We start from the raw sequence: 53,952 nt of genomic DNA on the forward strand, positions 1-53,952 counted from the left end.
CACGACGATGCCGCCGGAAGCCAGGACGACCTTGCCGAATTCGCAGGGGAGGACCGTCCGGCCGGGAGCTAAGCTGTCCCCGACCGGCGCTGTGACGGTGCCGGTCGGAGGGGGTTTGATCATGAATCCGACCGTTCCGCTCTGGGCCCCGTATTACGGCGCACCGTTCGGTGTGGCTTTTACGCGGTTCTGGAAGAAATACGTCCGTTTCGACGGGCGAGCCAGTCGCAGCGAGTACTGGTGGTGGGCGCTCGCGAACGCGGTCATCGGCTTCGTGCTCTATGTGATCCTGCTCCTCGGAGCGGCGGTCGGAGCAAGCATCGACGAGAACGGCCGCGGCGTCCCAGGGCCAGGTATCGCGATCGGCATCATCCTGTTCGTGGCGTGGGGTCTCGCCGTGATCATCCCCGGTCTAGCTCTCGCGGCTCGCCGCCTCCACGACGTGAACCTGAGCGGCTGGCTCCTGCTGCTGCTCCTCATCCCGAGCCTCGGCGGCATCGCGATCCTCGTGATGACGCTGCTGCCGCCCAACCCGGCCGGCGCCCGCTTCGACCGTCCGGACGCCGAGGTCCCCGGCTACGTCCCCGTCGTCCCCGGACCAGGGCTTCCGCCGCGCGACTACGGCTGGCCCCAGTCCCCGATGCCGTACGCAGGCCCGGCGGGAGGCCAGCCGCTGTACGCGTCGCCGTCGGCGCCGCAACCGCCCGCGCCCGGCGTGCCGCCGTCGGCCCCTGAGCCCGCCGCGCCGCCAGCGGCCCCGCAGCCCGCCGCGCCGCCAGCGGCCCCGCAGCCCGCTCCGCCGACGCAGCCGCCTGCTGCGCCGACGCAGCCGCCCGCTCCACCTGCGCCTCCCACCCCGCCGTCGCCCTGACGGCTGGCCCGGCCAGGCAGCAGGAGCCACCGCATCCACCCCCGGACTCGTGGCACAGAAACGGCTCCCGGTGCATCAGCACCGGGAGCCGTTCCGTGCGCGCCGGGTCGGCGGCGCGCGCGTGGGCGCGGTCGCTACGCGAGCGCGCCGATCGCGAAGCTGACGGCGCCCTGGTCGTCCACCTGGGCGTCGAGGATCTTGTCATCGAGCGCGACGGCTGCTTCCTCCTCGAGGAAGAGACGCGCCCCTCCGGTCTCCACCACCTGGTCGGCCGGCTCAGGTGCGGGGGTCACGGCGGCCGCGAACGCGGTGTGCTGCGGATTGCTGCTGCTGATGCGCAGTCCCGCCTCCTCCTGTGGTGCCTGCTCGGTGAGCGTCTTGACGATCGTGCTGGCGTTCTCTGTCAGGGTGAGCATGTGCTCTCCTTCCGTTTGGTTCCAGGAGTCGCCTACGTTCCCGCACCCTCCGCGATGCTGCAAGGGGCCTTCCCGCCATTGCCAGGGAACACTCACCTGGCCAGTCCGCTAGCATCGCCGGATGGAATCGTTGATACCGGTCGTCTGGTTGTGGCTCGCCATCATCACGGGCGGCCTCGCCCAGTCGAGGGGCCGCTCCGGCTGGACCTGGTTCGTCCTCGGGCTCCTTCTCGGCCCGATCGCCGCCACCTGGCTGGTCGCCTGGAAGCCGGTCCAGCCGACCGCGAAAGAAATCCCGACAAGTCCCGCCGCACCCATCGGCCCGGAGGGCAACCCCACCTAGACGCTGCCAGCCAGCGCAGTCGGCCAGCGCTGCCAGCGGACGCAGCCGGCGCGCCCTACCCGCCGACCACCCCCAGGAACTCCCGGTTGAACGCGGGCAGGTCGTCCGGCTTCCGCGACGACACGAGCGTGAACGGCCCGTCGTCCACCACCACTTCTTCGTCCACCCAGCGGGCGCCGGCGTTGCGGTAGTCGGTCTGCAGGCTCGGCCAGCTCGTCAGCGTGCGGTCGGCGACCACACCCGCCTCGACCAGCACCCAGCCGCCGTGACAGATCACGCCGACCGGCTTGCCCGCCGCCGCGAACGCAGCGACCAGGGCCACCGCATCCGGCTGGGTGCGCACGGTGTCGCCGTTCGCCACCCCGCCGGGCAGCATCAGCGCGTCGTAGTCGTCGGCCGATGCGTCGGCCAGCGTCACATCCACCGGGAACGTGTCGGCGGGGGTGAGGTGGTTGAACGCCTGCACCTCGCCAGCCTCCTTCGAGATCAGCGTCGGCGTGCCTCCGCCGTCGGCGACGGCCTTCCACGGCTCGACCAGTTCCGCCTGCTCGATGCCTTCCGACGCCACCAGGAACGCGACCTTTTTTCCGTCCATTGCCATGTCTCTCTCCTTCGTTCGACACCACTCGTACCCCTGAGACGCGGGAGAATGAACCCATGGCGAGCATCCCGGACCTTCTTCTCAACGACGGCAACCGCATCCCGCAGCTCGGGTTCGGCGTGTACAAGATCCCGGAGGCCGAGACTGCGGATGCGGTGCTCACGGCCCTCGACGCCGGATACCGGCACATCGACACGGCGGCGTTCTACGAGAACGAGCGCGGCGTCGGTGACGGCGTGCGCCGCAGCGGACTCGACCGCGACGAGGTGTTCGTGACCACGAAGGTGTGGTGGGACCGGAACGGCTACGACAGCACACTGCGTTCCTTCGATCAGAGCCTCGAACGGCTCGGCTTCGACACGGTCGACCTGTTCCTCATCCACTGGCCGGCGCCGAAGCACGACAAGTACGTCGACACCTGGCGTGCGCTCGAGACGATCCGGGATGAGGGGCGGGCCAGGTCGATCGGCGTCGCCAACTTCCACATCCACCACCTCGAACGGCTGGCGCACGAGACCGATACGGTTCCCGCCGTCAACCAGGTGGAGCTGCACCCGTGGCTGCCGCAGGCCGACGTGCGCGCGTACGACGAGGCCAACGGCATCGTGACGGAGGCGTGGTCGCCGCTCGCCCGCGGCCGCATCCTCGGCAACGAGCCGCTGGCGCTCATCGCCGGGAAGCACGGGGTGACGCCGGCGCAGGTGGTGATCCGCTGGCAGGTGCAGCTCGGCAACGTCGTCATCCCGAAGTCGGTGACCCCCGACCGCATCCGGCAGAACCTCGACGTCTTCTCGTTCGCCCTCGACGCCGACGACCTCGCCGTCATCGCCGCCCTCGAGTCGGGCGAGCGCACCGGCCGCGACCCGGACGACCTCGGCTGACGCCCCGTCCCGCCCCCACATAATCGAGTCCGAAGTTGTTCACGCGACACGCCGGATAGCGGCGTGAACAACCTCGGACTCGATTGCGTCGCTACTCGCCGGAGGGGTGGGCTCCGACCGCGTCGACCAGCCAGGCGTACGCGAAGGCCCGCTCGCGCCAGGCCGAGTACCGGCCGGAGACACCGCCGTGCCCTGCAGCCATCTCGATCTTGAGCAGCGCGTCAGCGCCCACCTCGCGCAGCTTCGCCACCCACTTCGCAGGCTCGACGTACAGCACGCGGGTGTCGTTGAGGCTGGTCACCGCCAGGATGCGCGGGTAGTGCGTCTCGTGCACGTTCTCGATCGGCGAGTACGACTTCATGTACGCGTACACCTCCTCGTCGTGCAGCGGGTCGCCCCACTCGTCCCACTCGATCACCGTCAGCGGCAGCGACGGGTCCAGGATGCTCGTGAGCGGGTCCACGAACGGCACCTCCGCGAGGATGCCGGAGAAGTACTTCGGCGCCAGGTTCGCGACAGCGCCCATCAGCAGGCCGCCTGCGCTCCCGCCCTGCGCCGCGAGCCGGTCGGGCGACGTCCATCCGGTGTCGATGAGGTGGCGCGCGCTGTCCACGAAGTCGGTGAAGGTGTTCTTCTTGTGCAGCTTCTTGCCGTGCTCGTACCAGAGCCGCCCGAGCTCGCCGCCGCCGCGCACGTGCGCGATGGCGAACACGATGCCGCGGTCGAGGAGGCTGAGGCGCGGGATGCCGAACGACGGGTCCATGCTCGCCTCGTACGACCCGTAGCCGTACAGCACCAGCGGCGCAGGCTCGCCGGGCGTCACCAGGTCGCGCCGGTACACCAGCGAGATCGGGATGCGCGTCCCGTCCTTCGCCGTCGCCCACTCGCGCTTCTGCTCGAACAGCGCGGGGTCGAACTCGCCGAGGACGGCCTGCTGCTTGCGCAGCCGGAGCTCGCGGGTGCGGACGTCGTAGTCGTAGACAGTGGACGGCGTGACGAAGCTGCCGTAGCCGAGCCGCAGCGTCGGCTGGGTCCACTCCGGGTTTCCGCCCGCTCCGACGGTGAAGAGCTCTTCGTCGAAGTGCAGTTCGTGCAGGGTGTCGTCGCCGGCGGTGTCGTGGGCCGCGCCGTCCTTGCCTGCGCCGCCCTCGCCCGCGCCGTCCTCGCGAGCGCCGCCCTTCTCAGGGACGCACGCGACGGCGACCCTGGTGAGCCCGTCGCGCCGGTACTCCACCGCCACGAAGTCGCGGAACGCATCCACCCCTTCGAGTCGCACCTGCGGGTTGTGGGGGAGCAGGACGCGGCGTGCACCCTGCGGGTCGTCGGCGGAGACGCTCACGAGCTCGAAGTTGACGGCTTCGTCGTTGTGGACGATGAGCAGCCGGTCGCGCCCGCCGACCACCGCGTGTTCCACGTCGTACTCGACGCCCTCCTTCCGCGGCCAGACCACCGCGAACTCACCGGTGGGGTCGCTGGACCGAAGAAGCCACGCCTCGCTGGTGATGTTGGAGCCGGCCTCGATGACGAGGAAGTCGCGGCTCCGGGTCAGCCCGACGCCGATCCAGTAGCGCTCGTCCGGCTCGTGGAACACCTGCACGTCGTCCGTGCCTGGCGCGGCGCCGACCCTGTGCCGCCACACGGTGTCAGGACGCCAGGCGTCGTCGACCGTCGTGTAGAAGATGTATTCGCCGCTCTGGTCGAACAGGGCGCCGGAGGCTGTGTCCTCGATCTCGTCGGGGAACTCGACGCCGTCGTCCACGAGCGAGCGCACCCGGATCGTGTACCGTTCGTCGCCTTTTGTGTCGACCGCCCAGAGCAGGCGCGTGCCGTCAGCGCTCACGTCGAAGCTGCCGAGCGAGTAGAACTCGTGCCCTTCGGCGTGCTCATTGTCGTCGAGCAGGATCTGCTCGCCTGGCAGCCCGTTGCGCTGCGCGTCCTCGTCGAGCGCCGGCGGCTCCCAGTCGTCCGCCGCGGCGATCGGCGCCCGGCAGTGGATGCCGTACTGCTTTCCCTCGACCGTCCTGGTGTAGTACCACCAGTCGCCTTCGCGGGTCGGGACGCTCAGGTCGGTCTCGCGGGTGCGCCCCTTGATCTCTTCGAAGATCTGCTCCTGCAGCAGCGACAGGTGTTCTGTGCGCGCGTTCGTGTATGCGTTCTCCTCGTGCAGGTGCGCGACGACCGCCGGGTCGTCCTTCTCGCGCAACCACTCGTAGTCGTCGATGTGCACGTCTCCGTGGTGGATGCGTTCTGTCGGCTTCTTCGGCGTGATCGGCGGCGTGAGCATGGCTTCAGGCTACCGTCCGGCGTCTGGGGCGCGCCCGTCGGCGGCGTCCTCGCGTGGGTCGTGACGGCGCTATCCGCGGAGTTCGGCGGAGAGGGTGAGCAGCGCGGCGTGCACGACGGCGAAGTCGGTCGGCGCCGCGAGGCTCCGTCTCGCCTGCCCGATCGCCACCCGCAGCCTGGTGGCCGCCTCGGGGTCCGCGGGGTCCGTGCTCCTGGACGCGAGCCGCGCATCCAGTGCAGCGGGAAGCTCCCGCGCCGCCTCGATGCAGTCGATGACCCTCGCTGGCCGCTTCCTGACGACCATCCGATGGGCGCGATGGGCGGGCGCGAGCTGTTCCACCCGGCTGATGGATGCGCGGAACGCGGCCACCCGCATCGCCACCGGCAGCGCAGGGTCACCGGGCGAGAGCACTGCTCCGAGGGCGACGAGCATCTCCGAGAACCGCTTGCGTGCCACGTCCTCCGACCGCACAGGAAGCACGAACCAGCTCGCCGCGATGCCGAGCACGGCGCCCGTCACGATCGCGAGAATGCGCTCGCCGAGCACCGCGCCCAGCGACGCTCCCGTCGGCGTGACGCCCAGCAGGCCCTGCAGCAGCGCGACCGCGAGGGTGACGGCGAGGGCCCAGAACGCGTAGCTGTACGTGCGCAGCCAGGTTCCGGCGAACAGGGCCACGAAGATGACGACCACGGCGAACAACCCGGTCGGCTCCACGACGAACGAGAGAGCCACGGCCGCCGCCGTCCCCGCGAGCGCCCCTGCCACCCGCAACGCGCTCTTGTAGAGGACGTCGCCTCGGCCTCGATTCCCGGAGCAGACGATGAACGCCGTCAGCACGGTCCACATCGCGTGATCGGGGAACAGCAGCCATCCCGCGACGAAGGCGGCTGCGAGCGCGACGGCCATCTGCAGCGCCATCCGTGTGCTGGCGGGGAGGCGGCGACGGGGCATGCGGGCGGGAGCGGCCTGCCGGGCGGGCGGAGCCTGCGTGGCAGGCGGAGCCGGCGCATCCTGTGCCGCAGGCGCGGCCGGAGCGACCAGCGCATCCGGCGCGGTCACCACTCCCGCCAGCACGCCCACCTCCCTCGCCATGGCCACCCACACGATCGCGACGACGGACGCGCCGACGAGCAGCAGCAGATCCAGCCACCACCGCCCCGTCTGCACCACGGCGCCCGGTGCCACGAGGATGGCCGTGAACGGCAGCGTGAGCAGCGCACCCAGCCGGGCGACTCTGTCGCCGAAGCGCCGCATCCAGATCGGAACGCTCATCCCGGCCACGAACGCCGCGGCGCCCACCGGCGGAACCGCGACCAGCAGCCAGCCGACCCCGGCGGCCACCAGGCCGATCGCCGGAAGCAGCGCCGACGACCTGGCGAACTCCGCCCTGGACGCGAACGTGCGCCGCGACAGTGTCAAGGCGACCACGGTGGCGAGCACCGCGGTCCCGTATCCCCCTCCCGCCGCAACGGAGATCCACCACATCGTCGCGCAGGCGCCTGCCGCGGCCGCGACGGTGATCAGGGCGGAGAGGCCTGCGCGGGCCGTGGGGTGCATGGGTGCATTTTCTCACTCAACGGTGCAGCGCAGTCGCGGCAACGCGCGCCGATTCACCTGGTCGATTCCACCGGCTAGGGTGAGCAGATGAGCGAGAAATGGTGGCAGTCCGCTGTTGTCTACCAGGTGTATCCCCGGAGTTTCGCTGACAGCAACGGCGACGGAATCGGCGACCTGCGGGGCATCATCGACCACCTCGACCACCTGGATGCGCTCGGCGTGGATGTGGTCTGGCTGTCCCCGATCTACGCGTCGCCGCACGACGACAACGGGTACGACATCAGCGACTATCGCGCGATCGACCCGGCGTTCGGCACCTTCGCCGACTTCGACGAGCTTCTGCAGGAGATGCACGCCCGCGGGATGAAGCTCGTGATGGATCTCGTCGTCAACCACACCTCGGACGAGCACGCCTGGTTCGTCGAGTCCGCAGAGGGGCCGGACAGCCCCAAGCGCGATTGGTACTGGTGGCGGCCGCCGCGCGACGGCAAGGCGCCGGGGGAGCGGGGAGCGGAGCCGAACAACTGGGGCTCGTTCTTCTCCGGTCCGGCCTGGCAGCTCGATCCGGCGAGCGGCGAGTACTACCTGCACTTGTTCTCCCGCAAGCAACCCGACCTCAACTGGGAGAACCCAGAGGTCAGGGATGCGGTCTACGACATGATGAACTGGTGGCTCGACCGCGGGGTCGACGGGTTCAGGATGGACGTCATCAACCTGATCTCCAAGGTGCAGGACCTGCCGGACGGCGTCGTCCCTCCCGGCGCGCTGTACGGCGACGGATATCCGTTCTACGGGCAGGGGCCGCGCATCCACGAGTTCTTGCACGAGATGCACGAGCGTGTGTTCGCCGGGCGCGACGACCGGTATCTCACCGTGGGGGAGATGCCCGGTGTGACGATCGACCAGGCCCAGCTCTTCACCGATCCGGCGCGCGGCGAGCTCGACATGGTGTTCCAGTTCGAGCACGTCGATCTCGACCACGGGCCGGGCGGCAAGTGGGATCACCGGCCGGCGAGCGTGCTCGATCTGAAGCGGTCGTTCGCCAAGTGGCAGGACGGCCTCGCCGAGAGCGGCTGGAACAGCCTCTACTGGAACAACCACGACCAGCCGCGCGTCGTCAGCCGCTTCGGCGACGACGGGGCGGCGCGCGTCCCGTCGGCGAAGGCGCTCGCGACCGTGCTGCACCTGCAGCGCGGCACCCCGTACGTCTACCAGGGCGAAGAGCTCGGGATGACGAACGTGCCGTTCAGCGGCATCGGCGACTTCCGCGACATCGAGACGCTCAACCACTACGCCGAGGCCGTCGACGTGCTCGGCGCTCCAGCAGACGAGGTGCTCGCCGCGCTGCGCACCACCAGCAGGGACAACGCCCGCACCCCGGTGCAATGGTCGGATGCGCCGAACGCCGGCTTCACCACCGGGACTCCGTGGATCCCGGTCAACCCGAACTTCCGCCGGATCAACGCTGCGGCGGAGCGACGTGACCCCGATTCGGTGTTCGCGTACTACCGCAGCCTGATCGACCTGCGGCATGACGACGAGCGGGTGTCCGACGGGACGCTCGAGCTGGTGCTGGCCGAGCATCCACAGGTCTTCGCGTACACCAGGACGCTGGGGGAGCGGCAGCTGCTCGTGCTCGTCAACCTCACGGGGGAACAGGCGGAGTTCGAGCTTCCGGATGCGCAGCGCTGGGCGGCCGCGACGACCGTGCTGAGCAACCTTCCGGATGCGCCGGGCGGCGTCACGGGGACCCTCGCGCCGTGGCAGGCGCTCGTGCTCTCCCGCGAGGGCGCCTGAGCCGGACGGTCAGGCACGGCCACGTCCCTGCGCGGCTTGCCAGAAGGCTCTCGCGGGTGTCTGATGTTGCGCAACGGCCCTGGTGCGTCGGCGCTCGGGCCGAGTGGAGCCGAGGAGACGGTCATGGGCAGCTATGTCGCGCGAGCCGAAGTGGATGTGCGGGCGCCGCGGTCGGTGGTGTGGCGGGTGCTCACGTCCAACGGCGCGCATCCGGAGATCATGTTCGGTGCCGATGTGGAGTCGGACTGGCGGATCGGCAGCCGCATCGTCTGGCGCGGCGAATGGCAGGGGAAGCGCTTCGAGGACCACGGGCGGGTGATCGAGTTGCAGGAGCCCAGCAGGATCGTGCTCACCCATTTCAGCCCGCTCAGCGGCGCGGACGACGTGCCGGAGAACTATCACACCCTCCGGTTCGAACTGGATGAGACGCCGCGGGGCACGCATGTCACCCTCGATCAGGACAACAATCCGACGGCGGAGGCGGCGACGCACGCCAGGGAGAACTGGACGACGATGCTCGCCGGCGTGAAGGCGGTCGCGGAGCGCGAGGCCTGAACAGCGCTGTCGGGCCGGGCCGCGCGCTGGCGCGCCACGTGCCTATGGGCCGACCGCCTCGCGGAGGTACGCCCCGAGGAACAGATCGAACGCGGACACGGTCTTCTCCCTGTCACCGGTCATCAGGTAGCCGAAGCGGAGCCCGGCCGCGGTGTCGGCGAGCCAGCGGGCGAGCACCGCAGCGCGCTTCTTCTCGACCCCGTTCGCGGTGAGCCAGCGCTGCACGACGGCGAGCCAGTCCCGGAACGAACTCGTGATGCGGGTTCCGAGGTCGGGGTCGATCGGCTCGAGGGCTCCTGCCTCGAACTCGAGGCGGAGGCTGGTGCGGTTGCTCTCGCTGAGGGAGCGGCGGAAGGCCGCCCGGTACCAGTCGGCGAACTGCTCGCGATCGAACGCGGCGATGTCGACGCCGAGCGCCGACTCTGACTGCTGGCGGACCGCCTCCTCCAGGATGGCGTCGACCATCTGCTGCCGAGAGCCGAAATGGTAGATGAACGAGTACGTGCTCACACCCAGCGCGCTCGCCAGGCTGCGGAAGGTCATCCGGGAAAGCGGCTCGGTCGCCACATGCTCCATGATGCGGCCCAAAAGCTCTGGCTTTCGATTGGGGTCTGGTGTACGTCCCACGCGATAACCATAGGTGAGGCGCTGGGGGTCACGGAAGGCGAATCAGGGTATAAAGACCGGAATTCCAATATCAGTTCCGGAGCGCCTCCTCTGGCTCACTCCGGGACGATCCGAGGACGGGATGCGTCAGCCGCGCCCGCCCGGGAGGAGCGGCTCACCCGTTCCCCTTGCCGCCGTTCCCTGGTCCGCCGTTCCCCTGGCCGCCATTGCCGGCGCCGCCGGTAGCCGGGGGCGCCGGGTTGACGGGAGCGGTGGGAGCCGTGGGCGTCGGCGGCTTGGGCGCGACGGGAGCCTTCGTGAACTTCGCGTCCGGCGACGGGAACGCGGTGCCGCCGTACGCCGCATTGAGCGCGAGCAGGATCGGCTTCGCGATCGCGAACTTGACGTTTCCGCCTCCGATGCCGTTGAACGATTGGCTGCGGAGCGCGACCGCCCCCTCCACGTTGCCGACCCAGGTGGCCTGTGCGACCTTCGTGGTGGAGGTGACGAGCCAGTTCTCCAGCGAGTCGTCCGTCGTGCCTGTCTTGCCGAAGATCGGGATGCCGTCGTTCGGGTTGGCCGACGTGGCCGTTCCGCCTCGCAGCACGCCCTGCAGCGCGAAGATCGCCGCGGCCGCGACACCCGGGTCGATCGGAGTGGTCGAGCACTGCGTCTTGGGCACGGCGTGCTCCGTGCCGTCCGCGTTCAGGATCTTGTCGATCGCGATCGGGCTGCAGGCGACGCCGTTGTTGGCGATGCCCGCGTACGCGGTCGCCATGGTGAGCGGCGCGATGTAGTTGGTGCCGAGGACCGACGACGGGTTGGCCATGAACCGGTTGGCCTCTTCATCCGCCCCGTGCACGAGGAGGTCCTGCGCACGCTGCTTGATGCCGCAGAGGTCGAGCTTGGTGGCCATCTGCGCGAAGATCGTGTTGATCGACTGGGCGGTCGCGTTCATCACCGTCGTGCTGCCGACGGACTCGCCCTCGTCGTTCGAGACCGGCCACGGTGCGCCGCCGATGTCGTTGCACGGATCGCTGGAGTGGAAGGCGGACTGCGGGAACAGATGCTGCGTTCCGTTGACGGACTCGTAGAGGGAGTGCCCCTCCTGCAGCCATTCGAGCAGGTCGAACGCCTTGTACGCCGATCCCGTCTGGAAGCCCTCCGAGCCGCCGTCGACGTAATCGGTGTTGTAGTTGACGGCCGTGGTCGCGGGGGCAGGATTGGCCGTGTTGTCGTACGGTCTGTTCTGCACCATCGTGACGACGCGTCCTGTTCCGACCTCGACGGAGACGTTCGACGATCCGAGGTCGAGGTACGGGCTGGCCGGCGGGATGTACGCGGCGATCGACGCCTGCGCGGCGCCCTGCAGGTCGAGGTTGAGGGTGGTGTAGATCTTGAGCCCGCCGCGGTTGAGGAAGCTGCTGCGGTCGTCGCTCGTCTTGCCGAAGATCGCGTTGTTCTCGATCTGGCGCTCGACGTAGTCGCAGAAGAACGCCGCATTGAACTGCTGAGCTGTCATGCAGCCGTTCTGCACAGGGGAGATCTTCGGCTCGACCTTCGACGCCTTGGCCGCGTCGTGCTCCGCCTTGGTGATCTTGCCGTTGGCGAGCATCCTGTCGAGGACGTAGTTGCGGCGCTCCAAGGTGTCTTTGTATCCGTCGGCCGCGCCGTTCTCCTTGTTGTTCGGCTGGTCGATGCGGAGGTTGTCCGGGTTGTTGAGGATCGCGATGAGCGTTGCGGCCTGCTGCAGGTTGAGAGCTTTCGCAGAGACGCCGAAGTAGTATTCGGACGCGGACTGGACCCCGTAGGTCCGTCCGCCGAACAGAGCGATGTTCAGGTAGCTCTGCAGGATCTGGTTCTTGGTGTATTCCTTCTCGAGGCCGATCGCGTATCGCATCTCCTTGAGCTTGCGAACGGGGTCGACCTCTGTGGCGTCGTTGTAGCAGGACTCGTACGCGGTGAGCTGCTTCTTCTGCACGGCCGCCGTGGCCGTCACGTCCGGCTGCTTGTTCTCGCAGCGCTGCACCAGGATGTTCTTGACGTACTGCTGGGTGATCGACGAGCCGCCCTGCACGTCCTTGTGCAGCGCCGTGAGCATGGCGCCTCGGATCGTGCCGGTGACGTCGACGCCGCCGTGCTCGTAGAACCGCGGGTCCTCGGTGGCGATCGCGGCGTCTTTGAGGTTCTGCGAGATATCGTCCCAGCCGACCTCGACGCGGTTCTGCGAGTAGAAGGTCGCGATCGGGACGTCTTTGCCTCCGGACTTCGCGTACATGGTCGACGCCTGGGCGAGCGGCTCGACCTTGATGTATTCGGGCAGCCCGTCGAAGACGCCGATGGTGGAGTCGGCGGCCGATCCCGTGAGCGCCACCGCCGGCGTGACGGCTGCCGCGCCGAGCACGCCGGCCACGGCGCTGAGCGCGACGAATCCCAAGAGCGCGGGCGCCCATCCCCATCTGCTGCGGCCCGAAGATTTCATGGCGTCATGATACGCGGCGTCGTTGGCGGTTTCGCCGGGACACTCGTCAGGTTGCGGACAGTCTCGGGATGTGGAGAGCGTCGTCGGGCGGTCGTCACTCCGAGCGAAGCTTGTCGCAGAGCTCGGCCAGCCGCTCGAGTTCGTCTGCGTCGAGGCGTCCTCCGACGCGTTCGGTGATCGTCCGCATGTGCTCGACGGCCACCCTCCTGAACATCTCGAAGCCGGAGTCTGTCATGCGGATGACCGTGCCACGCGCATCCGACGGCTCCGGGCATTTCGCGACAAGCCCGCGGGCGACCAGCCGGTCGACCAGGCGACTGACGCTCGGCTGCGTGAGCAGCACGTGCTTGTTCAGGTCACGGAGCCGGAGCGAACGGTCTGGCTGCCTGGACAGGTTGAACAGCACGTCGTACTCGTTGAACGAGATGTCCCTGGTCGGGAACTCGGCGGCGAGGGTGCGCATCACGGCGACCTGGGCGCGGAACAGCGACTCCCACGCGCTGACGGCATTGACGCGGGCGGATGCCCGTCTGGTCGCGCGGTCGCGTTCGTCGGTGCCTGCTCGCTCGTCCGTACGCATGATGCTGCTGCCTCCTCGGTGACGAATGCTCGATGCATTCGCATCCTTCCACCAACCGGTGACAGTTCCATCCGTGCCAGCACGGGATGCGCGCCATCTCGTTAAGAGATTGAGGGCCGGCCGCAGAGGCTAGCGGCCGGCCCTCTCCCTTGCACCAAGAGTGTCCTGCAATCACATTCCGCGTTGGCTGCCACAGCAAACAACTAACGCTCTTGAACTATATAACGAAGAGGTAACGGGATCTAGTTATCTGTTCGTTATTTTTGCTGCGAGTTTTCTATGTGCCCCGCAGCGGCCTCTCGGCCTCGCTCATCCGGTCCAGGGATGCGGTGAGGCTGGCGAGGAACGCCGTGACGACCTCGGCCTGGTCCTCGTCGAGAGCGGCTGCCACGGACAGCAGTCTGCGGTGCATGTCGCCGAGCGTCTCGCGGACCTCTTCGTCCGCTCCGGGAGTAGCCGTGATGACGATGCTCCGCCTGTCGCTCGGGTGCGGGGCGCGGCGGATGTGGCCGGAGGCGGTGAGCCTGTCCAGCATGATCGTGATCGACGAGGATTTCATGCCGAGCAGGACGGCCAGGTCGTTCGGCGTCACCGGTTTCCCCTCCGCCTCCGACTTCAGCAGGAAGCGCAGGGCGCGGAGGTCGGCCTCACCCATCTTCATGGACTCGCGCGTGCGGCGTCGCATGGCCTGCTCGGCGGCGCGATACGTGCGCAGCGAGCGGAGGACGCGGACGGAGCTGGCCGGCGCCGTTTCATACCAGGGTTGTTCGGGCATACGACGGCCAGTTTACCCGGCGTGTCGGCAGCGTCCGTGTGGTGACATCGCCACGGGTCAGCGCTTTGCGCGGGTGTGCGACGAAGCGGCCGTGTCGATGTGATCGACCGCGTCGCGCAGGCGGTCGATGAACTCGACGATCGTCTCCGCGTCCTTCTCCGAAAGCGATCCTGCCACGTCGATGAGTTCTTCCCTGATGTCGCCGAGGATCGCCTTGTGCAGTTCATCGGTCGGCACGGTGGGGACGATGATCAGGGCGCGCCTGTCGAACGGGCTCGGCTCGCGTCTGACGTGTCCCGCCTTCTCGAGCCGATCGAGGAGGATCGTGATGGAAGAACTCTGAACGCCGAGGTAGTCCGCGAGCTCCTTCGGTCCGACGCTCACGCCGCGCTCGTTCGCGCGAAGCAGATAGCGCAGCGCGGAAATGTCGTTCTCGCTCATCCGCATCGCGTGCTCCGAGCGCCGCTGCATGGCCGCGTCGGCCGCCCCGTATGCCCGCATCGCTTCGAGGACGGTCACGGCGCGCTGCCGTTCCGCCTCCTGTCCGTACCAGTAGTGAGGCGTCGAACCCGATTTGTTCGTCGTCATGCCCTAGATGATAGACCAACTACAAGCTAGACAATCTAGCGATGGACATCAGACGGCGACCGCGGTAGTGCTCCGAGCGACAGGCGATCCTGCTGCTCTGGCTGACGTCTGGCGGCGCCTGTGTTGCGGTAGAGGGGAGACGTCTGCGAGCTCCTGCGGCAGCACGACTCCGGCGGACCTGCTCGCCATCTCCATCAGCTGGCCGAGCCACGCATCGTCGAGGCGGTCGCCTGCATCCCGATCGAACTCGTAACGGAGCGGGATGGCGTTGTCGATCCAGACGGAATGCCGGGCCGGAGCCGACCGCGTGGTCGACCAGCTCAGCAGGAAGGGCTCCCTCCGCCTGAGCTTCACTGTGATGACCGCCTGAATATGCGCGAGAGCGCGGTCGTCGAACTCGAACCCCTGCCCGTCGTACACCAGCACACCCATGACTCTCCCCGTCCTTTCGTGCGCCCGATCCGGCGACGTGATCGAGGTTAGCGTATTACTAGATCGTCTAGCTACGCACATCCGGAAATATCCATCTGGAAAGCGATTAGCGTATCTTCGGCCGAGAATCAACCCCCCTCCCCGAATTTGTCTCGGACGAAAACTAGCTAGAAGATCTAGTTATCCACGACAGCTCGGAAGGGCACATCATGACGATTGCGACAGACGGTCCGTTCCTGGCGACGCACCCCGGAGCCGGCGACGAGCCCGCCATCTCGGCGGCAGGCACCGAGTGCGTGACCTGGCGCGTCCCCACCGCGGGCCTCTGGGTGGCAGAGACCCCCTCCGCATACCTCGGGATGGTCGACCACAGCCGCGACGGCTTCGTCGCCACGAGCAGCACCGGTCGCGACCTGGGCGTCTTCGGCACCCTCGCGGAGGCGCAGGTCGCGGTCTACCGGACGTGGTCGACCCCGGACCAGGCCCCACGTGCGGGCTGGACGTTCCGCGCGTCCGCCGCTTGCTAGCCCCACAAACCACCAACAAAGAAGGAAGCCGAATAACAATGCTCGCCCTCATCATCGTTCTGCTCGTCGTCTGGGCCATCTTGGCCGTTCTGGGATTCGCCATCAAGGGCCTGCTCTGGCTCGCGATCCTCGGGCTCGTCTTCTTCGTGATCACGGCGATCGTCGGCTTCATCAGGCGCAACAAGAAGGCCTGAGCCCCACGCGCTCCTCAGCGGACCTCCCAGCGACGACCTCGCGGGGAGGTCCGCTTTCGTGTGTCGGAAAGCGTGCTGGACAGATCACTCCAAAGCGAATACTCTAAACAAAGTATTCGGAGGTGAGTATGAGTAAACGAGCGATCTCGAACCCGCTGGCACTGGCGGTGCTGTCCTGTCTGTGGGAACGGCCGATGTACCCGTACGAGATGACCACCTCGATGCGCGAGCGCGGCAAAGAAGACAGCATCCGCCTGAATTTCGGCTCCCTCTACGCGGTCATCAAGTCGCTGGAGAAGCACGGCTTCATCGTCGCGGCGCAGACAGAGCGCGAGGGGAACCGCCCGGAGCGCATCGTCTACGAGATCACCGAGTCCGGCCGCCGCGAGGCCGACGAGTGGCTGCGCGAGCTCATCGACACCCCGGTGAAGGAATACCCGGCGATCGAGACAGGGCTCTCACTGCTGCCGATGCTCCCGCCGCAGACGGCCATGGAACTGCTCGACAAGCGGGTCGAGCGTCTCGACGACGAGATCGCATCCCGTCGTCGTCAGCTCGACGAGATCGGGGACGACCTCCCCGAGCTGTTCATGGTCGAGTTCCACTACCGCCAGGCTGTGCTGGATGCGGAACGCGCGTACCTCGCGGGCCTCGCCGCGCGCATCCGGGATCGGTCGCTCAGCGGCCTGGAGATGTGGGAGGGGCTGCACGCGCTCCTCCATCAAGGACTCAGCATGGCCGACATCCAGCAGAGGGTGGCGGCAGGCGACTTCGGGCAGGAGGTGGCCGACCTGCTGGGCACGTAGTACCGCATTACACAAAACCGATGGCCGGAGAGCGGCAACTCTCCGGCCATCCAAACCCCAGTCGTTCCGTGAGGAACCTGCGTCAACAGTCACCGAGGGTCCATCTCCAATGGTATCGCGCGGGTCTCTCACGAACGGCTTCACTCAGAAAGGAAGCCATCGTGGCAACCGAAAACCCGTCGGCGCTCATCGCCGACGACCTCAGGAAGTCCTACGGGGGCGGCAGGGGCAAGCCGCCCGTGCACGCTGTCGACGGCCTCAGCTTCACGGCGGAGACCGGAACCGTCTTCGGGCTGCTCGGCCCGAACGGTGCAGGCAAGTCAACCACCATCAAGATCCTCTCGACTCTGACGCGCGCCGACTCCGGCCGGGCGTTCGTGGCGGGGATCGACGTGGCCAAGCACCCGGGCCGGGTGCGCAGGTCCATCGGTTTCGTCGCGCAGAAGTCGGTCGCCGACCCGATGGACACGGGCGCGGAGAACCTCGTCCTCGCCGGCAGGCTGCAGGGCTTGTCCGCACGGGATGCGCGTGCCAGGGCAACGGAACTGCTCGACAGGTTCGCGCTGACCGAGCACGCGACGCGGCAGGTCAAGACGTACTCGGGCGGCATGTCGCGCAAGCTGGACGTGGCGATCGGCCTCATGCACCGGCCGGCCGTGCTGTTCCTCGACGAGCCGACCACCGGTCTCGACCCCGAGGCCCGCGCAGAGCTGTGGGCGGAGATCGAGCGGATGACCGCGTTCGAGAACATGACCGTGCTGCTCACCACGCACTACCTGGAGGAGGCGGACAGGCTCGCCAAGCGCCTCGCCATCGTCGACAGGGGAACGGTGGTGACCGCCGGCACCCCTGAGGAGCTCAAGAACGACCTCCGCGGAGACGCGGTCATCGTCGAGCTCACCAGCGACGGCGACCCGTTCGCAGCGCTCGAAGCCCTCCGCCGGGTGGATGCGCTCAGCGAGGTCGGAGGGGACGGCCGCACCCTGCGTGCCCGCGCAGACAGCGGCGCCGCGACGCTGCCGCACGCGCTGGCCGCTCTCGACGCGGCAGGCGTCGCCGTCGCGTCGGCGACCGTCGCGAGGCCGAGCCTCGACGACGTCTACCTGCGGCACACCGGCCGCACCCTCACGAAAGCACAGGAGACCGCGCAGGACGCAGCATTGGAGAACGCATCATGACCGCCATCGCACCCACCAGCATCCACTCGGAGCGCACGGCGTCAGGGCCGTCGTTCTTCACCCACACCGCTGTGCTGACCGCACGGCTGCTGCGAGCGGCGTGGCGGATGCCCGTCTTCCTGGTGATGAACCTGGTGCAGCCGATCATCTGGCTGCTGCTGTTCGGGCAGCTCTTCAAGGCGGTCGTGCAGATCCCCGGGTTCGGCAACGGGCAGAGCTACCTGGAGTTCCTGACGCCGGGCATCGTGATGATGATGGCGCTGTTCGGCAGTGCCTGGTCCGGCACGGTGTACATCCAGGACATGCAGCGTGGAGTGATGGACCGGTTCCTCACCTCGCCCACCAGCCGGCCGGCGATGATCGTCTCGACGCTCGTCTACCAGTCGATCCTCGCCGTGGTGCAGTCGCTCGTCGTTCTCGGGATCGCGTTCTGGGCCGGTGCCCGGTTCGAGGGCGGCTTCTCCGGGATCGTGCTGCTGCTGCTCGCCGTAGTGCTGCTGACCGCGGTGTTCTGCTCGCTGTCCAACGCCGTCGCGCTGCTGGCGCGGGAGCAGACGGCGCTGATCGGCATCTCGCAGCTGATCACGCTGCCGCTGATGTTTCTCAGCTCGGCGATCATGAACACCAAGCTGTCGCCGGAGTGGGTGCAGAACGTCGCGGCGTACAACCCGTTCGAGTGGGCCGTGATCGTCGGCCGCCAGGCGCTCAGCGCGCATCCCGACTGGTCGTTGCTCTGGGCGCATGTCGGGCTGCTCGCCGCTCTCACCGTCGTGATGGCCGCCCTCGCGACCTCGGCCTTCCGCGCCTACCAGCGCTCGGCCTGACCCGAACAATCGAGTCCGAAGTTATTCAGGCGCCACGCCGAGTGGCACCGTGAACAACTTCGGACTCGATGGCGTCGGGGCCTAGAACAGGTCGGGGGAGGGAGCGGAGGCGTGGCGGATCGAGACGTCGGCGTGACGGTCGAAGCGGTAGCCGACGCCGCGGACGGTGCGCACGATGTCCTCGTAGCGACCGAGCTTTGAGCGGAGGCGGCGGACGTGCACGTCGATGGTGCGCTCGTTCGGCACCTCATCGTCGGCGGAGCCCCACAGCGACGAGATCAGTTCGGCGCGCTCGATGGTGCGGCCCTCGCGGAGCACGAGGTACTGCAGCAGCTCGAACTCCTTGTATGTGAGAGCAGCGGTCTGGTTGTCGAGGATGAGGCGCTTGCGCGAGATGTCGACGACGACGCCACCGGATGCGCGGTCCTCGTCCTCATCCGGCGTCGCCTGGTGGCGGTGCTTGGCGATGGCGGCAGGGTCCTGCAGGGCGAGGCGGACCACATCCACATCGCGTCCGCCGGCTCCCTCCGGGGCGAGGGCGACGGCGGCGTACGTCTCGGCGGACGGGGCGATCTCGGCGGTGAGGCGCTTCAGCGCGTCGACGATGCGGCCGAGGTCGGTGCCAGCAGCGGCGGCCTTGGCCTCGTCGATGCCGACGTAGAGGACGAATCCGCGGGCCTCTGTTCCGTTGGGCACGGCGCGGATCTGGGCGGCGGGCGCTGCCGGTGCTGCGACCTGCGCCTGGACGGCGGTGGCGGGAGCTGGGGCTGCGGCGAGGTGACGGCTGGGGGCGTAGGCGGTGTCGATGGTTGCCAGAGACATGGGGTGAGTCCTTTGCGATGATGCGGTGAATCCCCTGCCGGATACGGCGTCCCCGGTGGCGTCGATGCGTTCGACGTGTACAGGTAGGTGGCGGGGTGCGAGGATTCGCGAGTTGTGTCGGCCCTGGAGCGGGCGGTGAGCGGATGCGTGCGTGTGGCGCATCCGGGGAGCGTGTCAGCGCGGTCCCGACTCAGTGGGTCGGCGGCTGGCTGGCTCGGCGAAGGGTCGTCAGATTAGCGACACATTCGGCAACACATGACCGAGTCGCGGCCGGGCATCATCATGCCGGCATCCCCAGGGGCCTCGAAGGAGGTCAGGGTACGCGAGTTGTCAGTCATGCATTGAAGTAAAGCGTCCGATGACGGCCCGTGTCAAATCATTACGCAATATTGCGTCGTCGCTCGCCGTGAGCGAAGGGGTCGGAGCGGGTGGATCAGACCGTGCCGTAGAGGCGGTCGCCTGCGTCGCCGAGGCCGGGGACGATGTAGCCGTTCTCGTTGAGGCGCTCGTCGAGGGCGCCGAGCACGATGGTGACGTCGCGGCCCTCGGTCGCCTTCTCCAGGGCGGCGATGCCCTCCGGCGCGGCCAGGATGCAGATGGCGGTGACGTCGACGGCGCCGCGCTTGAACAGGAACTCGATCGCGGCGCCGAGCGATCCGCCCGTCGCGAGCATCGGGTCGAGCACGAAGCACTGGCGGTCGGAGAGGTCGTCCGGCAACCGCTCCGCATACGTTGTCGGCTCGAAGGTGACCTCGTTGCGGGCCATTCCGAGGAAGCCGACCTCGGCGGTCGGCATCAGGCGGACCATGCCCTCGAGCATCCCGAGCCCGGCGCGCAGAATGGGAACGACGAGCGGGCGCGGCTCGCTGAGCGTCACGCCGACGGTCGTGGTGACGGGCGTCTCGATCTCGACCGGCTCCACCTTCACGGCGCGCGTGGCCTCGTAGGCGAGCAGCGTGACGAGCTCCTCTGTCAGTGCGCGGAACACCGGAGACGGGGTGTGCTTGTTGCGCAACACCGTCAGCTTGTGGGTGATGAGGGGGTGGTCGGCAACGTGCACTCGCATAGGCTCAAGGCTAACCGACGATTACCCCGCGAGGAGCCCCCGTGAGTCTGGCCGTCCCCGACGACTACGAGCAGTGGATGCGGCGCGCCATCTTCGACGCCAGGCTCGCCTTCGACACGGGGGACGTTCCGGTGGCAGCGCTGGTCGTCGACGAGCACGGAACGGTCATCGGCACCGGCCGCAACGAGCGCGAGCTGCACCACGACCCGACGGCGCACGCGGAGGTGCTCGCGCTGCGCGAGGCGGCCGCATCCAGGGACGACTGGCATCTCGAGGGATGCACGCTCGTCGTCACCCTGGAACCGTGCGTGATGTGCGCAGGCGCTGTGCTCGCTGCCAGGGTGCCGCGTGTGGTGTTCGGGGCGTGGGACGAGAAGGCAGGTGCAGCCGGATCGGTGTACGACGTGCTGCGGGACCGCAGACTCAACCACCGCGTCGAGGTGTTCGCCGGGGTGCTGGCCGAGGACTGCGCCGACCTGCTGCTGGACTTCTTCCGCGCGAAGCGCTGAGCGCCGCTGCGCCCGCTACGGAAGCTGCGCCAGCCACTCCGAGAACGCTGCCCTGGACGCGGCCTGCATCGCCGCTGAGTACTGCTCGCGGTCTCGGCGCATCGCGTCGGGGTCGATGGCGTGCTCGTCGAGTTCGTTGTACCCGTCGGAGACCCAGCGTTCGTGCATCTCGTCGGTGACCTCCGGGTGGAACTGCACGGCGAGGGCGAAGTCGCCGATCGCGAAAGCCTCGTTCGAGTAGTCACTCGACGACGCCAGCAGGGTCGCCCGCTCCGGCAGCTCGAACGTGTCGCCGTGCCACTCCACGACGGGCACACCGTCGAAGTGCCGGATCGGCGACTCGGCTCCGGCCGGGGTCGGCTCGACCCTGCGGAAGCCGATCTGCATCGTGTCGCCCTTGTAGACGCGCTCGCCGAGCGCACCGGCCATGAGCTGCGCGCCGAGACAGACGCCGAGCGTCGGCCGCTCGGCGTCGAGCCGCTCGCGGATCAGCCGCTGCTCGTGCGCCAGGTGCGGGAACTCGTCGGTCTGGTACGCGCCCATCTCGCCGCCGAGGACCACGAGGAGGTCGGCGGACTGCGCATCCACTGCTGACACGTCCTCCGTCGTCGCGTCGATCACGCGCACCTCGTAGCCGTGCTCAACCAGGACGGGTCCGATGTTGCCGAGGTGGATGGTGGGGTCGTGCTGGAGCACGACGGCACGTTTGGTCACTCGAGTCCTTTGATGACGATGGTGTCGGTGGCTGGGTGCTTCTCGTTGGGGTCGATCCAGACATCCGGCTCGATGTAGATGACGCGGGCGGCCGGCACGGCAGCACGGATGCGCCTCTCGACGGAATCGATCGCCGCGGCGACGTCTGACAGTCTGCGCTCGCCGTAGATCGCGAGCTTCACGCCCACCAGGAGCTCGTCCGGCCCGAGGTACAGCGTCTTCATGTGGATGATGCGCTCCGCCTCGTCGCCGTCGAGGATCGCCTTCTCGATGGCGGCGACATCCTCGTCGCTCGCACCCTCGCCGACCAGGAGGCTCTTGGTCTCCATGCCGAGGACGATCGCAACCACGATCAGCAGCGCGCCGATCAGGAGGGTGCCGATCGCATCCCACACCCCGTTGCCGGTGATGATCGTGAGTCCGACGCCGAGCAGGGCGAACACGAGTCCGGTGAGGGCGGCGACGTCCTCGAGGAGCACGACGGGCAGCTCCGGCGCCTTGGCGCGGCGGATGAACTGCGGCCACGACATGCCCTTCTTGTGCGGGCGGGACTCGTGCACGGCGGTGCGCAGCGAGAACGATTCGAGGCAGATCGCGATGACGAGCACGAGCAGCGGCAGCCACCAGTTCTCCAGGGGATGCGGATGCGTCAGCTTCTCGAAGCCCTCGTAGAGCGAGAACACGCCACCGACCGAGAACAGGATGATCGAGACGACGAAGGCGTAGACGTAGCGCTCGCGGCCGTAGCCGAACGGGTGCTCCTTGTCCGCCTTCTTCTTCGCCTGGCGTCCGCCGAGGAGCAGGAGCAGCTGGTTACCGGAGTCGGCGACCGAGTGCACGCCCTCCGCGAGCATGGAGGACGAGCCGGAGAACCCCCACGCGATGAACTTCGTGATGGCGATCCCGAGGTTGGCCGCGAAGGCTGCGACGATTGCCCTGGTTCCACCCGATGCGCTCATGGCAACATCCTAGGATGGCGGCATGACCGACACGCAGAACGTCACGCTTCCGACGATCGCCATGCTCGGAGCGGGCTCCATGGGCCGCGCCATCCTCAGCGGCCTCCTCGCGCCCGGTGTCACCGTCGACGGCGGCATCCGGGTGACCAACCGTTCCGCGGCCCGCGCCGCCGAGCTCTCCGGAACCGCCGGCGTGACCGCGTACGCCACGGAGGAGAAGGCCGACGCGAACCGCACCGCCGTCGACGGCGCTGAGATCGTGATCGTGGCCGTGAAGCCCGCGATGGTGCCCGACCTGCTGCGCGAGATCGGCGCATCCCTCACCCCCGGCGCCGTCGTCGTGAGCGTCGCGGCCGGTGTGACGACCGCGACGTTCGAGTCGCTGCTGCCGGAGACCGTGGCTGTCGTGCGGTCGATGCCGAACACGCCGGCCGTCGTCGGGAAGGCCGTCACGGGGATCAGTGGAGGCAACCGCGCGCGCCAGGAAGACCTCGCGCTGGTGCGCACGCTGTTCGAGACCGTCGGCGAGGTGGTCGAGGTCCCCGAATCGCAGCTGGATGCCCTCGGCACCATCTCCGGCTCCGGCCCCGCGTACGTGTTCTTCCTCATCGAGCAGCTGACCGAGGCGGCCGTCGCCAAGGGCTTCACACCGGAGCAGGCGGCGACGCTGGTGAACGGCACCTTCCTCGGTGCGTCCGAACTCCTGGTCTCCTCCGGCGAGGACCCCGCAGAACTCCGCCGCCGCGTCACGAGCCCGGGAGGCACCACGGAGCGCGCCATCGCCGTGCTCGCCGACGCCGACCTCTCCGGCCTCTTCACGCGCGCCACCGACGCCGCTCTCGCCCGCTCCCGCGAGCTCGGCGCCTCCTGACCCCACCCCCTCCTCGCTCCCCAACCCATCGAGCCCGAAGTTATTCATGCGACACGCCGATCTCGGGAGTGAACAAGTCCGGACTCGATCGTTTGAGGGCTGCGCGGATCAGGGGGACGGCCCGAGGGACAGGGCCGGCGAGGTCGGCGGCGGTCAGGAAGACGGTATTCCAGCCGGCTGATGCGAGACGCTCGCGTCGGTGGATGTCCGCGCGATAGAGGTCCGAATCGGTTCGGTGGTGGTCGCCGAGGTACTCGATCGCTAGCCTGCGCTCAGGGTACGCGAGGTCGACCATCGCGATCAGCCGCCCATCGTGCTTCACACGGAAATTCAGTTCAGGTTCGGGGAGCCCGGCGCCGACAAGTTCCACCCGAAGCAGTGACTCTTGCGGGGACAGCGACCCGAAGCGGACCAAGTCGAGCGCGAGGCGAAGATTCCGGACGCCGCGACGACGACCGTGATGACGCACGGCGCGTTCGAGGTCGGCCGGTCCGAGCGGACTGGCCTCTCCCGAATACGGCTCGTCGCCCGTGATGATGAAGTCACCGATCGCGACCAGGTCGGGCACGTCGAGGCGTCCCGAGAGCTGAGCCCACACGTCCTCGGGCGCGACGCAGGGAAGACCGTCGATCGTGACGACCCGATGCCCGACCGCCTGCAGTTCATGCGACGCGACTCCCCGCATCTGAGGCGGCTTTCTCGGCGCGAAGACGGCGACGTGGAGAAGCCTGGGGTGGCGGTGAACGGGGAGCGGCAGCCGGTGGATCAGGGCAGCGGTTTCATGACTGAAGTAGTGGCCGACTCGGTGCTGCGCCGCATATGCGCGGCACATTTCGATGTGATCGCTGAGGTCCGCATCCACTGCTCGGACGCCGCGAAACGGCCGCTGGAGGTCGCCTCGGTAGAGGCGCCATCGCTCGACTCCCGCCGCCCGAGCCTGGGCGTACGTGAATCCCGCGGCATCGAGCCCTGCGTCAGCTAGCTGTTCCATCCCAACATCGTCATGCCCCGCTCACGCCGCCGTCCGGTTGTCCACAGCCCAGCCATCGATTCCGAAGTTGTTCACACCCGAAGCCGGCGTGTCGCCTGAACAAGTTCGGACTCGATTGTTTCGGAGGCCGGGAGCGGGAGCGGGGCGGGGGAGAGGTCAGGAGTCGAGGGCGGCGAAGCGCTCGATGTCGGAGGAGGAGCCGGAGACGATGATGAGGTCGTGGTTGGAGACGACGGTGTCTGCTGTCGCGTATGTGAAGGGCTTGCCGGGGGACTTGACGCCGACGACCGTGATCTTGTGCTTGGTGCGCACGCCGGACTCGGTGAGGGTGAGGCCGCGGATGGGCTTCGGCGGGTACATCTTCACGAGGGCGAAGTCGTCGTCGAACTCGATGAAGTCGAGCATCCGGCCTGACACCAGGTGGGCGACGCGCTCTCCGGCCTCCGCCTCCGGGTAGATCACGTGGTTGGCGCCGATGCGCTCCAGGATCTTGCCGTGCGACTGCGAGATCGCCTTCGCCCAGATCTGCGGCACCTTGAGGTCGACCAGGTTGGCCGTGATCAGCACGCTCGCCTCGATCGACGAGCCGACGGCGACCACCGCGATCGAGAAGTCCTCTGCGCCGATCTGGCGCAGCGTCTCGATCGAGCGGGCGTCGGCCTGAACAGTGTGCGTGACCCTGTCCGCCCACTTCTGCACCAGCCCGGCATCCGTGTCGATGGCGAGCACTTCGCGGTCCAGACGGTCGAGCTCCCCGGCCGTCGCGGCGCCGAAGCGACCGAGACCGATCACCAGGACGGGAGCATTGTGCTTGATCCTGTCAACCAACGAGCGGCCTCTCCTCCGGGTTCTGGTACAGCTGCTTGCGCTGGCTCTGGGCGAGCGCCGCGGCGAGAGTCACTGTACCAACGCGCCCGCAGAACATCGTGGCCGCCATCACGTAGACGCCGGCGTCCGGCAGCTTCTCAGTGAGTCCGGTGGACAGACCGCAGGTGGCGAACGCGGAGATCACGTCGAACAGCACATGATCGAGCGGCGCCTTCGTGATCTGCAGGATCAGGATGCTCGACACGGCCACGATCGTCGCACCCCACAGCGCCACCGCCACCGACAGCCGCAGCACGTCGATCGGGATGCGGCGGCGGAACGCATCCATCGACTCCACACCGCGCGCCTCGGCGAACGCCGCGAGGAACAGCACGGCGAGCGTCGTCACCTTGATGCCGCCTGCCGTGGATGCCGACCCGCCTCCGATGAACATCAGCATGTCGGTCACCAGCAGGCTCGACCCGTGCAGGTCGTCGATGGGCACGGTCGAGAACCCGCCCGATCTGGCCATGGTCGACAGGAACAGCGACTGGAAGACCGTGTGCCCCGCATCCAGATGGCCGAAGGTCTTGGGGTTGTCCGCTTCGAGGACGATGTACAGCACCGCGCCGGTGACGAGCAGGATCACCGAGGTCAGCAGGGTGAGCTTGACGTGGATGGACCAGCGGCGGCGCTTCTTGCGCAGGTTCGTCGCGATGGCGAGGATCACCGGGAAGCCGATCGCTCCGAGGAAGACGCCGATCATCAGCGCGCCGAGGAACCAGAAGTCCTCCGCATACGGCGTCAGCCCCTCCGCGTTGGGCGAGAAGCCGGTGTTCGTGAACGCCATCGCCGAGTAGTAGACGCTCTCCCATAGAGCGGTGACGAACGGGACACCGGCGATCAGCATCCGCGGGAACAGCAGCAGAGCGACGACGCCCTCGATCACCACCATGCTGAGCGCCACCGTGATGAGCAGCTTGCCCACCTCGCCGAGCCGCACCGCCTGGCCCTCTGCCACCGGCCCGGCGTGGATGCGCAGCGGGTTGCTGTCGCTCGCGGCCATCAGCTTCGCGCGGAGACCGAGTTTGCGGGACACGACCAGCCCGAGGATGCTCGCCATCGTCAGCACGCCGACAGCGCCGATCTGCACGCCGAAGAACACCAGCAGGTGGCCGAAGACGCTCCAGTGGGTGGCCATGTCGACCGTGGAGAGGCCGGTGACGCAGATCACGGACACGGCGGTGAACAGGGCGTCGGCGAGCGGCGTGGTCGAGTGCTCCGTCGTCGCGATCGGCAGCGAGAACAGGAGGGTGAAGACGAGGATCAGAAGGGTGAAGACGAGGATCGCGAATCGCGAAGGGCTCCTGCTGGCGAACCCGTTGACACCGTCGCGGATGCGGCCGCCCGGCCCGAGGCCGATGCGCCCGGACATCTGTGTCGCTCGCATGACCGTTCCTCCCGCCGACAGCTTGGGACATGGTACTCCGCTGGGCGAGTGACTAGCCTGGGGTCATGGCCGACATCTTTGACGTGATCGCGGATGCGACGCGACGCGACATCCTGAGAGTCCTTCTCGACCGGCACGTCGACGATGTCCATTCCTCGGGGGAGATATCCGTCTCCGAGATCGTGTCGACACTGGAATTGAGCCAGCCGACCGTGTCGAAGCACCTCAAAGTCCTGCGCGAGGCCGGGCTCGTCTCGGTGCGCGAGGAGGGCCAGCACCGCTACTACCGACTGGATGCCGCCCCGCTGGAGGCCGTGGAGGACTGGGTCATTCCGTTCACGGCATCCGATGTCGACCTCGCCGCGATCGAGGACCAGCTCGCCGAGGAGACCCGCGAGTTCGCGAGCACGGTCGGCAAGGTGCTCGCCGACACCGGCCATCGTGTGACGACCGCGGTGGAGCGGGTGACGCCGCGCAAGTGGCGCCGCGACTGATGCGAGCGACGCTCCCGCTCGCCGTCCACTTGTCTGCGACCCCCGCCGGGTTCTAGAGTTCGTGTCACCACTCGTGTCACACGAGTACCATGACAGCAGAAGAAGGACTAGGCAGAATGGCACGCGATCTCTCGGATGTGCGCTTCCTGACGGTCGCAGAGGTGGCCGACATGATGCGCGTCTCCCGCATGACCGTGTACCGTCTCGTGCACTCCGGCGAACTGCCCGCCATCCGTTTCGGGCGGTCGTTCCGGGTTCCGGAATCGGCTGTCACCCAGGCTCTGGACAACCACGTCGCCGACACCGCGTGACGTCGGGTAGACTAGTGCCTTGTGTCGCCGCGCATTCCGCGGCCTGCCCCCTAACTTTGTGAGGTCTACGTGGGTTCCGTTATCAAGAAGCGTCGCAAGCGTATGGCGAAGAAGAAGCACCGCAAGCTTCTTCGCAAGACGCGCCACCAGCGTCGCAACAAGAAGTAGACCTCGAGTCTGCAGCTCAAGCGTCGGTCCCCTCGGGTCCGACGCTTTTTGCTGCCCGGATACTGACGCTCGCGCCGCGGCCGGACGCCGCGCATCCGGCTAGGGTTGGATGCGTGTCCAGCGTCTCTCTCACTCTGATCGGCAAGCCGGGGTGTCATCTCTGCGATGACGCCCGCGCGGTGATCGGCGCCGTGATCGGCGACCTGCCGGATGGCGCACCGACCGTCGTGGTCGACGAGAAGAACATCCTGGAGGACCCTGACCTGCACGCGCAGTATGTCGAGGACATCCCTGTGGTGCTCGTCGACGGCAGGGTCCACACCTATTGGCGCGTCGATCCGACTCGTCTCCGCACCGCTCTCCTGGAGGTCAGATGACCATTCGCCATGTCGTGTCGTGGAAGCTCGCGACCTCGGACGAGTCGGAGCGCGCAGAGCAGCGCGCCGCCGTGAAGGCCGGCCTGGAGTCGTTGCCGGCGACCATCCCGGAGATCCTCGCGCTGGAGGTGGGAGTGGATGCGCTGAGCCCCGACAACTTCGACGTCGTGCTGATCAGCGACTTCGCAGACGAGGCGGCACTTCAGCGCTACGTCGAGCACCCGGATCACCAGCGCGTCGCCGCGTACATCCGCTCCGTAGTGGGAGCACGCTCGGCGGTCGACTTCCGCGTTTAGCGCAATCGAGTCCGGACTTGTTCACGCCTGGACACGGCGTGTCGTGTGAACAAGTCCGGACTCGATGGATGCGCGCGGCGGGTCAGACGATGGGGGTGTCGTCGATCTCGGCGTCGGCGCGGCGGTAGTCGGCGAGGAACTGGGCGTGGGACGGGGCGAAGAGCGCCTTGACGAGGTCGCCTGCCTTGTCGCCGTCGCGTTCCTTGGCAGCGGCGGCGATCTCCGCGATGCGCGCGGGGAGGTCGTCGGTGTCGAACGGACGCTGCCACACGGCGATGTAGCGCAGCAGCTGGGGGCTGAGGCCCTCGCTGACGCTCACGAGAACATCGTTGCCCGTGTTCCGCTCGAACTCCAGGAAGAACTCGTTGAGCGTGTGTCCGAGCGCGGGGTGGTCGCCGGACTTGGTGAGCTTCTTCGCCTCCTTGGCCAGCTTGTCGAGGCGGGTGGCCGCCGCGTTGCTGAGGTTCGGGACGGCGTCGCGTGCTGCCTGCTCGTGCAGGAGCCCGGAGATGTAGACGGCCTCGTCGATCGCGCGCATGTCGATCGGAGCGACGCGGGTGTACCTGTTGGGCGCCATCTCGACCAGGCCGATCTCGGCGAGCTTCATCAGGGCTTCGCGGATCGGGGTGCGGGAGACGCCGAGCCACGCGGTCAGCTTCTCGTCGAGCAGAGTCTCGCCCGGTTCGAGGGTTCCGTCGAGGATGCCGTCATACAGGCGGTTGTAGACGACATCACGGAGCAGCTGGCGCTCGACCGGTGCGGTGTCTTTGACGGGGAGCGGCATCAGTTCTCCTTCTTCTCGAGCGCGGCGAACTCGTCGACGAGCTGGGAGAGTGCTTTGTTCCAGTAGTCGTCGACGGCCGCGGCGGCCTTGTCGGCGTTGCCGGCGGTCGACGCATCGACGATGGTCTTCAGGTACGGCAGTCCGGCCTCGAACGCGCTCGTGCTCGGAGCAGCGATGAGCGCGCGTCGGATCTCCGGCAGGTGGCGGCTAAGCAGGCGGGCGACCGTCTTGTTGTCGAGTCTGCGTACGTAGACGTTGATGAAGTCGTCGGAGAACGACTTGTCCTTGACGAGTTCGCTGAGGTCGTCCCCGCTGGTCGCTTTCGCTGCGAAGGCGCGAAGCGACTCCTTGTCGCCGTCGGTGAGGAGGGCGGTGGAGTCGCGGACGACGCCGTGCAGGAGGGTGCCGACCGTCTCGATGAGACCGCGGAGGCGGACGGAATCGATCGGGGTGACGCGCGTCCGCTTCTGCGGCATGATCTCGACGAGCCCCATGGAGGCGAGCTGGTTCAGGGCCTCGCGCACCGGGGTGCGGGAGACGCCGACCCACTTCTCGATCTCAGCGTCGTAGAGCTGCTCGCCAGGGGTGAGATCGCCGTCGACGATCGCGTCGAGTAGGCGAAGGAAGACTTCGTCTCTGATGAGCCGTCGTGGGCTGACGGTCTCCGTAATGGGTACAGGCATACATGAATATTACATCCGCCCAGCGTGAATTCAAGCTAGGGAGAACACGAATGTCGCGGATGTGGGATCGGAGCGCCAGGAATCCCGGGTGCTGTGGTGATGGATGAAGAGGCTCGCGCTGTGAAGTCTGTTATGTCAGATGTGAATAAAGGGTATCAGCTATCGGATCGGCAGAAGCGCGGCGTCCCCATCGGCCTGGACGCCGCGCTTCTGCGATGCCAGCGGCTCGTCAGAACTTGTTGCCGAGGGCCTTGGCCTTGAGGGCGTCGAACTCGCCTGCGGTGATGACTCCCTGGTCGAGGAGCTGCTTGGCCTTGGCGATGTCGTCGGCCGGGGAGGCGGACGCGACCGTGCGGATGTAGTCGTCAGCCTGGGACTGGGCCTGCTGCACATCCCGCGCCTGGCGCTCCGCCATGCCGCGACCCCGCGCGATCAGGTAGACGAGGGCAGTGAGGAACGGAAGGAAGACCAGGAAGATGATCCAGAGCGCCTTCCACCAGCCGTTGAGCTTGCGGTCGCGGAAGAGGTCACCGATGATCGCGAAGAGTGCGAACAGGTACGCAATGAACGCGAAGGCCCAGAAGATGAGCCAGATGACGTTCCAGAAGTTGTTCCACATGAGACGACAATCCTTCCGTGCACCGCTCCGTGCGGCGTCAGAGCACACGCTAGTGCTCAGGTCGTGCGCTGCGCTAGGGAAACCGACCTCGCCGCCGTGGGCGGATGGCTGTCGGAGGAGGCGGGTTAGGCTGACGCCATGCTGCCGCAGATCCCCCCGCACACGTGGCGAGGGCGGAGCGCGGCGGGGACGGCGATGTTCGTCCTCTGGCTCGTGGTGGCGGTCCCGCTCTCCGTCGTCGCCGGGCTGGTGCTCCTCGTGCTCGGTGCGCTGGCAGCGGCGGTCGCGCTCGTGTTCTGGCTGGTGTGGGCGGCGGTCGCCTGGGTGTGGTTCGCGATCGAGCATCTGCAGCGCATCCCGTATCCGTTCGCGCTCCGGCCCCCGGCTGGGAGGCGGGTGCGCCGACTCGTCGGCAGCTCGCTCTACCTCGCGCTCGCCCCGCGCATCGTCGGAGGGACGGCGCGCCTGGCCGGTGTGGTGTTCGGGCCGCTGCTGCTGCTTGCGAGCGTGGCCGGCCTCTTCTCCACGCGCTGGCGCGCGCGACCGTACGTCGCCGTGTTCACGCTGCGCGCCGTGCTTCTCAAGGTCGTGAACCTCGGCCGCCGCCGCAATCTGCTGCGCGACGGGCATGACGCGGACATCCTCCGCTACGACGACTTCCTGGCGTCGGCGTTCCCGCACATCAGGGACTTCCTCGACTGGTGGCGCGATCCGCACGCGCCACATGACTACACGCCGTCTCCCACCCTGGTCGACGTGCCGGCAGCGCTCCTCGGGCTCGAGCTCGAACCGTATCCCGACCCGCTCGGCTATCCGGGGCTGGCGGCGGGCGCGCTCCGCCGCCATAGCATCAGGAGCCTGCGCGACATCTTCCTCAGCCAGCGCGAGATCGACGACCTCTGCGACCCCGACCTCGACGACCGCGCCGACGTCGCTCTGATCCGCGTCGTGCACCGCGTGGATGCGAATGGGCTGCGCCACTGGATCGTGCAGTTCCCGAGCACCAAGTCCTGGCACCCGCGACAGGGCGCAGCCCCGAACGATCTCACGGCCGACCTGGTGATCGGTGCGGAGGAGGAGCCGACCGTCACCCGCGCCGCACTCGAGACGATGCGCGCCGCGGGCATCCAGCCAGGGGAGCCCGTGCTGCTCGCCGGGTTCAGCCTCGGCGGCATGGTGGCGGCCCAGGTGGCGGTGCGTGCGGCACGGGCAGGGTTCACGGTGTCGCATCTCGTGGTCGCCGGGACGCCGCTCGGCCGGGTGCGCATCCCGGACGAGGTTCGCGTGCTGGCGATCGAGCACGTGCTCGACATCGTGCCGCGGATCGACGGAAGGGAGAACCCGGTGCGGCACGTTTCAGGCACGGACGGCTTCGTGACCGTGAAGGCCGGCCCGATGCTGCCTGTCGGGTTCCGGCTTGGCGCCCTGCACCAGTCGACGGCATACGCGGACACGGCTCAGGCGATCGAGTCGGACCCGCCGGATGCCCTGGTCGCCTCGCTGCTGCACGAGCTCGCCGGCTACTTCGACGGCGGCCAGACCATCGTCGACCACGCCGCGCTCCGCTCCGGCGGCCTCGGCCCGCAGCCGTCCGTCCCGTTCTACCTGCACAGCACCGTGCAGGACGGCATCACGCGGGGCACGCTCCGGCAGACCCTCCGGCGCATCGCCGGGGTGATCGCGGTGGACGTGTACCAGTCGCGTGCGGGGTTCGCGACGACGATCCTGTGGAACGCGGACGTGCTCGTGCGCAGCCTGCAGCCGTGGTTCGCCTCCGTGGAGCGGTTCGCGGTGTACCGCGGACTGCTCTCGCTGTTGAAGCGGCGGCGCGCGGTGGGCATCCACTTCCGGTTGCAGGCGAAGGAGACGCCGGGAGTGATCTGGGAGGCCACGGTGCAGCAGATGGCGGACGGCCGATGGAGGGAGATCCTCGACGTGTCGTTCGACGACGCGGCGTCGGAGGCCGAGTTCGAGCGCGCGTTCCCCGGAGGAGCGGAGCCTGCCGTGGTGTTCTACCCCGCGTCGGCGTTCGAGCCGATCGTGGACACCGCATCCCCTCTCTGACGGAACGGCGCGGAATGGGCAGGCGTGGGACCGGCGCGTGCTCAGTCGAGCCGCTCGTCGTGAGCGTGCTCGCCGAGCGAGCGGGCGTAGCGCTCCGTCAGCTCCACCATGAACGGGCGCTCGGTCGTCGTAGCGTCGATGCCGAAGACCGTCCCGGCGAAATCCAGCTCTCGCTGCACGGCCCAGATCTCCTCGTGCGCGCCAGGCGGGAAGAGCTGCGCTGGGTCGCCGACGGCCACCCAGCCGATCGGCACCGTGCTTCCGGCCTCCAGTACCGTGCGCAGGTGGACCACCGCGTCGATGCGCACCTCGCTGCCGCGGCCGATCACGGCGCCGTTGAAGATCCGTGCTCCTGTCGCGATGAACACTTCCCGATCGACGGTCGCTCCGGTGATCGCGGCGAGCGGCCCGATCAGCGAGTGGTCGCCGATCGTGAGCGGGTGCCTTCTGGTGGAGCGGAGCACGGCGTTCTCCATCACGATGACGTGCTCGCCGAGGTCGACGGGGCCGCCCTCCGCAGTGATCACGGCGCCGTGCGCGATCCTGCAGCCGGCGCCGATCCGCACCTCCCCGCTGACCACCGCGGTGTCGGCGACCACAGCAGACGGGTGGATGCGGGGTTCGGCTTCGCCGTGTCGGTATCGCACGCCTTGACCGTACTATGGACCGCACGCGAACGAGGAGGTCACCGTGGGACGTGAAGGGTACTGGACCACCGAGCCGGTCGAGCTGCTCGAAGTCGGGGAAGGCTTCCGGCTGGACGAGCAGGACACGGGCGGCAAGCCCGGATTCGACGGAGGCAAGCCGGAGGGGGTGGCCGCGCTCGCCGAGGGGGCTGCGATCCTGGCCGACCTGCAGGAGCGCCTGTACGCGGCGGGGACGGTGGGCGACAAGCGTCGGCTGCTGCTCGTGCTGCAGGCCATGGACACCGCAGGCAAGGGCGGCATCGTCTCGCACGTCGTCGGCGCGGTGAACCCGGGCGGTGTGCGCTACGCGGGCTTCAAGAAGCCGACGCCGGAGGAGCTGGCTCACGACTTCCTCTGGCGCATCGACCGCGAGGTCCCTGCCGCAGGCCAGCTCGGCGTGTTCGACCGTTCGCACTACGAGGACGTGCTGATCGGGCGCGTGCGGCAGCTCGCGCCCGCCGACGAGATCGAGCGCAGGTACGGTGCGATCAACCAGTTCGAGGAGGAACTGGTGGAGAGCGGGACGACGATCGTGAAGGTGATGCTTCACCTCGGCAAGGACGAGCAGAGGGCACGCCTCGCCGATCGCCTCGAGCGGCCGGAGAAGCACTGGAAGTACAACCCGGGGGATGTCGACGAGCGCGAGCTGTGGGACGAGTACCAGGCCGCGTACCAGGTGGTCTTCGACAGGACCTCCACGAAGCAGGCCCCGTGGTTCGTCGTCCCCGCCGACCGCAAATGGTACGCGCGGCTCGCGGTGCAGCACCTGCTCATCCATGCCCTGGAGGACATGGACTTGGGCTGGCCCGCCCCCGACTACGACGTGGAGGTCGAGAAGGCCAGGCTCGCCGCCTCCTGATGTGGCGGCAGGCGCCGGCTATCCGAAGGCTTCGACCACCGGACGGAACTTCATCGTCGTCTCGGCGAGTTCTCGCTCAGGGTCGGAGTCGGCCACGATGCCCGCACCGGCATACGCAGTGATGTCGCCGGACTCGGAGACCTGCGCGCAGCGCAGCGCGATGGCCCACTCGCCGTCGCCGTCGCCGCCGACCCAGCCGACGGGACCGGCATAACGGCCACGGTCGAACGGCTCCAGCTCGCGGATGACGGCCATCGCATCCCGTGTCGGGGTGCCTGCGACAGCGGCGGTCGGATGCAGGGCGTCGACCAGGTCGAGCGAGCTCGACCCGTCGCTCAGGGTGCCCTGGACGTCGGTGGCGAGGTGCCAGAGGTTGGGGAGCTTGAGGGTGAACGGCAGGTCGCTCGCAGCGAGGTCGGCGCTGTGCTCGCGCAGGGCGTCGACGACGCTCGCCACGGCGTAGCGGTGCTCGTCCTGGTCTTTGGTGCTGCTCGCGAGCGTGACGGCGGCGTCGTGGTCGCTGACGCTGTCGGCGCCGCGCGAGATGGTGCCGGCGAGCACGCGGGCGCTCACGGTTCCGTGGTCGACGCGCACCAGCGTCTCCGGTGACGAGCCGACCAGCCCGTCGACGGCGAACGTCCAGCACTCCGGGTAGCCGAGGGCCAGCTCCACCAGGGCACGGCGCACATCGGACTCGTGCGGAAGGTGCCCGGTGAGGTCCCTGGCGACGACGACCTTGCGGAGGTCGCCGCGCATGACGTGATCGACGGCGGCCTGCACGGCGGCGCGATAGCCGTCCTTGCTGAGCTTGCCGGGAAGGAGGGAGAGGCGGTACTCGTCGCCGAAGGGGGTGGGGCGCGGGAGGGCGGACGGCGCCGCACCGGAGGCGTCCGCGTCGTCGGCCGGGCGGATGCGGGTGATCCAGCTCCGCCCATCCCGGCGCCCGATGACGAACTCGGGGACGATGAGCACACTCGTCGCAGCGCTGTCGTTGTCGAACGCGAAGGTGCCGAACGCGACCAGGCCGGTGCCCGGCTTGCCGATGCCGTCTGTGACGGACGCCTGCGAGACGACCTCGCGCCACGCGGCGGCGGCAGAACGCATCCTGTCGTTGCCGGAGAACTCGAGCCGAAGCGCTTCGCCGATCCCGGCCATCCCTTCTCCCTTGCGGAGCCAGAGCAGCGGGTGCCTGGCGTCGAGGAACGGGATGAGCTGGCGGACGTCGTCGATGGGGGTGGTTTCGACCAGGAGAGCCGTGGCGCTCGATGTCCGGGGCGTGGTCGCTGTTGCTGTCACCCGTTCAGCCTACGCCCGGGATGCTGGGGGTCGGATGCGCGCGGGCTGGGGGTTCGCGGGGCCGGGATGCTCATCCCGCCCCCGCGAACCGTCCGTCGAATCAGGACAGTCGCACCGGCGAGCCGAGCACCCGGCCGCTCGCGCTGCCGGACGGGCCTGTCACCGTCCACGACGTGTCCGGCACGAAGTAGCCCTGTGCCGCCTCCGCTGCGGTGACCGTGTGCTTCGGCGTCGAGCACACGTATGACGCGCCGGGCGCCAGCGCCGTGTACCGGCAGTTGCCTGCGCCGCTCGGCAGGAACGGGGAGAAGGCGCCGGCGGTGGGGACCACGGAGACGGTGGCCGTGCCGGTGTTCATGACCCGGAAGGTGTACGCCACCTGGTCGCCCGCTGCGTACGGCGAGGAGGTCACGTCGCGTTCGCCGTCCGAGCGCTCGCCGGAGATGGCCGCCGTCCCGATGGTCGCCGCCCCTGCCTGGATGCCGCCCTGCAGCGCGACCGGCAGGCCGAGGACGCGGGTGGCGCCGGAGGAGTCGCCCGACGCGCTCCAGGTGGTGTCCGGCACGGCATAGCCCCGCGACACCTCGGCCGCTGTCACGGTGTGCCGCGGCGAGGAGCAGGTGTATGAGGCGCCACCGGCGAGGCCGATGTACCGGCAGTTTCCCGCGCCGCTCGGCACCAGGGGCGAGAAGTTGCCGCTGGTGGGTGCGATCGTGGACGCGGCTGAACCGTGGTTGGAGACCGTGAACGCATACGGCAGCGCTTCGCCGGCTGCGTACGGAGACGCGCTGAGATCGCGGGCGGTGTCCGTCCGTGCGCCGGCGATCGTCAGCTTAGAGAGCGTGCTGACGCCGTCGCAGGCCGCGTTCAGCCAGGCGTCGTCGAAGCGGGCGAAGTTCATCGCCGTGGATGCGCTCGACTCGTAGAGCACGCCGAACTGGCCGGGACTGAGCCTGGTGGCCGTCGAGTATCCGGAGAATCCGGCGTTGAGCTGCCTGGCGAACGGCCAGGTCGCGCCGTCGTCGCAGGAGACGCGCGCCGTCAGGTTGGAGCGGACCGACTGGGATGCGGTGTTGGTGAAGAGCAGCATCTTCGATTCGGGGCTGCCGGAGGGTGCGTCCGGGAACACCCGCGTGATCGACGCGTTGTTGGTCGGGTCCGGCAGCTCGGTGTCCTGGCTGACAGGGCCGTACGTGACGCCGCCATCGGTGGAGACGGCGACCTTGCGGTATCCGCCGCCCGCGTTGTCGCGGGAGTTGAGGAGCACGCGGCCGTCGGAGAGCTCGACCACCTTGTTCTCGTCCATCCTCGTCCCGGCGAACTGACCGCGCTGCCAGGTGGCGCCGTGGTCGTCCGAGTACACGCTGTATGCCTGGATGGCGTTGGTGCCGTCCGCCTGGCGCACGTCACCGGCGAACTGCTGGATCAGCCGGCCGGCGTGCGCGCCGTAGTGGAGCTGGATGCCCTCTCCGGAGCTCGCGAACATGCTGCGAACGTCGCCGGCGACGGGACTCGTGGTGCTCGTCCCCGGCTTGACCACCGAGGTGATCAGCCGTGGTTCGCTCCAGGTGACGCCGGCGTCGTCCGACTCGGACACCTGGGCACTGATGACCTGCCGGTTCGCGTCGTCGTTGCCGAACGTGCTGCCGCCGAAGCCCTGGTCCTTCGAGTAGACGGAGAACAGGAAGACCTTTCCAGCGACGGCGTCGTAGACGAAGCTCGGGTCGCTGAATCCGCTCTTCGGCGACGTGGTCACTCCGGCGCGCACCGTGCTGAGCGGACCCCAGGTCTGACCGCCGTCCGTGCTGCGCTTCATCACGATCGAGTTGGGGTTGGGGGAGTCCGCCGCGCTCCCTGGCCGGCCGTCCCACGCCGCGAGCACGACGCCGCCGCCGACGGATGCGAGCGCGGGGATGCGATACGCGGCGAACGGAGAGACAGGGCTCCCCGAGATGTCAGCGGTGCTGAAAGCGCCTGGCGGATCGGTCGGCGCTGCGACGGCCGGTGCGATCGGCAGAACGACGGCCGCGGCCGTGGCCGAGGCGGCGAGGGCGGCGAGCCATGCTCTCCTGCGGTGGGGATGCTGCCGGATCTCCGAAAATGGGCGTGACATAGCGTTCCTTCCTTTCCTGTTGGCACTGCGATGTGTTCCGGGTGAGGTGAGGTACTGCGTCGGGTATTCGGGTAAGCGATGTCGGCAGAGCGCGGCGTCAGCCCAGTTCGGGGACGGTGGATGCGAGGATCGCCGCGGCCTTCCGATCCGCGCGCCTGTCGTGCAGAGCGGCGACTCCGGCCGCCGCGAAGAACAGCGCGACCATCGGCACCGCGAGGCAGACCATCGAGAGCACGTCGGCCGCCGGGGTCGCGATGGCGGTGAAGAGGGCGATGGCGATCACGGCCACCCGCCACGACCGGACGATGGTGGATGCGCGCAGCACGCCGACGAAGTTGAGCAGCACCACCACGATCGGCAGCACGAACGCCACACCGATCGCGACGATGAGCTTGAGCACGAAGTCGAAATAGGTCTTCGCCTGCACGATCGCCGCATCCTGCTGAGGGGCGAATCCGGTGAGCACGCCGACCATGTGCGGCAGCACGAACCAGCCAGCCAGACAGCCGGCGAGGAACAGCGGGACCGCGGTGAAGAAGAATCCGAAGCCGTACAGCCGTTCCCTGCGGTTGAGCGCTGGAACGAGGAACGCCCAGAGCTGGTAGAGCCAGACCGGGCTGGAGACGATGACGCCGACGGTCATCGCCACCTGCATCCTGAGGTCGAACGCGCCCGTGATGGTGTCGTAGTTGAGTTCGGCGAGACGGTGCTGGGTGGCGGCGACCTGTTCGATCGGGGCGCGGAGTGCATCCAGCACCGGGGTCGCCAGAAACCATCCGGCGACGACGCCGGCGAGCAGCGCTGCGGCCGACCGGAAGAGGCGGCGGCGGAGTTCGGCGAGATGCGCGGCGATCGCCATGCGGCCGGACTCGGCCTTCTGCGCGCGCGGCTTCGTGCTCCGCCGCACGGGTCAGACCTCCGTGCTGCCCGGCGTCTTCGGCTCGCTGTCGCGGCCGGTGAACTCGGGCTTGACCTCGCTCTTGAAGATCCGCATCGACTGTCCGAGGCTCTTCGCGAGGGCGGGGATCTTGGGTGCGCCGAACAGGAGAAGGATGACGGCGACGATGATCAGGGCGTGCCAGCCGTTGAGGTTCGCGAACATCGGGGGAGGCCTTTCTCGTAGAGGTTCGCGGCTGATGCCGCCCGGTCACTCAAGCACATATGACGTCTGATGTCTAGGCGGAATTGTGATACGGTCGCACCCATGTTCGGTCTGACGTTCGACAAACTGATCGTCGTGGGAGTGGTCGCGGCCTTCCTCGTCGGCCCGACGCGCCTGCCCGGATACGCCGCGAAACTCGCGGAGTTGGTGCGCAGACTGCGCAGCACGGCCGACGGCCTCAAGGAGCGCGTCAGCGACGAGATCGGCGAGGACATCGACTGGCAGAAGCTCGACCCGCGGCGGTACGACCCCCGCGCCATCGTGCGCGGCGCGCTCTTCGACGACGAGCAGGACACCGGAACGAAACGGGACTGACCAGGCCGGCCGACAGGCAGCCACCAGCGAAAGAGAGAGCATGTTCCTCGACCTCCCAGAGCCAGAGCTCCGCGCGTACCGCAGCTCGCAGAGCGACCCGGACGACTTCGACGCGTTCTGGGTGGACACGATCGACGGCGCCCGCGCGCATCCACTGGTCGTCGGCGTCGAACAGGTGGATGCGGGACTCACCACGGTCGACGTGTTCGACGTGCGCTTCGGCGGCTACGACGGCGAGGAGATCGCCGCGTGGCTGCGCCTCCCGCGCGGCGCCGACGGGCCGCTGCCCGCGGTCGTCCAGTTCCACGGCTACGGCAGGGGGCGGGGCGATGCCGTCGAGAGCCTGCTCTGGGCGTCGGCGGGATACGCGCACTTCGAGATGGACACCCGCGGCCAGGGCTGGAGCGGATCGCGCGGCGTCACGCCGGACAGCGGTCGGACAACCCCGCAGATGCCCGGCTTCGTCACCAGGGGAGTCGAGCACAGGAGCACCTACTACTACCGCCGCCTGTTCACCGATGCGGTGAGGGCCGTCGAGGCGGCACGCACGCTCGAGGCGGTGGATGCGTCCCGCGTCGCTGTCCTCGGCATCAGCCAGGGCGGAGGGATCGCGCTCGCCGTCGCCGGGCTCGTCCCCGACCTCGCGCACGTTGTGGCGAGGGTGCCGTTCCTCTGCGACTTCCCGCGCGCATCCGTCGTCACCGACCGGATGCCGTTCCGCGAGATCGCGGACTACCTGGCGCACTTCCGCGAGCGCACAGAGCAGGTGCACGAGACGCTCTCGTACTTCGACGGCGTGAACTTCGCGAAGCGGGCGACGGCGCCCGCCACGATCACGGCGGCGCTGATGGACCCGATCTGCCCGCCGTCGACCGTCTACGCCGCGTACAACGCGTACGCGGGGCCGAAGCGCATCCACACCTGGCCGTACAACGCCCACGAGGGCGGCGGTGTCGACGACGACCTGCTCTCACTGCGCGTGCTGCGCGACGCCTTCGCGGCTCAGGATGCGGTGCCGAGCCCCCTGCGCAGCGGGATGTAGTGCTTCACGACCGCCTCGCGGTACGCCTCGACGTCGCCGGCCTCCGCTGCGCGCAGCATGTCGCCGTGCGCGCGGGCCGTCTCGTCCAGGCCGACCGTGGGCGGAAGGCCGAGCCGCGGATACACGACCGTGTTGACCTCCCAGAACGCGGTGACGAGCTGGCCGACGAGCGCGTTGTCGAGGTGGGCGAGCAGGTCGGAGTGGAAGGCGCGGTCCTCCTCGGCGAACGCCTCGCCTCTGGCGCTCTTCTCCTCCATCGCATCCACCACCTGGTGCAGCCCTGGGTTGCTCGTGCCTGCCAGGGCGGCGCAGACCTGGTCCGCCATCGCCAGGTCGAGCGCTTCCCGCACCTCGACGACCTCGCGCAGGGCGGCGAAGTCGTCCTCCGGACCGAGGACGCCGCGGAAGACGAGCCCTTCCACCAGCGGGGCAAGCGACAATTGACCGACGTACGTTCCGTAGCCGTGACGAACCTCGACGATGTCGAGGGCGGCGAGCGTCCTCATCGCCTCGCGCACGCTGGACCGGCTCACGCCGAGTTCTGCGCACAGTTCCGCCTCCGTGGGAAGGAGGTCACCCGGCTGAAGCCGGTGGATGAGGATGTAGTCCTTGATCTGGTCTGTCACCGACGTTCGGCGTTGGCTGTGGGTCGAGGAGAACATTCCGGACGTGGTGGGCTCGAACGCCATTGTGGACTTGACCTTTCCGCGGGATGTGCACTACTTTCAGTATACCCACGTAGGACATCAGACGTCCGATCTCAGGAGAGGCAGTTCAATGTTGAGAGATTCACTCCAGAAACAAACGAGCAGACGCACCTTCCTCGCAGCCACCGGCGCGGCCGGAATCGTCGCGGCTCTCGCGGCGTGCAGCGGTCCGCCCTCGACCACCGGAAAGGCCGGAACCGCGGCAGCAGCGGGATCGGTCGACAAGAACGGAACGATCACGGCGGGCATGTCGTACGCGCTCGGCACCGGCTTCGACCCGATGACCACCACCGGCGCGCTCACGATGGCCGCCAACTGGCACACCCTCGAAGGTCTCGTCGAGCTCGACCCTGTGACCCGCAAGGCGTACGCCGCCCTCGGCAAGGCGCTGCCGAAGCAGGTCGACAGCACCACGTACACGGTCGCCCTCCGCGACGGTGCGACCTTCCACGACGGAAGCAAGGTCACCGTCGACGACGTCCTGTTCTCCTTCCAGCGCGTGCTCGACCCCGCCAACGCCTCCCTGTACGCGGGATTCCTCCCCTTCCTCTCGGCCGACAGCGTCACCAAGGTCGACGACACCACCGTGCAGTTCAAGACGGCGTACCCCTTCCCGCTGTTCGCCGAGCGCATCTCGGTTGTGAAGGTCGTTCCGAAGGCCATCGTCACCGCAGACCCGAAGGCGTTCGACGCCCTCCCCACCGGCACCGGCCCGTACAAGATCACGGCGGCCACCGCGAACGACAAGCTCAGCTTCGAGCGCCACGACGCGTACAACGGCTCGCGCCCCGCCCTTGCCGCTGCGATGACCTGGAACCTGCTGTCCGACCCGTCCGCCCGCGTCAGCGCAATGCAGTCCAAGCGCGTCAATGCCATCGAGGACGTGCCGTACCTCAACGTCGACGGGCTCTCCCGCGTCGTGAAGACCGAGTCCGTGCAGTCGTTCGGCCTGCTCTTCATGATGTTCAACACCACCGTGAAGCCGTTCGACGACAAGCGCGTCCGTCAGGCGCTGTTCTACGCGATCGACATGGACAAGCTGATCAAGAACGGGATGCTCGGCAACGCGGAGGCCGCATCCAGCTACGTGCAGAACGACCACCCCGACTACGTCAAGGCCAAGACCGTCTACAAGCACGACCCTGCCAAGGCGAAGTCGCTGCTCAAGGCCGCCGGCGTCTCCAACCTGTCGATCACGCTCCTGACCACCGACACCGGCTGGGTCAAGGACGTGGCGCCGCTCATCAAGGAAGACCTGGATGCGGTGGGCGTCAGCACCACTCTCGACATCGGCCAGTCGGCCGGGCAGTACAAGAAGGTCGACAACAACCAGTTCGAGGTGATGGTCGCCCCAGGCGACCCCTCGGTCTTCGGAAACGACGCCGACCTCCTGCTGCGCTGGTTCTACGCGGACAACATCTGGTCGCAGAAGCGCTACCGCTGGAACTCCGGCGCCGAGTTCGACACGCTCCAGAAGCTCCTCGACCAGGGCGCGCAGGAGACCGATCGCAAGCAGCAGCTCGCCACCTGGAGCGAGATCTACAACCTGGTCTCGGACGAGGTGCCGCTCTACCCCCTGCTGCACCGCAAGCTGCCGACCGCCTGGGACTCCAGCGCCCTCGCGGACTTCAAGCCGATCTCGATGACCGGCCTGTCGTTCCTCGGCGTCGGCCCGACGAAGTAGCGCCCAACGGTGGGGCCGGTCGACCCCGGCCCCACCGCCTCCCTCCAGCCCCCTTTAGGAGTCACGCATGGTCGCACTCGTGCGCCTCGCCGGACGGCGTCTGATCGCCCTGCCGTTCATGATCCTCGGGATCACCCTCTTGGTCTTCATCGTGCTGCAGTTCGCGCCGACCGACCCGGCCACGAACGCGCTCGGTGAGAGCGCGAGCGACGCGGCCAAAGCCACCTGGCGGCAGGAGAACGGATACAACGATCCGCTCATCGTCCGCTACCTCGCCTTCCTCGGCCACCTCATCCAGGGCAACCTCGGCAACACGGTCCCGCCGAGCCAATCGGTCAGTGGCCTGATCGGCACGGCGTTCCCGCTCACCCTGCAGCTCACCTTCCTCGGCCTCATCATCGCCATCGTGCTCGCCGCCGTGCTCGGCGTGACGGCCGCCCTCTACCGCGACCGCTGGCCCGACCAGGTGATCCGCGTCGTCTCGATCGCCGGGATCGCCGTGCCGTCGTTCTGGCTGGCGATCCTGCTCATCCAGCAGTTCGCCCTCACCTGGCCGATCTTCCCGACCGGTGGATACACGTCCCCCCAGGACTCGTTCGGCGGCTGGCTGCAGTCGATGTTCCTTCCCGCCCTCGCGCTCGCGGTGCCGGTCGCCGCATCCCTCACCAGGGTCGTGCGCACCTCGATGGTCGAAGAGCTCGACCGCGACTACGTGCGCACCGCGATCGGCAGCGGCCTCCCGCGCAGCGTGGTGATCGGCAGGAACGTCTTCCGCAACGCCCTCATCACCCCGATCACGGTTCTCGGACTGCGCGTCGGCTACCTGCTCGGCGGCGCCATCGTCATCGAGGTGATCTTCGACCTGCCGGGGATGGGCCAGCTCATCCTCAACGGCGTGACGGCGGGCGACACCAACCTGGTGCAGGGCGTCACCATCACGATCGCGCTCACTTTCGTGATCGTCAACACGATCGTCGACCTCCTCTACCTGGTGGTCAATCCTCGAATCAGGACGGTGTAAACGATGCGTCGCACACTCGCCGATCGCCTCTCCGCTCCCGGACTGCGCTTCAAGGCTCTCCCTCTGTCATCGAAGATCTCGCTGGTCTTCTTCCTCATCGTGGTGCTGGCGGCGATCTTCGCCCCGCTGGTCGCTCCGCACGACCCGCTGAAGTCGGGCGTCCCAGCGCAGCCGCCGTCGTTCGACAACTGGTTCGGCACCGACCGCAGCGGACGCGACATCTTCTCCCGCCTCATCTACGGCGCAAGGTCGTCGCTCGCCATCGGCCTCGGCGCAACAGCTCTCGCTCTGATCGTCGGCGGCATCATCGGCGCCGTCGCCGCCACGGCGCACCGCTGGGTCAACGAGGGCATCATGCGCATCCTCGACGTCATCATGTCGTTCCCCGGCATCGCACTCGCCATCGTGTTCGTGGCCGTGTTCGGCAAGAGCCTGCCTGTGCTGATCGCGACGATCGCGTTCCTCTATGTTCCGCAGTTGGCACGCATCGTTCGCGCCAACGTCCTCAGCCAGTTCGGCGAGGACTACGTGGCGGCCGAACGCGTGCTCGGGGCGCGCACCTCGTACATCCTGCTCAAGCACGTCTTCCGCAACTGCGCGGCGCCCATCCTGGTCTTCGCGACGATCCTCGTCGCCGACGCGATCGTGTTCGAGGCGAGCCTGTCGTTCATCGGCGCCGGCGTGCAGGAGCCTGCACCGTCCTGGGGCAACGTGATCTCCAGCGGCAAGAACCTGCTGCTGGCCGGCGGCTGGTGGGCGACCCTGTTCCCCGGCCTCCTCATCCTGATCACAGTGCTCGCCCTCAACGTGCTGGCCGAGGGGCTGACGGATGCGATGGTCAGGCCGAGCATCCGCCGCCGCGCCGCAGCGCCGGAGTCCATCCCCACCGACGCCGGCACCGCATCCGTCGTCACCGCCGAGTCGCTGGACAGCGCCGGAGCGCTGGAGGAGGACGAGGAGAGCAGCATCGCGGCCGACCCGCTCGACCCTGTCGCCCCCGACCCCGCCCTCGTGCTGCACCTGCAGCACCTCGGCGAGGCGGAGCGCCGCAGGACCGACCGGCTGGTCTTCGACGCCGACGTGCCCCCGCTCCTGGAGGTGCAGAGCCTCAGCATCCGTTTCCCCGACCGCCACGGAGACGTGGATGTGGTCGACAGGCTCAGCTTCTCCGTCCGTCCGGGCGAGACGATGGCGATCGTGGGAGAGTCCGGATCGGGCAAGAGCCTGTCGAGCCTCGCGGTGATGGGACTGCTGCCCGCCAACGCCGAGGTGACGGGCCGCATCCTGTTCGAGGGTCGTGATCTGCTCACGATGACCGAGCACGAGCGCAACGCCCTCCGCGGCCACGAGATGTCGATGGTGTACCAGGATGCGCTCAGCTCTCTGAACCCGTCCATGCTCATCAGGGCGCAGCTCAAGCAGCTCATCCGGCGCGGAGGGACCCGCAGTGCGGAAGAGCTCATGGAGCTCGTCGGACTCGACCCTGTGCGCACCCTCAAGAGCTATCCGCACGAGCTGTCGGGTGGTCAGCGGCAGCGCGTCCTCATCGCGATGGCCCTCACCCGCAGCCCGAAACTGGTCGTCGCCGACGAACCGACCACAGCGCTGGACGTGACGGTTCAGGCGCAGATCATCGACCTGCTCAACGACCTGCGCGCCAAGCTCGGCTTCGCCCTCGTGTTCGTCAGCCACGACCTCGCGCTCGTCGCCGAGGTGGCGCACCGCATCACCGTGATGTACGCGGGCCAGGTGGTCGAGAGCGCGCCGACGGCCGAACTGCTGCTGCACCCGCAGCACGAGTACACCCGCGGCCTCCTCGGCTCCGTGCTCTCCATCGAGTCCGGCGCCACCAGGCTGCACCAGATCCCCGGCACCGTGCCGACGCCGCGCGACTTCGCGAAGGGCGACCGGTTCGCATCCCGATCGGTGGAGCGGCCTGGGGCAGGGATCGACGTGCGGCCGGAGCTGCGGCTCGTCGACGGCACGACAGACCACTACGTCGCCTCCCTCCCGGAGACGGCGAACGCGCAGAAGGGAGCGGCACTGTGACAGGAGCCGACATCCTCACCCTGGACCACGTGCACGTCGTGCACACCGCCAGGACGGGCAAGCTGTTCAAGCCGGACAAGGTGCACGCCGTCAACGACGTGAGCCTGACGATCCGTCGAGGAGAGACCATCGGCATCGTCGGCGAGTCCGGCTGCGGCAAGTCCACGCTCGCCCGCGTGCTCGTCGGGCTGCAGCAGCCGACGGACGGCGACGTGCTCTACCAGGGGCGGAGCGTCCTCACCAAGGATCGCGCCACCAGGAAGGCGCTCGGCAAGGCGGTCTCCATCGTCTTCCAGGACCCGTCCACGGCGCTCAACTCCCGCATGACCATCCACGACATCCTGCGCGACCCGCTGGATGTGCACGCGATGGGCACCGGGGCGCAGCGCGAGCGCCGCATCCTGGAACTGCTCGACCTGGTGGGGCTGCCGCGCTCGGCGGCGGAGGTGCTGCCGAGCCACGTCTCGGGCGGTCAGCGCCAGCGCGTCGCCATCGCCAGGGCGCTCGCGCTCGAACCGGACCTGATGGTCGCCGACGAGCCGACCAGCGCGCTCGACGTGTCGGTGCGCGCCCAGATCCTCAACCTGCTCAGCGACCTGAAGGAACGCCTCGACCTGGCGATGGTCTTCATCTCGCACGACATCCAGACCGTCCGCTACGTCTCCGACCGCATCGTCGTCATGTACTACGGCCGGATCGTCGAGGAGGGCACAGCCGCCTCGGTGTTCGACAACCCGAGCGACGACTACACCAGGAAGCTCCTCGGCGCGGCGCCATCGCTGCTCTGACCATCCATCCTTCGAGAACCACACCATCAGCACCACGAGCATCACCATTGGAGAGAACAGTGAGCAAGCCCAGTTTTTCCGGAGTCATCCCGCCCCTCGTCACGCCGTTCGCCGAGGACGGCTCGCTCGACGTCGCCTCCTTCGAGCGCCTGATCGAGTCGCAGATCACCGCGGGCGTCAACGGGCTGTTCGCGCTCGGCTCGTCCGGTGAGGTCGGCTTCCTGACCGACGCCGCGCGCTCCGCCGTGCTCACGGAGGCGGTCAGGATCGCGGCGGGCAGGGTGCCCGTGCTCGCCGGTGTGAACGACATGTCGACCGCCCGCGTCATCGAGCAGATCCGCATCGCGGAGTTCGCCGGTGTGGATGCGGTGGTCGCCACTGTTCCGTTCTACGTGCGCCCGAACATCGTCGAGATCGAGTCGCACTTCCGAGCGCTCGCCGCGGCGACCAGCCTGCCGATCTTCGCATACGACGTTCCCGTCCGCGTGAACCTCAAGCTCGAACGCGACCTCCTCATCCGCCTGGGCCTGGACGGCGTGATCGCGGGGGTGAAGGACTCCAGCGGCGACGACGTCGCCTTCCGCCGCCTGGTCGCCGCAAACGAGGCCGCCGGCCGTCCGCTGGTGCTGTTCACCGGGCACGAGATCGTCGTCGACGGCGCGCTGCTCGCCGGGGCGGACGGTGTCGTCCCCGGCCTCGGAAACGTCGATCCAGCGTCGTACGTCCGCCTCTACGAGGCGGCGAAGGCGGGGGACTGGGCGGAGGCCAAGCGCATCCAGGACCAGCTCGCTTCGCTGTTCGAGATCGTGTTCCAGGCGCAGGGCGTGAGCGGAGAGGCCGCAGGGCTCGGCGCGTTCAAGACGGCACTGCAGGCCATCGGCGTCATCGACAGCAACCGCATGGCGCACCCGGTGCCGACGTTGGAAGGCGAGACGGTCGACCGCATCCGCGCCATCGTGGAGGAGTCCGGGCTGCTCGTCCGATGAGCGGCACGGTGGGCGTGGGTGCGCGCGCTGGCGCCGGTGTGCGCGCCGGCGCGGGCGCTGGCGCTGGCGCGGACGCTCCGGTGGCGGGCGGGAGGTTCGCGGTCGGCATCGACATCGGTGGCACCAAGACGGCCGCCGGCCTGGTCGACATCGCGACCGGCGCCGTCGTCATGCGGAGCGAGGCTCCCACCCCTTCCGCCGCAGGCCCCGATGCGGTGCTCGCCACCGCGATCCGCCTCGCCGAATCGGTGATCGCGTCCGCACCGTCCCCGTCCCGCGTCGTATCGGCGGGCGTCGGAGCGGCCGGCGTCATCGACCCCGTCCGCCGCGTGGTGGTGTCCGCGACCGACACGTTGCCCGGCTGGGCAGGCACCCCGATCGGCGAGGCTGTCGAATCCGCCATCGGGGTCCCTGTCATCGTCGAGAACGACGTGCACGCCCACGCCATCGGCGAGGCGCGCTCCGGCGCCGGCCGGGGCCGCGGAACGGTGCTGCTGGTCGCAGCCGGCACCGGCATCGGTGGAGCGCTCATCGCCGACGGTGCGCTCGTGCGCGGCGCCGGCCACGTCGCTGGGCACTACGGCCACCTGCCGTCCGTGGAGGCGCATGGCCTGCCGTGCACCTGCGGGCGGGCTGGGCATGTGGAAATGATCGCGGCTGGGCCGGCGATCCTCGCGGCCTATCTGCGAGCGGGCGGATCGTCTGTGCCGGACACTCGGGCCGTATTCGCTCTCGCGGACGCCGGGGACGAGCTCGCTGCCGCGACGATTACGCTGGCCGCGACCGCCCTCGGCCGCACGATCGGCGGACTGGTGAACGCCATCGACCCCGACATCGTCGTCATCGGCGGCGGTCTAGCGGCGACCGGCGCCCGCTGGTGGAACCCGCTGCGCGCCGGAATCGACGCAGAGACGATCCCCGCCGCGACGGGACTCCCGGTCGTCGCCGCCGAACTCGGAGGGGATGCGGCCATCGTCGGGGCGGCGCTGGCGTCGGCATCCGTTCCTCCCCTTGTGCCGAACGAACGACCAGCTTCTGGAGAACCATGTTGAGAATCGCCCACACCCTCGAAACCCTGGCCGGCGGTCTCATCGTCTCCTGTCAGGCATACCCTGGCGAGCCCATGCGCAGCCCGGAGACCATGGCCCAGGTCGCCCAGTCGGCTGTCATCGGCGGCGCGGTCGGCATCCGCGCGCAGGGTCCGGGCGACATCGCGCTCATCCGCGACAGGGTGGACCTCCCCCTGATCGGCCTCTGGAAGGCGGGCGACGCCGACGTGTTCATCACGCCGACCCTTCGGCACGCAGTCAGCGTGCACGCAGCAGGCGCGACGGTCGTCGCGATCGACGGCACCCGCCGGGAACGGCCGGACGGCCTCACGCTCGCCGAAACGATCCACCGGCTCAAAGATCTCACCGGCGCCACCGTGATGGCCGACGCCGGCTCGCTCTCCGACGCCATCGCCGCGGTGGAAGCGGGGGCCGACTGCGTCGGTACCACGCTGGCCGGTTACACCGAGGAACGCCGGAAGACGGACGGCCCCGACCTCGAGCTGCTGGCGGAGGTGGTCGCAGCGGTGGACGTGCCGGTGATCGCCGAGGGCCGCATCCACACCCCGGCGCAGGCCGGGGCAGCGATGGATGCCGGCGCATACGCGGTCGTGGTCGGCACCGCGATCACACACCCGGCCACGATCACACGCTGGTTCGCGGACGCGGTCGCACGGTGACCGGAGTTTCTGCTGGGGTGTTCGTCGGCGCATATGCCGCATCCCCCGCCCACGCGACGTGGAATGCGGCACTCGAGTCGGAGTTCTTCGCCGGGCTGGAAGCGCTGCCGGAGGTCCGCGGACTGGAGCTTCCGTGGATCGGCGGCCTCCACTCGCACGACGACGCGTGGCTGCTCCGCACCTTCCCGCGCCGGTTCGATGCGGTGCTGACGAGCATCCCCGGCACGATGAAGCGGCTGGGCTCTGCCCCGTCCTACGGCCTCGCGTCCCGCGACCCGGGCGGCCGGGCCGACGCTGTTGCGGAGGCCTTTCGCATGCGCGACGCCGTCCGCCGCCTGAACGACGCGGTCGGACGCCAGGCGGTGACCGCCGTCGAGCTGCACAGCGCTCCGTCCGCCCTTCGTGGAGACCGTGCGTCGCTCGCCGTATCGCTGGCCGAGCTGGTCGACGACGCGAACGCCTGGGACGCCGCAGCCATCGTGGTCGAGCACTGCGACGCGTTCCTGCCTCGGCAGCAACCGGAGAAGGGCTTCCTCGACCTGGCAGACGAACTCGCCGCCATGGACGGCCTCCCGCAGTGGGTCGGCCTCAGTATGAATTGGGGCCGCTCGGCGATCGAGCTGAGGGACGGAAGCCTGGTCACCGAGCAGCTCCGAATCGCCGCAACCTCCGGACGCCTCCGCGGCCTGATGCTCTCCGGCGCCTCTGCACAGCAGTCGCCGTTCGGAGCACCCTGGGTGGATGCGCACCACCCGATGACCCCGACGCCCGACTTCGCATACGGCGAACCGACCTCGCTGCTCACCCCGGGCCTCCTCACGGACGCCGTCACTGCGGCAGACGGCGTGGACTGGCTGGGCTTCAAGTTCGGCTGGGCGGAGCGCACGGCCCCGGTCGCGCCTCGCGTCGACATGATCGCGACCGCGGCCCGCCTGGTGATCGCCTCTGTCGCTGATGCCACCGCCTCTCAGGGTGCTGGAATGCAGGGCGGCGCGGTGCCGCCTAAGCTAGGGGGGTGAGTAAGGCCGACCTCAGTAAGCAGCCCGCGCAGGTCGCCGCCATGTTCGATGAGGTGTCGACGCACTACGACAGGACCAACAACGTCCTCTCGATGGGCAACGCGGCTCTTTGGCGTGTGGCGACGACCAAGGCCGTCGGCCCCAGGGCGGGCGAGACCATTCTCGACGTCGCTGCGGGCACGGGGACCTCGAGCGCATCCCTCGCGAAGAACGGCGCGACCGTTGTGGCCGCCGATTTCTCGGAAGGAATGATCGAGGTCGGACGCCGCCGCCAGGCAGACAACCCGTTCGTCCGGTTCGTCCAGGCGGACGCCACGCAACTCCCGTTCGACGACGACCAGTTCGACGCCGTCACCATCTCGTTCGGCCTCCGCAACATCGTCGACCCGAAGAAGGCGCTCGCCGAGTTCTACCGCGTGACGAAGCCGGGTGGACGCGTCGTGATCTGCGAGTTCTCCCAGCCCCCCGCATCCATTGTGCGCACCGGATACTCCGCGTACCTCCGTTTCGGGATGCCCGTGCTGGCCAAGCTGGCGAGCTCCAACCCCGCCGCGTACGAATACCTGATGGACTCCATCGAGGCATGGCCGTCTCAGCCCGTGCTCGCCGACTGGCTCCGCGAGGCCGGATTCGAGCACGTCGCGTACCGCAACCTCACCTACGGAATCGTCGCCCTGCACCGCGGGTACAAGCCACGGGATGCGGGTGGAGCGCGCGCGACGGAGGCCGCCGGCGCGACGTCGTCGACCCCCGGCCCCACGCCCCCTGCCACCAAGCCCGCCGACGCGAAGCCTGCTGAAGTGAAGGCAGCGGCTGCCGCGAAGCCTGCTGCCGCGAAGCCTGCTGCTGCGAAGCCTGCCACTGCGAAGTCCGCTGCCGCGAAGCCCGCCACGGCAAAGCCCGCCGCCGCCAAGCCCAGCACGGCAAGGAAGCCAGCGCCTGCAAAGCCCACCACCGCAGAACCCACCACCGCAGAACCCACCACCGCAGAACCCACCACCGCCAAGCCCGTGCGCTCCAACCGAGCAGCGGGCGCCACGGGGTCGTCGGATTCGTCCGGCGTCCCACCCGAGGGGGAGTAGTGCCACCAAGCGTCCCCGCTGTGCGACGCACCGCGTCGCTGTCCAGCCAGATCGGCCTGACGGAGCGGATCTTCTCGTCCGGTCAGGACAGGGAGCTCGCTTCCGCTGTCGACGCCGGGCTCGCGCTCGTCGAAGAGGGTCTGCACGCCGAGATGCGGTTCGCCGACAATCTCGCCGACGTCACCGCCCGCTACCTGCTGGAGGCCGGCGGCAAACGGGTGCGTCCCATGCTGACCCTGCTCACGGCGCAGCTCGGGCTCGGCAACACCCCGGAGGTGCTGCAGGCAGCGGAGGCCGTGGAGATCACGCACCTCGCCTCGCTCTACCACGATGACGTCATGGACGACTCGCAGATGCGGCGCGGGGTTCCGAGTGCCCAGTTCGTCTGGGGCAATTCGGTTGCCGTGCTCACCGGCGATCTGCTGTTCGCGAGGGCGAGCAAGATGGTCTCCACCCTGGGCGAGCGCGCCATCCAGTTGCAGGCGGACACGTTCGAGCGGCTCTGCCTCGGGCAGCTGCACGAGACGATCGGTCCGCAGGACGGCGAAGACCCCGTGAAGCACTACATCCGCGTGCTGGAGGACAAGACAGGTTCGCTCATCGCCGTCGCCGCCCAGATGGGCGTCGTGTTCGCGAAGGCGCCGGAGGAGTACGAGCAGCCCGTCGTGACGTTCGGCGAGAAGATCGGCGTCGCCTTCCAGATCATCGACGACGTGATCGACCTGTCGTCGCAGGGCGTCAAGGAGACGGGCAAGACGCCGGGCAACGACCTCCGCGCCGGTGTCGCGACGCTCCCCGTGCTGCGCCTGCGCGAGCTCGCAGAGTCGGACGCGGACGCGCGCGCCCTGCTCGAACGCCTCGAGCGCGACGTGATCGGCACGGCGGAGGACGGCGAGATCACTCCGGCCGCGACCGCCGCCATCGCCGCGCTGCGCGACCACCCGGTGACCGCGCAGACGCTGGAGGAAGCCCACCGCTGGGCACGCGAGGCCGTCGAAGCGCTCGAACCGCTGCCGACCGGGCCCGTCAAGAAGGCGCTGATCCGCTTCGCGGACACCATCGTCGAACGTTCCAGCTGAGCAAGAAAGACACAACGAATGACCAAATTGCGACTGGCCATCGTCGGTGCGGGCCCCGCCGGCATTTACGCGGCAGACATCCTCCTGAAGGCGGAGCGCGCCTTCGACGTCTCCATCGACCTGTTCGAGGCCCTTCCTGCGCCGTACGGCCTCGTCCGTTACGGCGTCGCTCCCGACCACCCGCGCATCAAGGGCATCATCACCGCTCTGCGCGAGGTGCTCGACCGCGGTGACATCCGCATCTTCGGCAACGTCACGTACGGCGAGGACATCACCCTCGACGACCTCAAGCGCCACTACAACGCCGTGATCTTCGCGACAGGCGCCGTGCACGACGCCGACCTGGACATCCCTGGCGTCGAGCTCGAAGGCTCGTACGGCGCTGCCGACTTCGTGAGCTGGTTCGACGGCCACCCGGATGTGCCGCGCACCTGGCCGCTCGAGGCCGAGTCCGTCGCCGTGATCGGCAACGGCAACGTGGCGCTCGACGTGTCGCGCATCCTCGCGAAGCACGCCGACGATCTGCTCCCCACCGAGATCCCGGACAACGTCTACGAGATCCTCAAGAACTCGCCCGTCACCGACGTGCACGTCTTCGGGCGGCGCGGACCAGCGCAGGTGAAGTTCACGCCGCTGGAGCTCCGCGAGCTCGGCGAGCTGCGCGATGTGGACATGATCCTCTACGACGAGGACTTCGACTACGACGAGCAATCCAAGGCGGCCATCACCAGCAACAAGCAGGTGATGGTGATCGACCGCGTGCTGCAGCAGTGGCGCCAACGCGAGGTGGGGACCGCATCCCGCCGGCTGCACCTGCACTTCTATGCCAAGCCACTCGAGATCGTCTCCGACGGCGACGGCCACGTGGCGGCGTTCCGGTACGAGCGCACCGCCTCCGATGGCGAGGGCGGCGTGCGCGGCACCGGGGAGATCCGTGAGGTGCCGATCCAGGCGATCTACCGCGCGGTCGGCTACTTCGGCTCGCCGCTGCCGGGCATCCCGTTCGACAAGAAGCACGGCGTGATTCCCAACCACGAGGGCCAGGTGCTGCGCAAGGGCGACAACGAGCGCATGTACGGCGTGTACGCCACCGGGTGGATCAAGCGCGGGCCGGTCGGCCTCATCGGCCACACCAAGTCGGACGCCATGGAAACCATCAAACATGTGATCAATGATCAGGGGAACTGGTGGGCCCCCACCGATCCCTCCGAGGAATCTGTGGAGAACCTGCTGCGCGAGCGTGGTGTGGAGTACACGAACCTCGACGGCTGGCACAACCTCGACACCCACGAGCAGGCGCTCGGGGCGGAGCGCGGTCGCGCCCGCGTCAAGGTCGTGCCGCGCGACGAGATGGTCCGCGTCTCGAACGCGACGAACGCGACACCCACGGAGACGCCGGCGCAGGACTGACGCTCGCGCGATCCCGTCACGCCTGCCACGCTGGGGTGATGACGCACGCGCAGGGGTGGACGCAGGATGTGCTCGGGGATGCATTCGAACAGCTCACGCTGCCGTTGAAGCCGGATGCGGAGGGCGAGGTCGTGGCGACCCTGGTGCGCTACGTCCCGCCGCCGCACCTCGCCGACCTGCGCCTGCACAGGCCGGTGGCCGCCGACACGGATGTGCTGTACGTCCACGGCTGGTCCGACTACTTCTTCCAGAAGGAGCTCGCAGCGTTCTGGCACGAGAACGGCGCGCGGTTCTTCGCGATCGACCTGCGCAAGTACGGCAGGAGCCTGCGGCCGTGGCAGACCCCCGGGTTCGTCGACGATCTCGCCACCTATGACGAGGAGTTGGATGCGGCCATCGCCATCATCGCGGAGAGCGGCCAGAAGGGCCGCAAACTGGTCCTCCTCGGCCACTCGACCGGCGGATTGACGCTCAGCCTCTGGGCGGACCGCCACCCTGGACGAGCGGATGCGCTGGTCCTGAACAGCCCGTGGCTCGAGTTCCAGGCGCACTCGGCCGGGCGGGCGGCGCTCGCCCCGCTGATCGGCCTTCAGGCCCGCGTGGATCCCCGTGCCCCACTCCCGAACGTCGACCTCGGCTTCTA

At 68.4% G+C, this 53,952-nt stretch carries 59 protein-coding genes (1 of these 59 only partly in view); 33 read left to right on the top strand and 26 right to left on the bottom strand.

From position 1 onward, the window contains the following. Positions 1-121 precede the first annotated feature (121 nt). Positions 122-871, top strand: a complete 750-nt coding sequence (locus tag ACIRCZ_RS12735; protein ID WP_402853648.1) for a DUF805 domain-containing protein — start codon at positions 122-124, stop codon at positions 869-871. A 134-nt stretch (positions 872-1,005) separates the two neighbouring features. On the opposite strand, the gene ACIRCZ_RS12740 is transcribed toward ACIRCZ_RS12735, so the two are convergent. Continuing rightward, positions 1,006-1,287 (bottom strand): hypothetical protein, encoded by a 282-nt coding sequence (locus ACIRCZ_RS12740; protein ID WP_055889697.1) that lies wholly within the window; start codon positions 1,285-1,287, stop codon positions 1,006-1,008. 121 nt (positions 1,288-1,408) lie between these two features. Between ACIRCZ_RS12740 and ACIRCZ_RS12745 the strand changes: the two genes are divergently transcribed. Then, positions 1,409-1,630, top strand: coding sequence for a hypothetical protein (locus ACIRCZ_RS12745; protein ID WP_402853653.1), 222 nt, complete (start codon positions 1,409-1,411; stop codon positions 1,628-1,630). A gap of 55 nt (positions 1,631-1,685) precedes the next feature. Here ACIRCZ_RS12745 and ACIRCZ_RS12750 read toward each other — a convergent pair whose 3' ends face one another. Further along, a complete protein-coding gene (locus tag ACIRCZ_RS12750; protein ID WP_402853656.1) occupies positions 1,686-2,231 on the bottom strand; it encodes a DJ-1/PfpI/YhbO family deglycase/protease in 546 nt (181 codons plus the stop codon). A 56-nt stretch (positions 2,232-2,287) separates the two neighbouring features. Between ACIRCZ_RS12750 and ACIRCZ_RS12755 the strand changes: the two genes are divergently transcribed. Then, complete coding sequence (locus ACIRCZ_RS12755) at positions 2,288-3,112, top strand: aldo/keto reductase (RefSeq protein WP_402853659.1); 825 nt, start codon at positions 2,288-2,290, stop codon at positions 3,110-3,112. A 91-nt stretch (positions 3,113-3,203) separates the two neighbouring features. Here ACIRCZ_RS12755 and ACIRCZ_RS12760 read toward each other — a convergent pair whose 3' ends face one another. Together ACIRCZ_RS12760 and ACIRCZ_RS12765 are read right to left on the bottom strand one after the other, a co-directional pair. Further along, entirely contained in the window at positions 3,204-5,396 is a 2,193-nt protein-coding gene (locus tag ACIRCZ_RS12760) for a S9 family peptidase (protein WP_402853662.1), read from the bottom strand. Positions 5,397-5,465: 69 nt separating this feature from the next. Continuing rightward, positions 5,466-6,953: an FUSC family protein gene (locus ACIRCZ_RS12765; protein ID WP_402853665.1), complete on the bottom strand. Its 1,488-nt coding sequence runs from the start codon at positions 6,951-6,953 to the stop codon at positions 5,466-5,468. Positions 6,954-7,040: 87 nt separating this feature from the next. Between ACIRCZ_RS12765 and ACIRCZ_RS12770 the strand changes: the two genes are divergently transcribed. Together ACIRCZ_RS12770 and ACIRCZ_RS12775 are read left to right on the top strand one after the other, a co-directional pair. Continuing rightward, positions 7,041-8,750, top strand: a complete 1,710-nt coding sequence (locus tag ACIRCZ_RS12770) for an alpha-glucosidase (protein WP_402853668.1) — start codon at positions 7,041-7,043, stop codon at positions 8,748-8,750. Positions 8,751-8,873: 123 nt separating this feature from the next. Continuing rightward, on the top strand, positions 8,874-9,305 hold the full coding sequence (locus tag ACIRCZ_RS12775; protein ID WP_402853671.1) for an SRPBCC family protein: 432 nt from the start codon (positions 8,874-8,876) through the stop codon (positions 9,303-9,305). A gap of 42 nt (positions 9,306-9,347) precedes the next feature. Here the strand turns inward: ACIRCZ_RS12775 and ACIRCZ_RS12780 are convergent, their stop codons facing one another. The 6 genes from ACIRCZ_RS12780 to ACIRCZ_RS12805 all read right to left on the bottom strand — a co-directional run bounded on the left by ACIRCZ_RS12780 (position 9,348) and on the right by ACIRCZ_RS12805 (position 14,768). Continuing rightward, positions 9,348-9,881, bottom strand: coding sequence for a TetR/AcrR family transcriptional regulator (locus tag ACIRCZ_RS12780; protein WP_402854549.1), 534 nt, complete (start codon positions 9,879-9,881; stop codon positions 9,348-9,350). A gap of 205 nt (positions 9,882-10,086) precedes the next feature. After that, positions 10,087-12,393 carry a transglycosylase domain-containing protein gene (locus tag ACIRCZ_RS12785; protein ID WP_055889726.1) on the bottom strand — a complete coding sequence of 769 codons (2,307 nt, stop codon included), beginning with the start codon at positions 12,391-12,393 and terminating at the stop codon, positions 10,087-10,089. Between the two features lie 94 nt (positions 12,394-12,487). Continuing rightward, complete coding sequence (locus ACIRCZ_RS12790; RefSeq protein WP_055889729.1) at positions 12,488-12,973, bottom strand: MarR family winged helix-turn-helix transcriptional regulator; 486 nt, start codon at positions 12,971-12,973, stop codon at positions 12,488-12,490. 277 nt (positions 12,974-13,250) lie between these two features. Beyond that, positions 13,251-13,748 carry a MarR family winged helix-turn-helix transcriptional regulator gene (locus ACIRCZ_RS12795; protein ID WP_402853676.1) on the bottom strand — a complete coding sequence of 166 codons (498 nt, stop codon included), beginning with the start codon at positions 13,746-13,748 and terminating at the stop codon, positions 13,251-13,253. 57 nt (positions 13,749-13,805) lie between these two features. Then, complete coding sequence (locus ACIRCZ_RS12800) at positions 13,806-14,336, bottom strand: MarR family winged helix-turn-helix transcriptional regulator (RefSeq protein WP_055889737.1); 531 nt, start codon at positions 14,334-14,336, stop codon at positions 13,806-13,808. A gap of 48 nt (positions 14,337-14,384) precedes the next feature. Further along, a complete protein-coding gene (locus ACIRCZ_RS12805) occupies positions 14,385-14,768 on the bottom strand; it encodes a hypothetical protein (RefSeq protein ID WP_402853680.1) in 384 nt (127 codons plus the stop codon). A gap of 209 nt (positions 14,769-14,977) precedes the next feature. Between ACIRCZ_RS12805 and ACIRCZ_RS12810 the strand changes: the two genes are divergently transcribed. The 5 genes from ACIRCZ_RS12810 (at position 14,978) to ACIRCZ_RS12830 (ending at position 18,297) form a co-directional block, all read left to right on the top strand. Then, complete coding sequence (locus ACIRCZ_RS12810; protein WP_402853683.1) at positions 14,978-15,295, top strand: hypothetical protein; 318 nt, start codon at positions 14,978-14,980, stop codon at positions 15,293-15,295. 38 nt (positions 15,296-15,333) lie between these two features. Further along, positions 15,334-15,489, top strand: coding sequence for a hypothetical protein (locus ACIRCZ_RS12815; RefSeq protein WP_200949526.1), 156 nt, complete (start codon positions 15,334-15,336; stop codon positions 15,487-15,489). 128 nt (positions 15,490-15,617) lie between these two features. Beyond that, complete coding sequence (locus ACIRCZ_RS12820; protein ID WP_402853686.1) at positions 15,618-16,295, top strand: PadR family transcriptional regulator; 678 nt, start codon at positions 15,618-15,620, stop codon at positions 16,293-16,295. Positions 16,296-16,456: 161 nt separating this feature from the next. Next, the gene (locus tag ACIRCZ_RS12825) at positions 16,457-17,473 is read left to right on the top strand and encodes an ATP-binding cassette domain-containing protein (RefSeq protein ID WP_402853688.1); all 1,017 of its coding nucleotides are present in this window, start codon (positions 16,457-16,459) and stop codon (positions 17,471-17,473) included. Further along, a complete protein-coding gene (locus tag ACIRCZ_RS12830; RefSeq protein WP_402853691.1) occupies positions 17,470-18,297 on the top strand; it encodes an ABC transporter permease in 828 nt (275 codons plus the stop codon). The genes ACIRCZ_RS12825 and ACIRCZ_RS12830 overlap by 4 nt, the downstream gene beginning before the upstream one ends. A gap of 81 nt (positions 18,298-18,378) precedes the next feature. Here ACIRCZ_RS12830 and ACIRCZ_RS12835 read toward each other — a convergent pair whose 3' ends face one another. Then, positions 18,379-19,119, bottom strand: a complete 741-nt coding sequence (locus ACIRCZ_RS12835; protein WP_402853694.1) for a winged helix-turn-helix domain-containing protein — start codon at positions 19,117-19,119, stop codon at positions 18,379-18,381. Between the two features lie 433 nt (positions 19,120-19,552). Beyond that, positions 19,553-20,185: a uracil phosphoribosyltransferase gene (gene upp, locus ACIRCZ_RS12840; protein WP_055889760.1), complete on the bottom strand. Its 633-nt coding sequence runs from the start codon at positions 20,183-20,185 to the stop codon at positions 19,553-19,555. Between the two features lie 41 nt (positions 20,186-20,226). On the opposite strand from upp, the gene tadA reads away from it, so the two are divergent. Further along, on the top strand, positions 20,227-20,694 hold the full coding sequence (gene tadA, locus ACIRCZ_RS12845; protein ID WP_055889764.1) for a tRNA adenosine(34) deaminase TadA: 468 nt from the start codon (positions 20,227-20,229) through the stop codon (positions 20,692-20,694). 15 nt (positions 20,695-20,709) lie between these two features. Here the strand turns inward: tadA and ACIRCZ_RS12850 are convergent, their stop codons facing one another. Further along, a complete protein-coding gene (locus ACIRCZ_RS12850; RefSeq protein WP_402853699.1) occupies positions 20,710-21,408 on the bottom strand; it encodes a glutamine amidotransferase in 699 nt (232 codons plus the stop codon). After that, a complete protein-coding gene (locus ACIRCZ_RS12855; RefSeq protein WP_402853702.1) occupies positions 21,405-22,367 on the bottom strand; it encodes a cation diffusion facilitator family transporter in 963 nt (320 codons plus the stop codon). The genes ACIRCZ_RS12850 and ACIRCZ_RS12855 overlap by 4 nt, the downstream gene beginning before the upstream one ends. Before the next feature lie 22 nt (positions 22,368-22,389). Between ACIRCZ_RS12855 and proC the strand changes: the two genes are divergently transcribed. Continuing rightward, positions 22,390-23,238, top strand: a complete 849-nt coding sequence (gene proC / locus ACIRCZ_RS12860) for a pyrroline-5-carboxylate reductase (RefSeq protein ID WP_055889769.1) — start codon at positions 22,390-22,392, stop codon at positions 23,236-23,238. A 40-nt stretch (positions 23,239-23,278) separates the two neighbouring features. Here proC and ACIRCZ_RS12865 read toward each other — a convergent pair whose 3' ends face one another. The 3 genes from ACIRCZ_RS12865 to ACIRCZ_RS12875 form a co-directional block, all read right to left on the bottom strand. Beyond that, positions 23,279-24,100 carry a hypothetical protein gene (locus tag ACIRCZ_RS12865; RefSeq protein ID WP_402853706.1) on the bottom strand — a complete coding sequence of 274 codons (822 nt, stop codon included), beginning with the start codon at positions 24,098-24,100 and terminating at the stop codon, positions 23,279-23,281. 285 nt (positions 24,101-24,385) lie between these two features. Next, positions 24,386-25,057: a TrkA family potassium uptake protein gene (locus ACIRCZ_RS12870; protein ID WP_055889775.1), complete on the bottom strand. Its 672-nt coding sequence runs from the start codon at positions 25,055-25,057 to the stop codon at positions 24,386-24,388. Further along, complete coding sequence (locus ACIRCZ_RS12875; protein WP_055889778.1) at positions 25,050-26,486, bottom strand: TrkH family potassium uptake protein; 1,437 nt, start codon at positions 26,484-26,486, stop codon at positions 25,050-25,052. The genes ACIRCZ_RS12870 and ACIRCZ_RS12875 overlap by 8 nt, the downstream gene beginning before the upstream one ends. A 65-nt stretch (positions 26,487-26,551) precedes the next feature. On the opposite strand from ACIRCZ_RS12875, the gene ACIRCZ_RS12880 reads away from it, so the two are divergent. The 5 genes from ACIRCZ_RS12880 (at position 26,552) to ACIRCZ_RS12900 (ending at position 28,132) form a co-directional block, all read left to right on the top strand. After that, positions 26,552-26,980, top strand: coding sequence for a helix-turn-helix transcriptional regulator (locus ACIRCZ_RS12880; RefSeq protein WP_055889783.1), 429 nt, complete (start codon positions 26,552-26,554; stop codon positions 26,978-26,980). 116 nt (positions 26,981-27,096) lie between these two features. After that, on the top strand, positions 27,097-27,291 hold the full coding sequence (locus tag ACIRCZ_RS12885; protein ID WP_055889786.1) for a helix-turn-helix domain-containing protein: 195 nt from the start codon (positions 27,097-27,099) through the stop codon (positions 27,289-27,291). 69 nt (positions 27,292-27,360) lie between these two features. Then, positions 27,361-27,459 carry a 30S ribosomal protein bS22 gene (locus ACIRCZ_RS12890; protein ID WP_003792170.1) on the top strand — a complete coding sequence of 33 codons (99 nt, stop codon included), beginning with the start codon at positions 27,361-27,363 and terminating at the stop codon, positions 27,457-27,459. Between the two features lie 113 nt (positions 27,460-27,572). Then, positions 27,573-27,836: a glutaredoxin family protein gene (locus ACIRCZ_RS12895; protein WP_402853715.1), complete on the top strand. Its 264-nt coding sequence runs from the start codon at positions 27,573-27,575 to the stop codon at positions 27,834-27,836. After that, the gene (locus ACIRCZ_RS12900) at positions 27,833-28,132 is read left to right on the top strand and encodes a Dabb family protein (protein WP_402853718.1); all 300 of its coding nucleotides are present in this window, start codon (positions 27,833-27,835) and stop codon (positions 28,130-28,132) included. Before ACIRCZ_RS12895 ends, ACIRCZ_RS12900 begins: the two co-directional genes overlap by 4 nt. 82 nt (positions 28,133-28,214) lie before the next feature. On the opposite strand, the gene ACIRCZ_RS12905 is transcribed toward ACIRCZ_RS12900, so the two are convergent. The 3 genes from ACIRCZ_RS12905 to ACIRCZ_RS12915 form a co-directional block, all read right to left on the bottom strand. Then, positions 28,215-28,916, bottom strand: a complete 702-nt coding sequence (locus ACIRCZ_RS12905; protein WP_055889795.1) for a GntR family transcriptional regulator — start codon at positions 28,914-28,916, stop codon at positions 28,215-28,217. Next, a complete protein-coding gene (locus ACIRCZ_RS12910; RefSeq protein WP_402853721.1) occupies positions 28,916-29,599 on the bottom strand; it encodes a GntR family transcriptional regulator in 684 nt (227 codons plus the stop codon). The genes ACIRCZ_RS12905 and ACIRCZ_RS12910 overlap by 1 nt, the downstream gene beginning before the upstream one ends. A 229-nt stretch (positions 29,600-29,828) precedes the next feature. Next, positions 29,829-30,218 (bottom strand): SHOCT domain-containing protein, encoded by a 390-nt coding sequence (locus ACIRCZ_RS12915; protein ID WP_055889803.1) that lies wholly within the window; start codon positions 30,216-30,218, stop codon positions 29,829-29,831. A gap of 138 nt (positions 30,219-30,356) precedes the next feature. Between ACIRCZ_RS12915 and ACIRCZ_RS12920 the strand changes: the two genes are divergently transcribed. Beyond that, entirely contained in the window at positions 30,357-32,282 is a 1,926-nt protein-coding gene (locus ACIRCZ_RS12920; RefSeq protein WP_402853724.1) for a thioesterase domain-containing protein, read from the top strand. Positions 32,283-32,323: 41 nt separating this feature from the next. Here ACIRCZ_RS12920 and ACIRCZ_RS12925 read toward each other — a convergent pair whose 3' ends face one another. Beyond that, complete coding sequence (locus tag ACIRCZ_RS12925; RefSeq protein ID WP_402853727.1) at positions 32,324-32,929, bottom strand: gamma carbonic anhydrase family protein; 606 nt, start codon at positions 32,927-32,929, stop codon at positions 32,324-32,326. Between the two features lie 43 nt (positions 32,930-32,972). Between ACIRCZ_RS12925 and ACIRCZ_RS12930 the strand changes: the two genes are divergently transcribed. Then, entirely contained in the window at positions 32,973-33,827 is an 855-nt protein-coding gene (locus ACIRCZ_RS12930) for a polyphosphate kinase 2 family protein (RefSeq protein WP_055889814.1), read from the top strand. Between the two features lie 18 nt (positions 33,828-33,845). On the opposite strand, the gene ACIRCZ_RS12935 is transcribed toward ACIRCZ_RS12930, so the two are convergent. The 4 genes from ACIRCZ_RS12935 to tatA all read right to left on the bottom strand — a co-directional run bounded on the left by ACIRCZ_RS12935 (position 33,846) and on the right by tatA (position 38,338). Next, a complete protein-coding gene (locus ACIRCZ_RS12935; RefSeq protein WP_055889818.1) occupies positions 33,846-35,123 on the bottom strand; it encodes an isochorismate synthase MenF in 1,278 nt (425 codons plus the stop codon). Between the two features lie 100 nt (positions 35,124-35,223). Further along, positions 35,224-37,236 (bottom strand): exo-alpha-sialidase, encoded by a 2,013-nt coding sequence (locus ACIRCZ_RS12940; protein WP_402853731.1) that lies wholly within the window; start codon positions 37,234-37,236, stop codon positions 35,224-35,226. Between the two features lie 97 nt (positions 37,237-37,333). Next, entirely contained in the window at positions 37,334-38,095 is a 762-nt protein-coding gene (tatC, locus tag ACIRCZ_RS12945) for a twin-arginine translocase subunit TatC (RefSeq protein WP_402854551.1), read from the bottom strand. 51 nt (positions 38,096-38,146) lie between these two features. Next, on the bottom strand, positions 38,147-38,338 hold the full coding sequence (gene tatA / locus ACIRCZ_RS12950; RefSeq protein ID WP_055889826.1) for a twin-arginine translocase TatA/TatE family subunit: 192 nt from the start codon (positions 38,336-38,338) through the stop codon (positions 38,147-38,149). Between the two features lie 102 nt (positions 38,339-38,440). Between tatA and ACIRCZ_RS12955 the strand changes: the two genes are divergently transcribed. Together ACIRCZ_RS12955 and ACIRCZ_RS12960 are read left to right on the top strand one after the other, a co-directional pair. After that, positions 38,441-38,713 carry a hypothetical protein gene (locus ACIRCZ_RS12955; RefSeq protein WP_055889830.1) on the top strand — a complete coding sequence of 91 codons (273 nt, stop codon included), beginning with the start codon at positions 38,441-38,443 and terminating at the stop codon, positions 38,711-38,713. A 40-nt stretch (positions 38,714-38,753) separates the two neighbouring features. Beyond that, complete coding sequence (locus ACIRCZ_RS12960; RefSeq protein WP_402853736.1) at positions 38,754-39,755, top strand: acetylxylan esterase; 1,002 nt, start codon at positions 38,754-38,756, stop codon at positions 39,753-39,755. On the opposite strand, the gene ACIRCZ_RS12965 is transcribed toward ACIRCZ_RS12960, so the two are convergent. Then, the gene (locus tag ACIRCZ_RS12965) at positions 39,716-40,381 is read right to left on the bottom strand and encodes a FadR/GntR family transcriptional regulator (RefSeq protein ID WP_402853739.1); all 666 of its coding nucleotides are present in this window, start codon (positions 40,379-40,381) and stop codon (positions 39,716-39,718) included. The two genes, ACIRCZ_RS12960 and ACIRCZ_RS12965, sit on opposite strands and share 40 nt — an antisense overlap. Before the next feature lie 151 nt (positions 40,382-40,532). Between ACIRCZ_RS12965 and ACIRCZ_RS12970 the strand changes: the two genes are divergently transcribed. From ACIRCZ_RS12970 to ACIRCZ_RS13025, 12 genes are all read left to right on the top strand, one after another. Further along, complete coding sequence (locus tag ACIRCZ_RS12970) at positions 40,533-42,146, top strand: ABC transporter substrate-binding protein (RefSeq protein WP_055889838.1); 1,614 nt, start codon at positions 40,533-40,535, stop codon at positions 42,144-42,146. A gap of 67 nt (positions 42,147-42,213) precedes the next feature. Further along, the gene (locus ACIRCZ_RS12975) at positions 42,214-43,167 is read left to right on the top strand and encodes an ABC transporter permease (protein ID WP_055889842.1); all 954 of its coding nucleotides are present in this window, start codon (positions 42,214-42,216) and stop codon (positions 43,165-43,167) included. 3 nt (positions 43,168-43,170) lie between these two features. Further along, complete coding sequence (locus tag ACIRCZ_RS12980; protein WP_402853744.1) at positions 43,171-45,216, top strand: dipeptide/oligopeptide/nickel ABC transporter permease/ATP-binding protein; 2,046 nt, start codon at positions 43,171-43,173, stop codon at positions 45,214-45,216. Next, a complete protein-coding gene (locus ACIRCZ_RS12985) occupies positions 45,213-46,004 on the top strand; it encodes an ATP-binding cassette domain-containing protein (protein WP_055889850.1) in 792 nt (263 codons plus the stop codon). The genes ACIRCZ_RS12980 and ACIRCZ_RS12985 overlap by 4 nt, the downstream gene beginning before the upstream one ends. A 59-nt stretch (positions 46,005-46,063) precedes the next feature. After that, positions 46,064-46,990: a dihydrodipicolinate synthase family protein gene (locus ACIRCZ_RS12990; RefSeq protein WP_402853747.1), complete on the top strand. Its 927-nt coding sequence runs from the start codon at positions 46,064-46,066 to the stop codon at positions 46,988-46,990. Beyond that, positions 46,987-48,042, top strand: coding sequence for an ROK family protein (locus ACIRCZ_RS12995; RefSeq protein ID WP_402853750.1), 1,056 nt, complete (start codon positions 46,987-46,989; stop codon positions 48,040-48,042). Before ACIRCZ_RS12990 ends, ACIRCZ_RS12995 begins: the two co-directional genes overlap by 4 nt. Beyond that, positions 48,036-48,719 (top strand): N-acetylmannosamine-6-phosphate 2-epimerase, encoded by a 684-nt coding sequence (locus ACIRCZ_RS13000; RefSeq protein ID WP_402853753.1) that lies wholly within the window; start codon positions 48,036-48,038, stop codon positions 48,717-48,719. Before ACIRCZ_RS12995 ends, ACIRCZ_RS13000 begins: the two co-directional genes overlap by 7 nt. After that, entirely contained in the window at positions 48,716-49,738 is a 1,023-nt protein-coding gene (locus ACIRCZ_RS13005; protein ID WP_402853756.1) for a DUF4862 family protein, read from the top strand. The genes ACIRCZ_RS13000 and ACIRCZ_RS13005 overlap by 4 nt, the downstream gene beginning before the upstream one ends. After that, the gene (gene ubiE / locus ACIRCZ_RS13010; RefSeq protein WP_402853759.1) at positions 49,735-50,820 is read left to right on the top strand and encodes a bifunctional demethylmenaquinone methyltransferase/2-methoxy-6-polyprenyl-1,4-benzoquinol methylase UbiE; all 1,086 of its coding nucleotides are present in this window, start codon (positions 49,735-49,737) and stop codon (positions 50,818-50,820) included. The genes ACIRCZ_RS13005 and ubiE overlap by 4 nt, the downstream gene beginning before the upstream one ends. Beyond that, the gene (locus tag ACIRCZ_RS13015) at positions 50,820-51,899 is read left to right on the top strand and encodes a polyprenyl synthetase family protein (protein WP_402853762.1); all 1,080 of its coding nucleotides are present in this window, start codon (positions 50,820-50,822) and stop codon (positions 51,897-51,899) included. The genes ubiE and ACIRCZ_RS13015 overlap by 1 nt, the downstream gene beginning before the upstream one ends. 18 nt (positions 51,900-51,917) lie before the next feature. Continuing rightward, complete coding sequence (locus tag ACIRCZ_RS13020; protein ID WP_055889874.1) at positions 51,918-53,309, top strand: FAD-dependent oxidoreductase; 1,392 nt, start codon at positions 51,918-51,920, stop codon at positions 53,307-53,309. A 38-nt stretch (positions 53,310-53,347) separates the two neighbouring features. After that, positions 53,348-53,952: the 5' portion of an alpha/beta hydrolase gene (locus tag ACIRCZ_RS13025; RefSeq protein WP_402853766.1), read on the top strand. The gene runs 388 nt beyond the window's last position; 605 of the gene's 993 nt are visible here — the first part of the coding sequence; its start codon is at positions 53,348-53,350; its stop codon lies off the right edge, out of view.

Origin of the sequence: Leifsonia sp. NPDC102414 (genome assembly GCF_044765685.1) — a bacterium.
GTDB lineage: Bacteria > Actinomycetota > Actinomycetes > Actinomycetales > Microbacteriaceae > Leifsonia.

Bases quoted from the DNA above. Each gene is read 5' to 3' on its own strand.
- ACIRCZ_RS12970 (WP_055889838.1), top strand. From the start codon at position 40,533: ATGTTGAGAGATTCACTCCAGAAACAAACGAGCAGACGCACCTTCCTC.
- tatC (WP_402854551.1), bottom strand. From the start codon at position 38,095: ATGGCGATCGCCGCGCATCTCGCCGAACTCCGCCGCCGCCTCTTCCGG.
- ACIRCZ_RS12855 (WP_402853702.1), bottom strand. From the start codon at position 22,367: ATGAGCGCATCGGGTGGAACCAGGGCAATCGTCGCAGCCTTCGCGGCC.
- ACIRCZ_RS12880 (WP_055889783.1), top strand. From the start codon at position 26,552: ATGGCCGACATCTTTGACGTGATCGCGGATGCGACGCGACGCGACATC.
- tatA (WP_055889826.1), bottom strand. From the start codon at position 38,338: ATGTTCGCGAACCTCAACGGCTGGCACGCCCTGATCATCGTCGCCGTC.
- ACIRCZ_RS12960 (WP_402853736.1), top strand. From the start codon at position 38,754: ATGTTCCTCGACCTCCCAGAGCCAGAGCTCCGCGCGTACCGCAGCTCG.
- ACIRCZ_RS12995 (WP_402853750.1), top strand. From the start codon at position 46,987: ATGAGCGGCACGGTGGGCGTGGGTGCGCGCGCTGGCGCCGGTGTGCGC.
- ACIRCZ_RS12900 (WP_402853718.1), top strand. From the start codon at position 27,833: ATGACCATTCGCCATGTCGTGTCGTGGAAGCTCGCGACCTCGGACGAG.
- ACIRCZ_RS12955 (WP_055889830.1), top strand. From the start codon at position 38,441: ATGTTCGGTCTGACGTTCGACAAACTGATCGTCGTGGGAGTGGTCGCG.
- ACIRCZ_RS12975 (WP_055889842.1), top strand. From the start codon at position 42,214: ATGGTCGCACTCGTGCGCCTCGCCGGACGGCGTCTGATCGCCCTGCCG.
- ACIRCZ_RS12905 (WP_055889795.1), bottom strand. From the start codon at position 28,916: ATGCCGCTCCCCGTCAAAGACACCGCACCGGTCGAGCGCCAGCTGCTC.
- ACIRCZ_RS12885 (WP_055889786.1), top strand. From the start codon at position 27,097: ATGGCACGCGATCTCTCGGATGTGCGCTTCCTGACGGTCGCAGAGGTG.
- ACIRCZ_RS12830 (WP_402853691.1), top strand. From the start codon at position 17,470: ATGACCGCCATCGCACCCACCAGCATCCACTCGGAGCGCACGGCGTCA.
- ACIRCZ_RS12785 (WP_055889726.1), bottom strand. From the start codon at position 12,393: ATGAAATCTTCGGGCCGCAGCAGATGGGGATGGGCGCCCGCGCTCTTG.
- ACIRCZ_RS12740 (WP_055889697.1), bottom strand. From the start codon at position 1,287: ATGCTCACCCTGACAGAGAACGCCAGCACGATCGTCAAGACGCTCACC.
- ACIRCZ_RS12775 (WP_402853671.1), top strand. From the start codon at position 8,874: ATGGGCAGCTATGTCGCGCGAGCCGAAGTGGATGTGCGGGCGCCGCGG.
- ACIRCZ_RS12980 (WP_402853744.1), top strand. From the start codon at position 43,171: ATGCGTCGCACACTCGCCGATCGCCTCTCCGCTCCCGGACTGCGCTTC.
- ACIRCZ_RS12810 (WP_402853683.1), top strand. From the start codon at position 14,978: ATGACGATTGCGACAGACGGTCCGTTCCTGGCGACGCACCCCGGAGCC.
- ACIRCZ_RS12875 (WP_055889778.1), bottom strand. From the start codon at position 26,486: ATGCGAGCGACACAGATGTCCGGGCGCATCGGCCTCGGGCCGGGCGGC.
- ACIRCZ_RS12910 (WP_402853721.1), bottom strand. From the start codon at position 29,599: ATGCCTGTACCCATTACGGAGACCGTCAGCCCACGACGGCTCATCAGA.
- ACIRCZ_RS12800 (WP_055889737.1), bottom strand. From the start codon at position 14,336: ATGACGACGAACAAATCGGGTTCGACGCCTCACTACTGGTACGGACAG.
- ACIRCZ_RS12735 (WP_402853648.1), top strand. From the start codon at position 122: ATGAATCCGACCGTTCCGCTCTGGGCCCCGTATTACGGCGCACCGTTC.
- proC (WP_055889769.1), top strand. From the start codon at position 22,390: ATGACCGACACGCAGAACGTCACGCTTCCGACGATCGCCATGCTCGGA.
- ACIRCZ_RS12755 (WP_402853659.1), top strand. From the start codon at position 2,288: ATGGCGAGCATCCCGGACCTTCTTCTCAACGACGGCAACCGCATCCCG.
- ACIRCZ_RS12770 (WP_402853668.1), top strand. From the start codon at position 7,041: ATGAGCGAGAAATGGTGGCAGTCCGCTGTTGTCTACCAGGTGTATCCC.
- ACIRCZ_RS12815 (WP_200949526.1), top strand. From the start codon at position 15,334: ATGCTCGCCCTCATCATCGTTCTGCTCGTCGTCTGGGCCATCTTGGCC.
- ACIRCZ_RS12790 (WP_055889729.1), bottom strand. From the start codon at position 12,973: ATGCGTACGGACGAGCGAGCAGGCACCGACGAACGCGACCGCGCGACC.
- ACIRCZ_RS12835 (WP_402853694.1), bottom strand. From the start codon at position 19,119: ATGTCTCTGGCAACCATCGACACCGCCTACGCCCCCAGCCGTCACCTC.
- ACIRCZ_RS12760 (WP_402853662.1), bottom strand. From the start codon at position 5,396: ATGCTCACGCCGCCGATCACGCCGAAGAAGCCGACAGAACGCATCCAC.
- ACIRCZ_RS13020 (WP_055889874.1), top strand. From the start codon at position 51,918: ATGACCAAATTGCGACTGGCCATCGTCGGTGCGGGCCCCGCCGGCATT.
- ACIRCZ_RS12820 (WP_402853686.1), top strand. From the start codon at position 15,618: ATGAGTAAACGAGCGATCTCGAACCCGCTGGCACTGGCGGTGCTGTCC.
- ACIRCZ_RS13000 (WP_402853753.1), top strand. From the start codon at position 48,036: ATGTTGAGAATCGCCCACACCCTCGAAACCCTGGCCGGCGGTCTCATC.
- ACIRCZ_RS12915 (WP_055889803.1), bottom strand. From the start codon at position 30,218: ATGTGGAACAACTTCTGGAACGTCATCTGGCTCATCTTCTGGGCCTTC.
- ACIRCZ_RS12745 (WP_402853653.1), top strand. From the start codon at position 1,409: ATGGAATCGTTGATACCGGTCGTCTGGTTGTGGCTCGCCATCATCACG.
- ACIRCZ_RS12795 (WP_402853676.1), bottom strand. From the start codon at position 13,748: ATGCCCGAACAACCCTGGTATGAAACGGCGCCGGCCAGCTCCGTCCGC.
- ACIRCZ_RS12805 (WP_402853680.1), bottom strand. From the start codon at position 14,768: ATGGGTGTGCTGGTGTACGACGGGCAGGGGTTCGAGTTCGACGACCGC.
- ACIRCZ_RS12940 (WP_402853731.1), bottom strand. From the start codon at position 37,236: ATGTCACGCCCATTTTCGGAGATCCGGCAGCATCCCCACCGCAGGAGA.
- ACIRCZ_RS12780 (WP_402854549.1), bottom strand. From the start codon at position 9,881: ATGGAGCATGTGGCGACCGAGCCGCTTTCCCGGATGACCTTCCGCAGC.
- ACIRCZ_RS12920 (WP_402853724.1), top strand. From the start codon at position 30,357: ATGCTGCCGCAGATCCCCCCGCACACGTGGCGAGGGCGGAGCGCGGCG.
- ACIRCZ_RS12750 (WP_402853656.1), bottom strand. From the start codon at position 2,231: ATGGCAATGGACGGAAAAAAGGTCGCGTTCCTGGTGGCGTCGGAAGGC.
- ACIRCZ_RS12765 (WP_402853665.1), bottom strand. From the start codon at position 6,953: ATGCACCCCACGGCCCGCGCAGGCCTCTCCGCCCTGATCACCGTCGCG.
- upp (WP_055889760.1), bottom strand. From the start codon at position 20,185: ATGCGAGTGCACGTTGCCGACCACCCCCTCATCACCCACAAGCTGACG.